Origin of the sequence: Undibacterium sp. RuTC16W, assembly GCF_049339445.1 — a bacterium.
GTDB lineage: Bacteria > Pseudomonadota > Gammaproteobacteria > Burkholderiales > Burkholderiaceae_D > Undibacterium.
Map to the genome: position 1 here is coordinate 57672 of NZ_JBMPPE010000004.1, position 57387 is coordinate 115058.

The window sequence follows — 57387 nt, forward strand, 5'->3', positions numbered from 1 at the left end:
AAGTCCTAAATGCTCAATGCATTGTATTCCTGGCAATCACTTGGGTTGTTCGAGTCTGATTGCTCAAGCTATCCCTCATTTGCCAGCTTGAGCAAATCCGATACCGGCTCCAGTATCACCTCAGACAGACTCTCGGCGATGGCAACACGCATTTGCGCTGCCGCCATTGCATCTAAAGAGGCACTCGCAAAAGCAGCATCCCTGGCTGCGGCACTAGGCCATTGTGCGTAGCTATACCAGATTCCGTCGTCGCCTTTGTGCAGGCGCGATCCCAGCGAGCCGCGTTGAGTCAGGTACAGCTCAGAAATACGTGTCCAGGCTTCAATAAATCCGGCCTCTGATCCCGGGTGCAGTCGCCAGCGATAGAGCACCATAAATCCCGGACAACGTTCTGTCATTACGGCACCAGGTTGAGGTATCTTGGTCGTCATTGTCGTGTTCGCGAATAAAAAATTGAGGGGATTGGTGCGTGCGTGATTGTTGTCTATGAGCTTATGGTACATGATGCTTTGCCGCGATTGGCAGGACAAACTTTCTCCCTTAATATCGACCGTATAATTTATTACTGGATTTAATCGCTAGCTTGCAGATTTTCAGGACGCGGTGTAATTTCAATCACTGGTCAATTTTGCCAAAAACTCTTTGACGCAACAAGTCTGCAAGCACTGGTGATGATAGCTATCGTGATGATCGGGACAGAAGAAAGCCGCTGATGACAATGAAAAATGCAGTGAAAAATTCAATGAGAAAAGTTTGCAATCTGTCTGTCATTTTACTTTTCTTGCCTATACCGATTGCTACATCTGCCGCTCCCGCAGATTGGTACAAATGGCGCAGCAAAATCGAGGCAACTGAAGTCTGTTCGCAAACCTCACCGGGTGAGGGCTGGGACAAGGCCAGTGGCCCTTACAAGGATGCGCAATGCATCAAGTTAAAATTAGGACAGTAATAACTGAAACTGAATCCCCAGTATTCATGCGGCTCTCAGGCTGAAATGTGGCGGTGAGCCGCATAAAATATACGTTCTCCATTATTTATCTACTTATTCATTCGAGAATGCAGTGGATGACACGCGATGCATCGGGCGAATTTCCAGGCAAAAGAAAACGTAGCCAGATTCATCGCGATATCCAAGCTAAGGTGGGACCAAGAAAATCGCGAAAAATAGTGACCAGTTTTGACATGACATTCAATCGCCCCCCAGCCTATAGCCTAGCTATTACGCTCGCTTACTTAGCACGGTTCCTGCAGCTAAACGGCAGCATTCCGGGTGGGATGGTGGTCTGATCTATGCCTTTGACTGTCATCTTATCCGGCACATCGGCGCTGCCACAAACCCATTCCACAGGGACAACAGGCGCATCGGTCACGACTGCTGGTCGCATGGTCAGGACTTTGCCTTTAATGACCCCATTTGCCTGATTGCCAAATGTTACGTTGATCACACCGTCGGTAACGCTGACGCTACTGACAAAGTTGTTGACCATTTTGTCGGCACTTGGCAATCCCGCTGCCGCATTATCCGCAGGCATTTTTTGTGTGGCGGCCCATATTGCTGCCACAGGTTTTTTTGCGACGTCGGTCAATGGGGTAATCGACTCGATTTGTTTTTGTATGATCCGGTATTGAAATGAGGGGTAGGCCATCGCCGCCAGTATCCCGATGACCGCGATCACAACCATCATTTCGACTAAGGTAAATCCTGAATGTAGTTTTTTCATAGTGGGATCAAGGCGGTTGAGCTGGATTAAATATAGTTTAACTCAGGTTCCCGCTCCTCCGGCATGACTCAGCATTGAGAAGGTACATTTTTCCTCGTCTGGACAAATTGCTGCCTATCGCGTACCGTCATATCCTGCTCACAAGGCATATCAACCCAGCTTTCCATCCATTGTGCATCCATACTCCGGAGTCATTACATGTGTCGTTCGCTCAAGTCTAGCTACTCGTCTACCTATTTGGCCGTCCCTTTTATCGTCGGTACTTTACTAGGCACTCTGGGATTGATCCCGCATTCGTATGCCCTTGCAGAAGAATCTAAACCTAAAGCGAAACCTGCGATGGCGGACCTGATCAAGGCTTCTAGCGCCGCAGACTGGCGTGTGCTTGATCCTGAAAATACTTTGTATATGGAACTGGAAAAAGGTCGCGTCGTGATGGAACTGGCACCTGACTTTGCCCCGAATCATGCGAAAAATATCAAAGCCCTGGTCAGAGAGGGATATTTCAACGGGCTGGCGATCGTCCGTTCACAAGAAAATTATGTCGTGCAATGGGCAGACCCCGAAGATGAAAATCCGGCTAAAAAGCGTGAAATCAAAACCGCCCGCAAAAATCTGGAGCCGGAATTCACCGTCAAATATGATAAAAAACTTCCGTTCACGCGCCTGCCCGATATCGATGGCTATGCGCCTCAGGTTGGACACGCCAATGGCTTTCCTGCTGGACGTGATCCAAAAAACGGCACCGCCTGGCTCGCGCATTGCTATGCGGCCATTGGTGTCGCCCGTGGCAACGAGTCAAATAGCGGCGATGGTACTTCGCTCTATGTCATCACCGGCCAGGCACCGCGTCAGTTAGATCGCAATATCACCGTGGTAGGCCGCGTGATGCAGGGGATGGAATTATTGACCACAATGCCACGCGGTAAAGGTGCCTTGGGTTTCTATGAAAAACCAGAAGAAATGACGTCAATAAAATCGATTCGTATTGCCGCCGATGTGCCAGAGGCTGAGCGCAGCAAATTAGAAATCATTCGCACCGACACACCGACATTTAAAGCCATCGTCGAGGCGCAGCGTAACCGTGGCGGTGACTGGTACAAGGTTCCGGCAGGACATATTGATTTGTGCAATGTGCCAGTGGTGGTGCGGGTAAAAGGATAAGTCCCTACTATTTGGTGTTGCATTTAGGTGAGTAGAGGTACTAAATTACTTGGGTAATTTAGTACCTCTATTTTATTAATGGATCAACATCAAAATTTTAGGTTTTATCCGCTAACCTTTACTGCCCCGGATTGCACAGCTCTGCATGAATCGCGTTGACGCCGGCGATCAGTTCATCCGATAGATGGATGTCAAAGGCGTCGATGTTTTCTTTGAGCTGTGTCAGATTCGTGGCGCCAATAATTGTGCTGGCGACGAACCAGCGTGAGTAGCACCAGGTGAGGGCGAGTTGCGTTGGTGTCAGCCCGTGAGTGCGGGCGAGTTCGGCATAGCGGCGGCTTGCCTCGAAGACGGTCGGGCGCATGTAGCGTGGGCTCCAGGTCGCCGGAAAGCGTGTCAGTCGGCCGGCGGCGTTGGCATCTTCATTGTACTTATTGGTGAGTTGGCCGAAAGCGAGCGGGCTGTAGGCGAGCAGGCCGATATTTTCACGGAAGCAGGTTTCATCCAGACCTTGTTCAAAGCTGCGGTTGACGAGATTGTAGGCATTTTGGATGGAGATGATGCGGGCAAGGGATTGTTGTCCGGCTTGCTTGACGAATTCACCGACACCCCAGGCGGTTTCGTTGGATACGCCAATCTGGCGGATTTTGCCTGCTTTGACGAGTTCGTCGAGTGCGCCTAATGTGTCGGCGATCGCTACCGATGGGCGCTCCAGTGCCGGGTCAAAGGATTTTTGCCCGAAAATCGGGGCATTTCGACTTGGCCAGTGCAGTTGATATAAGTCGATGTAATCGGTTTGCAGTCTTTGCAGGCTGGTTTCAACGGCGGCACGGATATTGGCGGGTGAGAGGTCCGTATCCCCATTGCGTATCCAGCCGAAGCCGCGTGACGGGCCTGCTGCTTTGGTGGCCAGAATAATGTCTTTGCGCTTGCCGGATTTTTTAAGCCAGGTGCCGATATAACGTTCGGTGGAGCCTTGGGTTTCGGCGCGTGGCATGACCGGATACATTTCGGCTGTATCGATAAAATTAATGCCGCGCTCCAAGGCGTAGTCGAGCTGGCTATGCGCATCGGCTTCGCTATTTTGCTCGCCGAAAGTCATGGTGCCGAGACAGATTTTGGATACGTATAAGTTGCTGGTGCCGAGTTGTGTTGTTTGCATAAGTAAGAGAGCCGTGGTGTGAGGACAGTGGGTTATCCGGCTCCACACAGATGGGAGGCCGGTACAGAAAGCCCACTTACTTTAGCGTGAATTGCGCAAAGCTGCAGCGCACTCCCTGACCAGTGCCGGACCGCGATAAATCAGGCCGGAATATACCTGTACCAAGGCGGCGCCTGCGCGCATTTTGGCTTGCGCGTCTTCTCCGGAGAAAATGCCGCCGACACCGATAATCGGCAAGGCGTCGCCGAGTTCGGATTTGAGTGCGCGTATCACTTGATTCGATAATTCGAACACCGGTTCACCGGACAGCCCGCCAGCTTCTTCGCCGTGCTCAAGACCTTTGACCGCATCGCGGGTGACTGTGGTGTTGGTGGCGATGACGCCATCGATCTTGTGACGTAACAAGGCTTCGGCGATGTTCTTGATTTGTTCGCTATCCATGTCGGGAGCGATTTTTAATGCCAGAGGCACATAACGTTTGTGTTGGTCTGCGAGTCGTTGTTGCGCGTCTTTGAGTTGTGATAACAGGGCATCGACTTCGCTGGCACCTTGCAACTGGCGCAGATTTTTGGTGTTCGGTGATGAGATGTTGACCGTAACGTAGCTAGCGTAGGGGTAGACTTTTGCCAGGCATAGCAGGTAGTCGTCAGCAGCGCGTTCGATCGGTGTATCGGCATTTTTGCCGATATTCAGCCCCAGGACACCTTGCTTGTCCTGATAAAACCGCGATGCCTGCACATTGTTAACGAAGGCATCAACGCCGCCATTATTAAATCCCATGCGGTTGATGATGGCGTTGGCCTTGGGCAGACGGAACATACGCGGCTTGGGATTGCCTGCTTGCGCGCGGGGTGTCACGGTACCGATTTCAATCGAGCCAAAGCCCAGACTCGCCAGGCCATCTATGTAAGCGCCGTCTTTGTCGAGGCCTGCTGCCAGACCTACGGGATTGGGGAAGATAATCCCCATGACTGTGCGAGGATCGCTGGCAGGTTTGGCGATGAGCTTGGTCAGGCCCAGCGCTGCCGAGCGTCTCAGGGCGGGTAGAGTGACGTTGTGTGCCTCTTCTGCGTCCATCGAAAAAAGTAAGGGGCGCGCTAAGGCGTAGAATAATTTATCAGGCATGATTGTATTAATTAGGGGGAGTATAGGTAAAAATAGGGTTGATTCCGCAATTTATATATAGTGTTTAACAATATACATCACCCAGTATATGTTGCAGCGACAGGTATTCGTGGTTCCGGGTAGATCCCATGCGAATCGGGGTGCATTGCTCAAAATTGCCACGACATGATTAAAGTGCTTGCCAGTGTCCTTGTAATAAACCGTCCAACGGCTTGAAGTTGGTTTTGTACGCCATTTTGGGGCTAGCGGCGATCCAGTAACCCAGATACAAATAAGGTAAGTTCAGTTCACGACACTGCTTGATCTGCCAGAGCACGTTAAAGGTGCCGTAGGAGGCGGCATGATCGTCCGGATCATAAAAAGTATAAACCGACGACAGGCCATCGCTCAGGATGTCAATAATACTCACCATGCGCAGAATATCCTGCTCGTCGCGGAACTCGACCAGGCGCGTATTCACCCGGCTTTGCAATAAGAATTGCGCATATTGATCGCGGCTGTCGTGATCCATCCCGCCGCCTGCATGTCGTTGGTTTTGATAGCGGTGATACAACTCGTAATGTTCGTGCGAATAGGTGAGTGATGCAACACGGGCCACCAGATGGCTGTGCTTACTTTGCGCGCGGCGCTGGCTGCGATTGGCTGTGAATTCATGGATGCGCACACGCACCGGCGTACAGGCCTGACAGGTATCGCAATGGGGGCGGTAGATAAAAATCCCGCTGCGGCGAAAACCGTTTTTGATTAATTCGGAGTAGGTGTCGGCATTGATCAGGTGCGCGGGTGTGGCGACCTGAGAGCGTGCTTGTAGTCCATCCAGATAGCTACATGGATAGGGCGCGGTTGCATAAAACTGTATGCTGGAAAATGGTAATTCGTTGAGTTGAGTCACTACTTATTCACCCAGGTAATCGGCGCCCAGTTCAGGATAGGCGGCAAGCTAATCGCATGTTGCAGGTGAGCGATGAAATCGCTGCGGCTGATCGGCTTGGCGCCCAGAGACGCCAGATGCGCGGTCTGCTGCTGGCAGTCTATCATTTCCACATCGTTTTCACGTAAGAAAAATACCAGGTTGGCGAGGGCGATCTTTGATGCATCACTGACTCTTGCGAACATCGATTCGCCATAAAACATGCGGCCTATGCAAACGCCATAAGCTCCGCCGACCAGCTCGCCATCGAGCCAGACTTCGGATGAGTGAGCGTAGCCCTTGGCATGCAGTGCGCAGTAGCCAGCCACAATCTCTTCCGATATCCAGGTGCCAGCACCATCGCGGCGAGGCGCGGCACAGGCACGCATGACTTGTTCGAATGCACTGTCGAAGCGGTATTCCCAGCGAGGATCTTTGGCGGTTTTTTTGAGTGTCTTTTTCAGACTGCCGGATAGCTTGAAATCAGCTGTTTTTAATACCATGCGTGGATCAGTAGACCACCATAAAACAGGCTGCCCCTCTGAAAACCAGGGAAAGATGCCGTGCTGATAGGCGTCCAGCAAGCGTTCAGCAGATAAATCGCCACCCGCCGCCAGCAATCCTGCAGCACCGTCTTTTTCCAGTAAAGCCGTTTCAACGTCGGGAAATGGCGTGTCTACCTCAAGCCAGGGAATCATGTATCCGCTTGCCTGGTTGTTGTTAACTGGGTAGTTTCGCGATTTTCGATGATTTTCAACATGAGCAAAAGTCCGACACCGATGGTCATCGCGCCAGCCGCCAAGTAGAGGCCTGATGCGTAGCCGCCTTGATGTGCGGCGAACCACGCAGTGATGGCCGGTGCGATGATTTGAGCTACGCCATAGGAGATCGTCATTTTACCCATCATTTTTGCCGGGCGCGTCGGGTAATAGCGACCTGCCATCGTCAGTACCAGGCTAACCATGCCGATAAAAGTGCCGCCAAACAGCAGTGCGCCAGCGATCGCAGCTGCAAGACCGCCAACTGCGACGGGTAGTAAAATTCCGCCGATTTGCAGAACTGCGGCAAGCAACAAGGCATTCAGGTCGCCCACTTTGCGCGCGACCAGATCCCAGACGATGCGGGCGGGAGCCGCCGCAATGCCGATAGCAAAAAATACCAAGGTTCCTTTTCCCGCTAAGCCAGGCAGGCGATCAACGATGGCGACAATAAAAGTCGCACTGACGACATAGCCAACACCTGCGCAAAAATAAGCTGCCATGAATATTTTTAAGAATAAAGCACTGGGTGGATTGTCTTCCATTGCTTTGCCGCTGGTCGTTAGCGCACTGCTATCTGGTGCTGGCAGCCAGCGTAATGCCGGTATCAGTACTAGGCATCCGATCGCAGAAAACACAAACCATTGCTCGCGCCAGTCGAGTGACTGGCTCATGAATGCGACGGCGGCAGCACAGCCTGCGATACCTAATCCCAGGCCAGAAAAATGCATGCCTAATTCACTGCGGTGATTGTGCCGGATGAGCCAGTTTAATATCAATCCGGTGCCTAGTAGCATAGCCGCGGCGCTACTCAATCCGGCGATATAGCGGGAAATAATCCATATAAAGAGATTGCTGCTTACTCCCATCATGATCGTGCTGAGTACCGCCAGTACCATACCGGTCCGGTAGAGTTTGTCCTTGAGGTGTAGGTCATTGATCTGAGAGGCGATCAATGCGCCACTGAGATAGCCTGCGTAGTTGAATGTCGCCAGCCAGCCGGCGGCAGAAATGCCAAGTCGTGCTTGTTGTTGCATGATTGGTAATAACGGCGTGTAGGCAAAGCGGGCGATACCTACAGCGAGAATCAAGCTGAAAATGCCTGCACTTAATACTTTAATGCGTTCAGCTTGTGGGAGCATCGGGTCTCTTTTGACTAATGACGGGAAGGTGGTGAATACTCAATTAGCTGCGCATCGGTTTGAATATATCGTGTTCGTGCAAGCTATATTCGCCGCCTTGTTTTACCAGCGCCAGATCCTTGAAGAAAAACTTCAGGGTATGACTGACCGTAGGGAAGGCGATGTCATCCCATGGGATGTTTTTTTCCGTAAATAATTGTACGTCCAGGCTCTCGGTGCCAGCTTGATAGTCTGTATCCAGCAAAGTCGCCCGGTAGAACAGATGAACCTGATGTACATGCGGCACATTCAGAATGGAGAATAATTCATGCAGTGCGATATTGGCACCGGCTTCTTCAACGGTTTCTCTTTGCGCTGCCTGACTGGTGGTTTCATTATTTTCCATGAATCCTGCTGGCAAGGTCCAATAGCCATAGCGCGGTTCGATTGCACGCTTGCACAGGAGTATCTGTATCTCGCCGTCTTTTTCCCACACAGGAATCGAGCCGACGACCATTTTGGGATTCTGATAATGAATGGTGCCACAGCCGGGGCAGACATGGCGCTCACGAGTGTCGTCAGCGGGGATTTTTATCACAACAGGCGATGCACATTCAGAGCAAAATTTCATAGCGCAAACAATGGAATTGAGTGAAGGGATTAACACAAATGGACTACGCGACCGGATGATCATCGGGTAATTCAAGCCTAAGTGTATCACTCCAGATAGGGATATCATTTTTGTCGATTTTGGGACAAATTCAGATTGGACATAAGTGCACATAAAATGACGGAAACTTGCGTGCAACATCGGCGATGCGCAGACAAAACTGAGAAAGTCATTGCGCAAAGCAGCAAAGTCGGATATAGTCTTGTTTCTCAGACGCGGGGTGGAGCAGTCTGGCAGCTCGTCGGGCTCATAACCCGAAGGTCGTAGGTTCAAATCCTGCCCCCGCAACCAGAATTACAATAAAAAAGCCGCGTATTAACGTGGCTTTTTTATTAGCCGGACGATTATTCTTTGATTTGAGTCGAAATTCTGGACTACAATCCAGTGTCGAAGTTGCTTAATAAGTTTCATCATGGTCAGGATTGGTTTGCTGGTGCGTCAGTGCACAATATCTTGAGTTGATGATGAAGCGCACACAGCGAAATGAACGCATAACCACGATCCTTTTGGTTAATGTCAAACAGTAATTGTTCGCCTAGATGGCATCCGTCACCTTAATTAGAGTGACATAAATTACAGAACAGGTTTTGGCTGAAGAGCTTCTTTCAGTGCCGTTCTATGCTTCATCAGATCAACTAATCAATGTGCTAAAGAGTTTGCATGAATACTGCTGAGGCCAAGCGAGTTCTCGAAACCGCCTTGCTATGCGCGCATGAGCCGCTTACCGTCAATACGATGAAGAAACTGTTTCAGGACAGTGATGACTCCAGTGAGGTGGTAGGCGCTGATACGATTAAATCGATGCTGGAAGATTTGCGTATTGACTGGTCAGACAAAGGTATTGAGCTGGTGGGCTTATCTACTGGCTGGCGCTTTCAGAGTCGCCCGGAAATGCGTGCTTATATAGATCGCTTAAATCCTGAAAAGCCGCCCAGATATTCAAGAGCAACGCTGGAGACGCTGGCGATTATCGCTTATCGTCAACCTGTGACGCGTGGTGATATAGAGGAGATCCGCGGTGTTACGGTGGCCTCCCAGATGATTAAAACATTAGAGGATCGCGGCTGGATAGAAACGATAGGGCATAGAGATGTGCCTGGTCGCCCATCATTGTTTGCCACGACGAAACAGTTTTTGGATGATTTGGGATTGTCTTCTCTGGATCAGTTACCTCCTCTGCAGCAGGTAACTAAAGATAAGCTTGCTGAAGAGGGTGCGCAAGAGTTGGATGCGCTTGGGGCGAACATGTTTGCTGAGCAGGAGATGTTGCCGCTGCAAGACGAGCTCGCAGAAATAGTGTCTGAGGAAGTGGCAAACTTAGTGGTGCCTGTCTCGACAGAAGTTGAGGCGGAAAGTGAAATACTAAGTAAGGCCAATAATAATACGCAAAACGACATGCAAAAAGCCGACGTGATCGTTGAGGTGGCAAATCAAGAGTTGGCATCGGAATCCGGTGTGGATGCTTCGGCATTGAGTCAGTCAAATTTAGAACAGAATAATGAACACAAATAATCCAGACGATATTAAGTCCAGCGTTGCCGGAGAAGCCTCGGGTAGTGATGATTCTTCGCCAAAGGCCGCCAAGCGTGGCGTCAGAGGTCCGCGTAATCTGCGTCGCTCGCGACCGAAATCGGATGTGGTTGAGGTGGATGCTTCAGCTCCGGTGGTAGTCGCAATCGATGTGGCGGCACCTGAGCGTAAGGGTGCACCTGACGGCGTGGTTCGTAAGCCGCGTCCGCCGCGTGCTCAGGGTGAGCGTCCCGAGCGCGGTGAATCGCCGCGTCGTGAGGGTGCAAGAGTGCAGGGGCCGCGTGGGCCAAGGGATGAGCAGGTTGGGAATCGCTCTTCGCATGCAGGTAAAGGGCGGCATCCAAGTCAGGCGCGCGGAGCGCGGCAGGGTGCGAAGCCAGTCGCTAATAATGCGGATGATGTATTTTCATTTGTCACATCTGAGGCATTTGATGCGGATGCGGATGCAGCGAATAAAGCCAAGGGGCGTAATGCCAAGCCTGTGCGTCGGGATCTGACGGCAGAAGATGATGCGCCTAAATTACACAAGGTGCTGGCAGAGGCTGGCCTGGGTTCTCGTCGCGACATGGAAGACCTGATTGTTGCCGGACGCGTTTCTGTCAATGGCGAGCCGGCACACATCGGTCAGCGTATTTTGCCTACGGATACGGTGCGTATCAACGGCAAACCAATCCAAAGAAAAATCAGTAAAAAACCGCCGCGCGTGCTGATCTACCACAAGCCGGCTGGTGAAATTGTCAGCACCAGTGATCCAGAAGGTCGCCAGTCTGTGTTTGCCAGTTTGCCGCAAATGAAGGTCGGTAAATGGTTGGCAGTCGGGCGTCTTGATTACAACACCGAGGGTTTGTTGTTGTTCACGACATCTGGTGATCTGGCAAACCGCCTGATGCATCCGCGTTATGGCATCGAGCGTGAATATGCGGTGCGTACGCTGGGTGATCTGGAAGAGGGAATGCGTCAGAAATTATTGGCAGGCGTTGAGCTTGAGGATGGTCTGGCACAATTTTCCAAAATTATGGATGGCGGCGGCGAGGGTGTTAATAAATGGTATCGCGTCGTTATTGGTGAGGGGCGTAACCGCGAAGTGCGTCGTATGTTCGAGGCCGTTGGTTTGACGGTATCCCGTCTGATTCGTACTCGTTATGGTGCAATGACCTTGCCTTCTGGCCTAAAGCGTGGCCGCTGGGATGAGTTGGAAGAAGATGCTGTGCGCAGTTTGTTGAAGCTCAGCGGGTTGGAGAAAGTTGGTGGTGATAAGCCTGTTGGCAAAGATCCTGCCGCCCGCCCTAATGGCAATAGAGCTCCCGGCCGTCCGGTGAATCCGTTTGATAAGCCGGCTGGTCGTTTTAATGCGCCGCGCGCGGAGTTTGGCGCACCTCGGGGTGCGAATGGTGATGCTCAGGGAAAAAAACGTCCTCGTCAGCCAGATCCTTTGCAAACTGCGCTGGGATTTCCTGATGCAGGGCGTCCGCGACGTGCTGGCGGTGGTGGCAATACTGGTACTGCGCGTGGCAGCGGTCAGGCTATTGGTCAAGGTATTGCGGCACGTCGCCGATCCAAGGGCGGTTAATGTGTTGCTTGCCTAGTATTTACTCTGTTTTTCCATTGCGATAGAGTAAATAATCGTTTATAATCTTGGAGTTAGAAGATTTGCCTCCATCACTTGTAATCGATGCGGGCGTTGTAAAAAAGATGGGCTTTGCCCATTTTTTTTTGGCGAAGCGTTTTAATGCTACAGCGAAACAATGCTGTGATGTACGCAGCTCAGGCAAATCTGGCACTTTTCGGAGAACACTCTTGCAGTTGTTGGAATTGATAGAAAAAACCGTGAATGGTACCGGATACGATCTGGTGGATTTTGAACGGGCGGAGCGTGGCTTGTTCAGGGTCTACATCGACTATTTGCCTGCTGATCTGGAGAAGGGCAATATTACAGTCGAAGACTGTGAAAAAGTCAGTCACCAGTTGTCGCACGTACTGACGGTTGAAAATGTACTCTACGAGCGTCTGGAGATATCATCTCCTGGCTTGGATCGGCCGCTCAAGAAATTGGCAGATTTTGCGCGCTTTGCAGGTGAGAAGGCGACAATCAAGTTACGCTTGCCTATGGCGGGTGCGGCAAATCGCAAAACATTTGAAGGCGTATTGCATGAGCCTGAAGGTGATATGTTGAAGTTGGAATTTGAAGGTAAAGACGGGGCGGCAATGCTGGAGTTTACGCTCGCCGATGTGGATAAGGCACGTTTGGTGCCACAAGTGGATTTTAGGAGTCGCAAAGCATGAGTCGCGAAGTTTTATTATTGGTTGATGTGCTGGCGCGTGAAAAAAACGTCGATGAAGATATCGTTTTTGGTGCGCTGGAACATGCTTTGGCACAGGCCACAAAGAAGCGTTACGAAGGCGAAGTTGATATTCGCGTAGAAATTGATCGTGATACTGGCGAGTACAAGTCTTATCGTCGCTGGCGCGTTGTGCCGGATGATGCGGGTTTGCAATTGCCAGATCAGGAAATTTTGCATTTTGAAGCAGTTGAACAATATCCTGATATTGAAGTCGATGAATGCATCGAAGAGCCGATCGAGTCCGTAGAGTTGGGCCGTCGTTTTGCGCAAGATACTAAGCAAGTTGTGTTGCAGCGTATCCGCGATGCCGAGCGCGAGCAAATTCTGGCTGATTTCCTGGAGCGCGGTGATTCCCTAGTCACAGGCACCATTAAGCGCATGGAGCGGGGTGAGGCTGTAGTTGAGTCCGGTAAGATTGAGGCCCGCCTGCCACGTGATCAGATGATTCCCAAGGAAAATCTGCGCGTCGGTGATCGTGTTCGTGCTTACATCTTGCGTATTGATCGCAATGCCCGTGGTCCACAAGTCATCCTGTCCCGTACAGCACCAGAGTTCATCATGAAATTGTTTGAGCTCGAAGTGCCGGAAATCGAACAAGGCTCACTGGTCATCAAATCTGCTGCACGTGATCCTGGCGTACGTGCCAAAATTGCTGTCTACACTAGCGATAAACGTATTGATCCTATTGGTACTTGCGTCGGTATGCGTGGTTCACGCGTACAGGCTGTAACAGGTGAGTTGGGCGGCGAACGTGTAGACATCGTTTTGTGGTCTGAAGACCCCGCACAGTTCGTAATCGGTGCTCTGGCTCCGGCGAATGTTTCCTCTATCATGGTTGATGAAGAGAAGCATGGCATGGACGTCGTTGTGGATGAAGAGAATCTGGCGATTGCGATTGGTCGTAGCGGTCAAAACGTACGCTTGGCCGCTGAATTGACTGGCTGGCAAATCAACATCATGACGGCAGAAGAGTCTGCGAATAAAGCGGAGCAGGAAACTGCGGGTATTCGTGCTTTGTTCATGGAAAAACTTGACGTGGATCAGGAAGTCGCCGACATCCTGGTGGATGAAGGTTTTTCGAGCCTGGAAGAAATCGCTTACGTACCTATCAGCGAAATGCTGGAAATTGAGGCCTTCGACGAAGATACCGTCAATGAGTTGCGTAATCGTGCCAGAGATGCTTTGTTGACTGAGGCGATCGCTTCTGAAGAAGGTGTTGAAGGGGTAGAGGATGCGCTGATCAATCTCGAGGGTATGACTCGTGTGATCGCTGGCAAGTTGGGTCTGGCCGGTATCAAGACGCTGGATGCTTTTGGCGGATTGGCGTATGACGAATTTGGAGCGATTTTGGCCTTGTCTGCTGAACGTGCGCGCCAATTGATTAAAGATGCATTTGAAGATGTGACTGATGATGAGATGAAGCTCATCGACGCTAAATATGATGATCATGCGAAGGCTTTGTTGGCCGCAGCGTGGAAACTCGTAGAAGCAAAATAATTCCGAGTTAATGATCATTAAAGCGTTTTATCAGGCGCACATAGAAAAAGAGGACTGAATGGCGAGTAACAATGTAGCCCAATTTGCCACCGAGCTGAAGATGTCAGCGGATTTGCTGCTCACGCAATTGCGTGCCGCAGGCGTCAGTAAAAGCTCGACGTCCGATGCGCTGTCAAAAGAAGATAAAGACCGATTGCTGGAACATCTGCGTCGCTCTCACGGTGTAGCTGCGGACGCAGATAAGAAAAAAATCACTCTGACACGTAAAGAAACAACTGAAATCAAGCAGGCAGATGCCACGGGCAAGTCGCGTACGATTCAGGTCGAAGTTCGTAAAAAACGTACTTTTGTTAAACGTGATGAAACTGCCTCTGAAGAGCCGGTTCGTGCAGCCGCATCTATTGTGGTTGATCCTGTCGAGATCGCACGTCATGAAGAAGAGGCTCGCAAAGAGGCGGAAATGATTGCTCAGCAAGAAGCTGAACTGATCAAGAAGCAAGAACATCTGGCCAAGCTGGAAGCAGAAAAAGAAGCTCAGGCTCAAGCATTACGTGAGGCTGAACTGGCAGCAGAAGCCGCTGCTAAAGCCGAAGCTGAAAAGCTAAAGGCAGAGCAGGCTAGCAAGGTCGTTGCAAAAGCTACGCCTGAAGCAGCGGTCGTCGCTCCTTCAACGCCTGAAGAAGACAAAAAGCGTGTTATCGCCGACGATAGCAAAAAGAAAGCGGTCGCTGATGCGAAAGAAGCGGCAGAGCGAGCAGCGGTAACAGAGATCGCCAGAAAGAAAGTGGCGGACGAAGTTGCGCAAATCAAAGAAATGATGAGTGCTGCCCGTCGACCTGTGAAGGCGCCTGAACCGGTTGTTGCACCTAAAGTTGCCGAAGGCACTTTGCACAAGCCTGTAGATAAAAAAGTCGGTGAGAAAAAACCAGCGACAGATAAGAAAGATGAGAAAAAGCCAGCAGTTGTGGCCGATAAAAAATCGATCAAGTCCGCGAATGTTTCTTCGACATGGCAAGAAGACGCTAAAAAGCGTGGCACTGGCATCAAAACCCGTGGCGATACTTCCGGTGGGCGTGATGGCTGGAAGGGTGGTCCTAAAGGCCGTCGCTCACATCAGAGCGATGATCGTGAAACTAATTTCCAGGCTCCTGTTGAGGCCATCGTTAAGGATGTTTTTGTGCCCGAGACACTGACAGTTGCTGAACTCGCGCACAAGATGTCGGTTAAGGCATCTGAAGTGATTAAGCATCTGATGAAGTTGGGTCAGATGTGTACGATCAACCAGGTTCTCGATCAGGAAACAGCAATGATTCTGGTTGAAGAAATGGGCCATAAAGCATTCGCCGCGAAACTTGATGATCCCGAGGCAATGCTGACGGATACGGCCGAGCATGCTGACTATGAATCTACTCCGCGCGCACCTGTTGTGACGGTTATGGGTCACGTTGATCACGGTAAGACCTCTTTGCTTGATTACATCCGTCGCGCTAAAGTGGCTTCTGGTGAAGCTGGTGGTATTACGCAGCATATCGGTGCGTATCACGTTGAAACGCCACGCGGCATGATCACTTTCCTTGATACGCCAGGTCACGAAGCCTTTACGGCAATGCGTGCTCGTGGTGCTAAGGCCACGGATATTGTTATTCTGGTTGTCGCTGCGGACGACGGTGTGATGCCGCAAACGAAAGAGGCGATTGCACATGCGAAAGCTGCAGGCGTACCGCTGGTCGTTGCAATTAATAAAGTTGATAAGCCAGGTGCAAATACGGATCGCGTAACGCAAGAATTGATTGCTGAAAGTGTTGTTCCTGAAGAGTACGGTGGTGATGCACCATTCGTTCCTGTGTCTGCAAAAACAGGCCAAGGCATTGATGCTTTACTGGAGCAGGTATTGCTGCAGGCGGAAGTCTTGGAGCTGAAAGCGCCAGTTGACGCGCCAGCTAAAGGTCTGGTTGTTGAGTCCCGTCTTGATAAAGGCCGCGGTACTGTTGCAACAATTCTGGTTCAGTCCGGTACATTGAAGCGTGGTGACGTGGTACTGGCAGGTTCTTCCTACGGTCGCGTTCGTGCGATGTTGGATGAAAATGGTAAGAGTATCACTGAAGCCGGTCCGTCTATTCCGGTAGAGATTCAAGGTTTGACAGAAGTACCGTCTGCGGGTGAAGAGGTCATGGTCATGACTGACGAGCGCAAAGCGCGTGAAATCGCATTGTTCCGTCAAGGTAAATTCCGTGACGTCAAACTGGCCAAACAGCAAGCCGCTAAACTGGAAAACATGTTTGAAAACATGGGTGAAGGCGAAGTTAAAAACTTGCCTATCATTGTCAAGACCGACGTTCAGGGTTCGCAAGAAGCTTTGGTTCAATCTTTGCAGAAATTGTCGACCAACGAAGTCCGGGTACAAGTTGTGCACGCGGCAGTGGGTGGTATTTCCGAGAATGACGTCAATCTTGCCGTGGCTTCCAAAGCAGTCATCATTGGCTTTAATACACGTGCTGATGCGTCAGCGCGTAAGCTGGCAGAGTCTAATGGCGTGGACATTCGCTACTACAACATCATTTACGATGCAGTTGATGAAGTTAAAGCGGCATTGTCAGGCATGTTGGCACCAGAAAAACGTGAAACTATCATTGGTATGGTTGAAGTTAAGCAAGTATTCCTGGTCAGCAAAGTTGGCGCGATCGCAGGTTGTCTGGTAATCGATGGCGTCATCAAGCGTACTTCTTCCGTACGTCTGTTGCGTAATAACGTGGTGACCTGGACGGGTGAGCTGGATTCTCTGAAGCGCTACAAAGATGATGCGAAAGAAGTTCGTGCAGGTATGGAGTGCGGTCTTTCATTGAAGAATTACAATGAAATTCAGGTCGGCGATCAATTGGAAATCTTCGAAATCCAGGAAATCGCACGTACTTTGTAATTGATGCCGGAAACAAGTATTTATTGAAGTAACGATTGAAGTAATAAGGCGGGGTGGGCATTGATGTTTGTGTAGAGCCAGAGCGTTTAGCTGGTGATTCGCAGACCAAATGCCCACCTTGCGCATTTAGGTTTTATGGCAAAACATAGTAAAAATATTCCCGGACGCGGGCTGCGGGTTGCAGACCAGATTCAGCGTGATCTGGCGGAAATCATCTGGTCAGAATTAAAGGATCCGCGCGTTGGCATGATCACGCTGACGGAGATTCAATTGACGCCGGATTATGCGCACGCCAAAGTGTTTTTCACGACATTGGCAGATGATCCCGCCGCAGTCAAAAATACGCTTGATGGTCTGTCAAAAGCGGCTGGATTCTTACGCAATCAATTAGGTTTGCGTTTGCATATCCACACGCTGCCACAATTACACTTTGTGCACGATACGTCGACCATGCGTGGTATCGCCATGTCTAAATTAATCGACGAAGCTAACGCGACGCGTGCTAAAGACGACGGCGAAGAATAACGCTCTGCCTGTCTGTAAAGTCAGAACTCTTTCACATAACGGGTTCTGCTGAAGCCCCCTCCTGATACTGTCTATGAATAATCCCGTTAAGAAGCGTATTCGCGTTCCTGTACATGGCGTTTTGCTGCTGGATAAGCCTGTGGGTTTGTCGAGTAATGATGCTCTGATTAAAGCCAAGCGCTTATTCAATGCACAAAAGGCGGGACACACTGGAACTCTGGATCCTTTCGCTACCGGCTTATTACCTTTGTGTTTTGGTGAGGCGACTAAGTTTTCGCAAGACTTGCTGGAAGCGGATAAAACTTATCAGACTATTGTCCATCTTGGTATTAGCACGACAACGGGTGACACTGAGGGCGAGGTAACTGAGACTTCTCCCGTCTCAGTCAGTGAGCCGCAGATCCTTCATGTGCTGGAGCAATTTCGTGGTGATATTCAACAAGTACCGCCGATGTATTCTGCACTTAAGCGTGACGGCAAACCTTTGTATGAATATGCGCGTGCCGGGATCACACTTGAACGCGAGGCAAGAGCCGTAAGTATTCATTTGCTGGAGCTGGTTAGCTACGAAGCCCCGTTCCTGACCTTGAATGTTCGCTGTAGCAAGGGAACCTATATTCGTGTGTTGGGGGAGGACATTGGTAAAGCGCTTGGCTGCGGCGCCCACTTGCAAGCCCTGCGTCGCACGCATGTTGGTCATCTGGTACTGGAGAAATCGATTACGCTTGATGCACTGGCGGAGATGGACGAGGCATTACGCTTTTCTTTGCTGGCGCCCGTCGATGCATTATTGTCGAGTTTTCCTAAAATCGAATTAAGCGATGAACTTGCGAAAAGATTCTTGCAAGGTCAGCGACTGGCTCTGGGTAAAGAAGACATCGTAGTGCCTGCCGACATTGGTCGTGTCCGTGTATATCGTCAGGCCGACCAGCAACTCTTGGGCTCAGCACAATTGCAGGAGTACGCGATACTCGCGCCGGAACGACTGATTTCCACCAGTTCTGGCGTTTAATTTGTAGAAGTCTTTCAAACTTGCAATTTAGCTCGGAAAATTGCATGAAATTGTCATCAACGCGTAGTAACTCCTTGAAATAATGGGAGTTTTGCGTAATATTGGAATGTTGTGCAGTACAGCATGCTATAATCTTGGGTTACCCGAATTTCCCTATTCTTTTTCGCTATCATGTCAAATACAAAACGCGCTATCCGCAACATCGCCATTATCGCTCACGTCGATCACGGCAAAACTACACTGGTTGATCAATTGCTGCGTCAATCCGGTACTTTCCGCGACAACCAGCAAGTTGATAATCGCGTCATGGACTCCAATGACATTGAAAAAGAACGTGGTATCACGATCCTGTCCAAGAACTGCGCCGTTGAATACAAAGGTACGCACATCAACATCGTTGATACCCCAGGCCATGCGGATTTCGGTGGTGAAGTAGAGCGTGTATTGTCCATGGTTGACAGTGTGTTGTTGCTGGTTGACGCGCAAGAAGGTCCGATGCCACAAACGCGTTTTGTAACGCGTAAAGCTTTGGCTTTAGGTTTGAAGCCTATTGTCGTTGTGAATAAGATTGACCGTGAAAACGCAGATCCGCAAAAAGCCGTTAACGCGACATTTGAATTGTTCGACAAACTCGGCGCGACTGATGAGCAATTAGACTTCCCTATCGTTTACGCTTCTGGTTTCAAAGGCTACGCTGGTTTGGAAGATACAGTACGCGATGGCAATATGGAGCCACTGTTTGACGCGATCCTGAAGCACGTTCCTGCGCGTGAAGATGATCCTAATGGCCCATTGCAATTGCAAATCACGTCACTGGAATACTCTTCTTACGTCGGTAAGATTGGTGTTGGTCGTATCCTGCGTGGTCGCGTTAAGGCGCTGCAAGATGTCGTATGGATGAATGGCCCCGATGACAAGCCAACCAAAGCTCGTATCAACCAGGTGCTGACGTTTAAAGGCTTGGACCGCGTTCAGGTTGACGAAGCACTGGCTGGCGATATCGTACTGATTAATGGTATTGAAGAAATTAGCATCGGCTCGACCATTTGCGCACCGGATACACCGGAAGGCTTGCCAATGTTGAAGATCGATGAGCCGACATTGACGATGAACTTCATGGTGAATAACTCACCATTAGCTGGTCGTGAAGGTAAATTCGTGACTACACGTCAGATCCGTGATCGTTTAGATCGCGAATTGAAATCGAATATGGCTTTGCGTGTTGTGCAGGCTGAGAACGATGATTCGACGTACGAAGTTTCCGGTCGCGGCGAATTGCATTTGACGATTTTGATCGAAAATATGCGTCGCGAAGGTTTCGAGCTGGCGGTTTCCCGTCCACGTGTTGTGTTCAAAATGGTGGATGGCGTACGTCATGAGCCATACGAAAACTTAACCGTTGACGTCGAAGAAAATAATCAAGGCGGCGTGATGGAAGAACTTGGTCGTCGTCGCGGTGATTTGCAAAACATGGAACCGGACGGCAAAGGTCGTGTGCGTTTGGAATACCGTATTCCAGCACGTGGCTTGATCGGCTTCCAGGGCGAATTCATGACATTGACACGCGGTACTGGCTTGATGAGTCACGTGTTTGATGAATACGCACCGGTCGATAATACTAAAGGTGAAATGGCTGGCCGTCGTAACGGTGTGTTGATTTCTCAAGATGATGGTGCTGCTGTTGCTTACGCTATCTGGAAATTGCAAGACCGCGGCCGTATGTTCGTCGTGCATAACGACCCAGTCTATGAAGGCATGATCATCGGTATCCACTCACGTGATAACGATCTGGTTGTGAATCCGATCAAAGGTAAGCAATTAACCAACGTGCGCTCCTCTGGTACGGATGAAGCGGTACGCCTGGTACCACCAATTCAGATGAGTCTGGAATACGCAGTTGAATTCATTGAAGACGACGAATTGGTTGAAGTTACACCGAAGAGTATTCGTTTGCGTAAACGTTTCTTGAAAGAACATGAACGTAAACGCGCTTCTCGCGACGTAGCGTAATTGCTTTTGTAATCGCTCTTTAGTACGATGCGGCCTGTTCGCGTTGTACTGAGTCAACCCGTTTCGCTCTTGCCTATGCAAGCAGCCAAACGGGTTTTTTATTTGGACAAGTATGATGAACAATATGAGTCATCGCCGTGCGGTGATCCTGATGATGTGCGCGGCAACTTTATGGAGTATCGCAGGTGTATTGACGCGACATCTTGATGTTGCCCGCGATTTTGAAGTGACTTTCTGGCGCAGTTTTTTTGCTGCCTTATTTGTCGCAGTCGCCATGCTCAGGCAATATAAAAAAGCCTTCATTCCCCGCCTGAGATTGCTTGGCAAGATAGGATTGCTATCCGGCTGCATGTGGGCGACGATGTATAGCTGCTTCATGATTGCGATTACCATGACGACGGTTGCCAATACGTCAATCATGGAAAGTCTGTCCCCTTTATTTACCGCTTTTTTGGCATGGCTGGTACTGCGTCAGCATATTTCCGGCAGAACTTGGCTCGCTATTGCTGCTGCCTGTGCCGGTATATGCTGGATGTTTGCAGGCAGTATTTCGCAAATTGATCAGCGTGGTTTGCTCGGCATGCTGATCGGACTTGGTGTACCGATTGCCGCTTCAGTCAATGTGATTCTCTTGAAAAAAGGCGGACATACAGTTGATCTGATCCCGGCCGTATTCATGGGTGGATCTATCTCTGCGCTCATGATGTTGCCATTTGCTTTGCCGTTTCAGGCATCCTTGCATGACATTACTATCCTGGCGGTTCTCGGTTTTTTCCAATTAGGATTTCCTTGCATGCTGATGGTACGCGCTTCGGCAAGCCTGAGTGCACCGGAGATCGCTTTGCTGTCTTTACTTGAGGTCTTGCTGGCGCCAATATGGGCGTGGCTTGGTGCTGGTGAAGTGCCTGCTCAGGCGACACTGGTCGGCGGTGCCATTGTATTGCTTGCTTTGGTATTCAATGAATTGGCAGCGATGCGGGAGGATTGATGCAGACCAAATCGCCTGCGTTTACATTGGCCGGTGCCGGTCATATAGTCAGGATTCCTTGTGATCAACGGTTTGATCGGGCACTGCTGGCAAAGATGCTGTAATGCTGTCTGACTTAATGAGTAAGGTGAATGCGCTTGCTGGTATCGGTTCATGGCGCACTCTGCCAGCTTCGTTTTGTCATCATGTCGTTAGCGTTTAATCGGCCTGTAAGCCAACTGACGAGTGAGAAGTGATTGTGGGGCTTACTGTTGAACTGGGTTTATTCGTGCTTTCTATCGTAGTGGCTTTTGCAAAATTAGTCGGAAAAAATCGATCGCGTAGCTTCATGAACGGTGTTTCTATCAAACTAAATAACAAGTAGCCGCCCAGCAAACTAGCGACAAACATGATGCTAATGCCGCTAACACTGGTCACAGGCACACCGTGACGAGTCAATGGCAAGATCAGCACATTCATCAAGGGTTTATGCGCCAGATAGAGCGCATACGACCATACCGCCAGTTGTGCCGCACCCGGTATGCGCAACTGGTATAACCATGAATTCGGACTCAGTGCTGCCATCGTTAGCAAGGCAAAACTGATCGCCAGCAAGCTATAACCAAACGCCGTAGTGAACCACAAAAAACCTTGGCCATCCACATAGCTGTAATTGATAAAAAGATAGAAACTCAACAGGCACATTGCAAGACCGCTGAGCAACGTGGCTTGGCCATGTGACTGTACGCGTTGCCAAGTCACAGGATGGAAGTTCTTCAGCATCGCCAGCGCCACACCTGGTAGCAATTCATCAAAGCGACACAGGCTAGAATAATAAATCGTCACGTAATATAAGGTTCCATCACTACCGACATCACGCCACATCCAGCTGCGTAACAACACCGCAGCGCACATCAGGCTAATCAACAGTATCCAGCCAGCTTTCACTGATTTACTGAGACGATGCACTAGCAGGGCAATCGCTGGCAATACAAGGTAAAACTGTTCTTCAACGCAGAGTGACCATGCATGGGAAAACGCCGAACCGGGACGTAAATTAAAATTCTGTGTAAAGCTCAAAAATTTCCATAAAGGTGTTACCGGATTGCCGCCGGCGGCCAGAGGGAATAAAAAATAAATAGCCAGAATCACGTAAAAATTCGGTAGCGTCCTTAAGGCGCGCCGTATATAAAACGTCGTCAACGAAAATGAACGATCTGACTGCATCGCAGAAAAAATCTGATTGCCGATCAGATAGCCACTCAATACAAAAAATAAATCTACGCCGGCCCAGCCTATTTCACTCAATATTCCAAAACTCGCTTCATGACTCACAAACACTCTATAGTGATACATCAGCACTAGCAAAATCGCACTTGCACGCAAAGTATCCAGGCCGTTAATACGGTAGGAAAGGGTGGTTTTTGTCATGGGAGTGTACAGAAAAAATCAGTCGAAATGGCAAGATAAAACGGATGAACAGCGTAACAGTAAGCGACTGAAAATTGGCGACAGCGGCAAACTATTTTTATCGTGGAAGCCTTCTCTTGGCGTGAAATAAGTCTGGGAGCTTCTAAAAAATCTTGAATCAATATTTTATGGAAAGGTTATCCGGGCCTTTTCTTTGTGTCTCCTTATCTTGTATCTCTGTGACGAGAGGTCTTGGTATTTGCGTAAGTCCTATCGATAGGATTTTTCAATTGGGATGTTTTTAGAAATCCTCATTTGCATACACTAATAAAAATGCGGCTGCTGGCATGAAATCATGCTGACAGCCGCATGGTATATGCGGATTGGGGTGTAGATTCCATGTTTGATTTAACGTATTTTCTATTGCTCTTTCAATACATCGGCAATCGCGCCAAACAAAGTGTCGATCTGCGCAGGCGTGATGATCAGTGGCGGTGACAGCGCGATGATGTCGCCGGTTGTCCGGATCAGCACGCCTTTTTCCCAAAAACATTTCAGGAATATGTCAAAGGCTCTAGTACCGACTTTGCCGGGAATACTCTCAAGCTCAATGCCGCAGACCAGACCCAGATTGCGGATATCTTTGACGTAGGGCAGGCCTTGCAAACTGTGTGCCGCTTGCTCGAAATGACTGGCGTTCGATGCGGCATGGTCGAATAATTTTTCTTTCTGGTAAACATCTATCGTCGCAATTGCGGCGGAACAGGCGAGTGGGTGTGCGGTATAGGTATAGCCGTGGAAGAACTCGATACTGTTTTCCGGTGCGGCGCTCATGAAGGCATCATGGATCCCTTGTTTTACGATCACCGCACCCATCGGTACTGCGGCGTTGGTCAGGCCTTTGGCGCAGACGATCATGTCAGGTATGACGCCAAAATAGTCGGCAGCAAATGGCGTACCCAGACGGCCGAATCCAGTAATGACTTCATCAAAAATCAGTAAAATGCCGTACTTGTCGCAGATAGAACGAAGTTTTTGCAAGTAGCCTTTGGGTGGCAAAATGACGCCTGTCGATCCCTGTAGCGGCTCTACAATGACCGCCGCCACAGTGGAGGGGTCATGCAGGGCGAGCAGTCGTTGTTCCAGTTCATCCGCCATCTCGGCGCCGTGCTCAGGCAGGCCGCGGCTGTAGGCATTTTTTGCAATATTCAGCGGATGGCGCAGATGATCGACAGCGGGCAGCGCAGGCCCAAAATGCTTGCGATTACCTGCAATGCCGCCAACCGAGATGCCACCAAAACCGACGCCGTGATAGCCACGTTCGCGCCCGATCAGGCGATGCCGCATACCATCTCCGCGCACCCGGTGATATGCCAGGGCGATCTTCAGCGCGGTATCGACGCCCTCAGATCCGTCATTGCAGAAGAACACGCGGTTCAATCCTTCCGGTGCGATGGAAACGAGTTTGCTGGCGGCTTCAAAGGCTAACGGATGTCCCATCTGGAAGGTCGGCGCAAAATCCATGCGCGCGGCCTGTTGCTGGATCGCGCTGACAATTTTTGCATGACCATGTCCGGCGTTGACGCACCATAGGCCTGCGGTGCCGTCCAGAATCTGACGACCATCATCCGTTGTGTAATACATACCTTCCGCAGCCACCATCAGGCGCGGCTTGCTCTTGAACTGGCGATTAGCAGAAAACGGCATCCAAAAATGCTCGGTGTTCAGCGGTGTAGTCATGATTCTGGTCCTTAGAGGTTGGCGATAAACTGCTGGCGGCTCTTGATTGTGGCATTACCACTCAGCTTACTCAAGAGTTCGCCGGATTTAATTTGCTAATGACCTGTATCAGCGCCGCTGCTTTTGATTTGCCGTATTGCATCCATGCGTGCGCCAACGAACAGAACATAAAGTCGCCAGCGCGCATTCTGGTTCTGCACAGTCAACAGCAGAGTTGCTCCGACTATAAATAAGAGAGAGGTCCCGTATGAACATCATTAAATGTGTCGATAAAGCCTATGAGAAATTAAACTTCATCGAACTTGCCGATGCGCCAGTCAGCGCTTTGCAAGGCGTCAGTGCCAAGGATGCCGAGGTATTAAATAAGGCTTTTCACGTCAAGACGATCCGCGATTTCGGCATGTTGAAATTCGTTAAATGGGCTGCCGCTATCGCAACCCTAGCGGAGCAGGTGGAGAGCGAAGAAGACAAAGCCAAAGAAACCTTACTCGACGATGCACTGGAAATGTCTTTTCCCTCGAGCGATCCTATCTCTGTCAATTCCGGTATTACCCGGATCGAAGTCGCACCGGAGATGGTTGAGGCCAGTAGCGATCATCAGAATAGTATGGCGATAGAGCCGCCGAATAAAGGCTAGCAGGCGTATTTTTCCAGCTACTCACGAGTTGATATTGCAGGTGTAGTGAAAACTTACATCGTTTCCAAGGTATCTAAAACATGAGATGGATATGGCATGTGATGTACTCTTGTTTAGCGTGCGATTCTTAGAGGGAGATTCTCGGCGTAATTAAAGGTACTTCTGAAGATACTTACCCTAGTATAATAAGAAATGCCTTTAATGATGTGCGGATTAGACACTAAAATATAAAAAAACAGGGGAGTATGTTATTTTGTCTCTCAGATTATTTCCTGTTTTATCTATTGTTTTATCTCGTGGATTATTTTCCATCCACGAATCCCTGCCTAGGTCTGACCGATTGTTGTCCGGTGCTTTTACATCACTCGCTCAATAATTCCGCTACAGATTGCAAACCATCAATATGCTCGGATACGACACGCACCGCGACAATGATCGGTACGCCGAGTAGCAGGCCCCAGATTCCCCATAACCAGCCCCAGAATAATAAGCCTATGAATACGGCTGCCGCATTCATTTTGGCAATTTTTCCTGTCATCCAGGTCGTGATAAATGTCCCGACTAGTACTGATACCACCAGGGATGAGCCGGCGACCAGCATGGCTTGCGACAGCGATCCGAATTGCATGAACGCGGTGGCGCCGACCGCCACGGTAATGATGATCTGACCAAAATACGGAATGATATGCAAACAGCCCGCCGCGACTGCCCATGCACCGGCATTCTCCAATCCAATCAGGCGAAACACTACCCATAGCAGCAAAGCGAGTAGCAGATTAGTCACCAGGAGCATGAACATATAACTCTGGATCGACTTGTTGATGTCATCGAGAATATGGACAGTAATTTTTTTCGAGGATAAAGAGGGGCCAGTGATTTTGACAAGCTTTCGTTTAAAACTATCACCTGACAGTAAAAGAAAAAATACCAGAAAAATCACCATCATCAGCTGACCCAAGGCACCTGCTGCCCCCATTGAACCGGCCAATAACCAATCCTGCACCTTAAAAGCCGGACGCGCCACAATCACCGTGGTGGGCTGACGTGCGCTTGGGCGTGCACCGCTACCGGCCTGGCTGGTCGCTTTTTCTATTTCGGTCGCTACCGCCTGCATCTGTTGCATTGTAGTCGGCTGATCATCCTGCGTTTTGCTGATTGCCTGCGATATCTGGTGAGCGGCATCAGGTAGTCGCACCAGAATAGAATTAAATTCTGCGCGTAGAGAGTTCGCGACCAGACCGCTAGCGCCGAGTATCGTGATCATGACCAGAGCAACACCAAGTATACGAGGAATCCGTATGTGCTCAAGCCAGACTACCACGGGGTTGAGTGTGTAAGAAATCAGGATACTGAATATGAGAGGAATAAAAAAATGCTGAGCCGACTGCAGTGCGAATACAAATGCGACGGTCGCCAGAATACCAAGTGCCAGACCGCGAGCATTTACGGGAATATGAATATTTCCCCCTTTGGTACTTAATGAGGCATGAGATATGTCAGACGTGTCTGTTACCTGTGTTGTCTTTAGTGCGTCTGATTCGTCTGCCGTTTGCGTTGTGGGCACATTCTCAGATACTGGCTGCGTTCGGGATGAGAGAGGTAATTCTGGTTCTTCCTGAGCAGGAATGATCATTTTTATTGTCCTGTTATTTTTATTATGCGCGATGTCTAATGCCAAACTGATCGCCGAATAGGAAGCGGACATTGTGTATAAGCTGATCGGATAAGACAGCCAGTACTTGATGTCTCATCCGACCTTCTTGCCACAAGGCCCGCTTGTTTTGCTCCGGTGATCTACGGCTAAAAAATAGTTGGTAAATCCGTCAGCATCCAGCTGTCCTTACTTATCTCCCAGTGAGATGATAAGGGCATGCTGTTATTTAATCCGCATATCATTTTTAACCGATTTGACGCCTTTGATATTACGGGTGATTTCTACTGCTTTATCGATATCCGGCTGCGAGCTGACAAAACCGCTCAACTGCACGATTCCTTTGAATGATTCAACATTGATTTCACGGGATTTCAACATTGGTTCGTTCAGGATCGCTGCTTTGACTTTGGTGGTGATGACGGTATCGTCAACATATTCACCTGCACCTTCGGATTTTGGTGTCGAGGCGCAACCTACCACGCTGATCAACATAAAAGAGAGGAGAGCGGTTGCTACGCGTTGTGGAATGTTCATGATCATAATCTTTCATAATTGAGTGAATTGCTCTGTTTTGAGTTCTTATTGAGATAATTCAAAATGAACTCATCAGGGAGGTGATGCATTGAAACGCTACTGCGGATGCCTGTATTCATTACGCATGGATACACAGAAGCAAACTTAAGCAAACTTAAATGAGCCCAGGCGTAGAGAAAAACAAGAAAGGACAAGTGTTGCTATTTACCGAATTGTGTTTTGGCCGTAGCGACACAACTATCTTTCGTTGCACCGGCTAAGGCATCACATTTTTCAATGGCGACTTTGTAGTTGGCCTCTACTTTGTCATCGCGGGCATCGGTGCGTGCGGCAACCACTTTTTTGTCTGCATTGGCATCTGCTTTCGCAGCAATCATCACGGCCTTGGCTTCTTTGATGCAGACATCCTTGACGTTGCCAGTGCTGGCATTGCATTTGGTTTTAGCGACATCGTAGTCGGCGTTTGCCATCGCCTTGCGAGCATCGGTGCGTGCGCTGGTCGTATTTTTATACTCGGCTTCTGCTTTGGCTTTTGTATGCTTTTGCATGGACTCCGCTTCTGCTACGCAGACATCTTTAGGATTGCCGGCCTGCGTATTACATTTTTCGCGTGCTACTTTATAGTCAGCTTCTGCCGATTCCTTAGCCGACTTATACGTCGCCTTTGCTTCATCTGTTGCTGCGCTGGCATAAGTGCTGCACGCAATTGTGGCGGTGCTGATTAGGACTGTTGCAATAATATTGTTGAGCTTAATAATGTTCATTTTGTGCCTTATAAGTGATGTACTAGTTACCCGTATGTAGAAAATGTAGGTAAAAAATTTGAATACTAAGTAGAACGACTTTCTTTTAAAAATTTCTGAAAAGCAGCGACCTGTTTTTCTGCTTCGTCCCGGTCTATTCCATAAGACTCTTGAATTGAGCCAAGCAACTGATCGCGCTTACCTGCAATCACATCGATATGGTCATTGGTCAGCTTGCCCCATTGCGCTTTGACATGGCCTTTGTATTGCAGCCAATTTCCTTCGATTACGTCCCAGTTCATCATCATCTCCTTGTGAAGCAATTCATCCTGCCAAAGTGGCGGCGGTATCGCAGTAATTCTTAAATATGGATACAGATAGCTTGTCGATTTTTTCTTTGAGTATCAGATCTTGCGGCTGTTTTTTAACAGTCACAACACTTAGGGCAATTTGTATAAACCCGATTTCAAGACAAGTATTTATCTGTTTCGATGAGTTCACTTTACGTTGCAGACGATCACTATTCTGTTCGTTGGCGCACATTCGCTGACTTAAATTTAAAAAATCTATACTCCGCGGCCACTGATCAAACGCAACAAAATCATGATGACGGCAACCACAAGCAGAATGTGGATGAAGCCACCAATGGTGTAAGACGTGACTAAGCCGAGTAGCCACAAGACGAGTAAAACGACAGCAATGGTATAGAGCATGATGTTTTCCTTATTGGAATGAATTGATGAGTCATCTCGATATCAGGTCAGGATCCGTGGAATACTTACTTACTTAATTACTTACTTAGTTCCAGTGACATCGTGAATCTGAGTATCCAAGGATTCATAACGGAGTTCTGTACGCCAACGTACACAAGCTAGTTGTGATGTCGTGTTCGATCTGGGAGCTACTCCGGTGTCGCCATCGTCTTTTTACCAATCAGAGTTTTGATCATTTGCAGTTGCTCTTCCTGAATGACAAGTAATTCATTCCATTGAACGTCGCGCAATAAATCGATTTTTTCATGCAACAGCATGATTTCTAATTCGGCTTTCAGATTGACTTCATAATCATGTTCAGCATCGAGCCGGTCTTTTTCGGCATGACGATTTTGCGACATCAGAATGATCGGTGCCTGAATTGATGCCAGCATGGATAAAAATAGGTTGAGCAGGATGTAAGGGTAGGGATCAAAACCACTTTTGTATCTGATCAGGATAAAAGAATTCAGGACCACCCAGATCACCATCACTGCACCAAAAATACTAATGAAAGTCCAGGATCCGCCAAACTTTGCTACCGCATCGGCGGCACGCTGACCTCGCGTCGTTTTGCCCTCAAATTGCTGCGTTGTATCCATCGCGATATGTGTGCGTTCAGCGACATGGCGAGTTACTTTTTGACTGCGTTCATCAAGTTCCGAGTAAGATTTTCCTAATAATTTTTTTGCGATTTCATCTAATTTTTGCATGACAACTCACCTTGGACTGTATTGGTTCAGACGCATGATTGTAGATATGGTTGTGGTGGATGTAGGTTCGCTGGCGTACATTCAGATCGTTTGATCTGAGGCGGATGAGCTAAAAAAAGGAAATTTCAGCCGGGATATATTCTGCCTGGTCAGGCAAGTCTATTTCGTCTGTACGCTAGCGCACAGACCCTATTGCCGTATGGAGAATATAGTCAAAAGATATGTATGAGATGTGTTACCTTGCCTGATCGACACTACAACTGTGTCATCCTCCCGCCGCATCTTGCTTCCCCAATTTTTCTCATGACTGGAAACAGAATTTTCCTATGCCCAGTGCGCACGATCCCAATCAAAATCATCTGTTAGCGGCGCTGCTTGATGCCGAATATGATCGTCTCTCGCCCCATCTGGAGTTAGTTCCGATGTTATTGGGCGACGTGCTCTATGAGTCTGGCGGCAAGATGCAGCATGTGTATTTTCCGACCACCTCGATTATCTCGCTGCACTACCTGTTGGAGGACGGTGGTTCGTCGGAGATTGCCGGTGTTGGTAATGAGGGCGTGCTGGGAATCTCTTTGTTCATGGGCGGTAACTCAACCCCTAGCCGTGCCGTAGTTCAGACCAGTGGCCATGCCTACCGCCTGAAATCAGCGCTCTTGATGGAAGAATTTAATCGCGCTGGTCCTGTATTGCGCTTGTTACTACGCTATACCCAGGCCTTAATTACGCAGATGTCGCAGACCTCGGTATGCAACCGTCACCATTCGGTTGAGCAGCAATTGTGTCGCTGGTTGTTGCTCACATTAGATCGTGTACCGTCGAATGAACTTACCATTACGCAAGAACTGATCGCAAATACGCTGGGTGTGCGGCGTGAGGGAATTACCGAGGCAGCGGGTAAGTTGCAGCATGCGGGCTACATCAGCTATCGCCGCGGCCATATTACCGTAGTCGACAGAGATGGTCTGGAAGACAAAGTATGCGAGTGTTATGGCGTCGTTAAAAAAGAGTTTGCCCGGCTGTTATCGGACGTAAAGCAGCGTTGAGCGGACCAGATGGGTTGCATCGGTGACCTGTCGCGACTATGGGCATGGACCGAAGCAGAGTAAGAAAAATAATCACGATGTAGAGTCAAGACGCCGATTCAAGATGCAGATTCAAGATGAGGCGCCTGGCTGGTGTTACGGTGTTGCCGTCACCTTGTATGAGCCGGGTTTAGTGCTCTGTTATTGCTTGTGTCAAGGCTTTATGTAGAGTTTTAACGTTGTTATCAAGGTCAGGATGTATGGTCGCTTTCAATAAATTATCGGTCGAACGCTTAATGCTGATTGGTATCGGGATGACGCTCGCGGTGCTTTTACTCATCAGTGGTATGGCATGGAATATCGCCTTGCCGATTGCGTCGTATTCGTCCGTTGAGCACACGCGTGAGGTGGTCTCCAAATTCGACGAGTTAGGTTCTGAAATCGACCGTGTTGAGAACGGACAATGGGCGTATTTTTTGACGAAAGAAAAAAACTTTCTCGTTGAACGTGATGTCGCTGTGACGCAATTGACGTCGGTCATTTCACAGCTGCGTAATCTGACAATCGACAATTCCGCTCAGCAAGCCCGTATTGCCCAGTTAACAGAGTTACTGGATAAACGTATTCAGATGTTGATACAAAGCCAGACTTTGTTTGACGCTCAAGGTTTCGCTCCGGCACTGGGGATATTCAATGAGGGACGAGAGGTGTCGACTCATGTGCGAACGCTGACAACTGAAGCTACTGCAGAAGAGCAGAAATTGTTGACTCAGCGGAAAGGCAGTGAATTGTTACGACTTAAGGTGATGCTAGTCAGTGTCGTCTTACTATTTGGATTCTTACTTTTGCTTGCGGTACGCGTGCGTGGTGCCGTCCGTGGACGTTCTGTAATGGAGCAGGCGTTACAAGATAGTCGTCAGCCTTTGTTGAAAGCAGAAGCTTTGCAAAATGCAATTTTTAATAGCGCAAATTTTTCTGTCATCGCGACTGATGCACAAGGAGTAATACAGATTTTTAATGTCGGTGCTGAACATATGCTGGGCTATCAGGCCATTGATGTAGTGAATAAAATTACCCCGTCGAGTATTTCTGATGAGGGTGAAGTGATTGCCCGTGCCGCGGCCTTAAGTGCGGCATTAGACACTTCTATTTCACCAGGTTTCGAGGCGCTGGTCTTTAAGGCATCACGTGGTATCGAAGATATTTACGAGCTGACATACATCCGTAAGGACGGTAGTCGTTTTCCGGCGATTGTATCGGTGACGGCATTGCGTGATGAGGCCGATAAAGTGATTGGGTATCTGTTGATTGGTACAGACAATACGGAACGCAAGAAGGTCGAAGCCGAACAGGCATTGTTAGATCAGCGTTTGCGGGATCAGCAGTTCTATACCCGGTCGTTGATTGAGTCCAACATTGATGCACTGATGGCGACAGATCTGAAAGGTATTATCAGCGACGTCAATCAGCAGATGGAGGCGTTGACTGGCTGTACGCGCGACGAGTTGATTGGTGTCCCATTTAAAAATTATTTTACCGATCCTGAGCGTGCACAGGCGGCGATTACCCGTGTTCTCGCTGAGGGTAAAGTAACTAATTACGAATTGACCGCCCATGCCAAAGACGGAAAGGAGACCGTGGTGTCGTATAACGCGACCACCTTCTATGATCGTGATCGCAACTTGCAAGGTGTATTTGCCGCGGCTCGCGATGTGACTGAGCGCAAGCAGTTTGAACATACCCTCCAAGAAAATAATGTGGAACTGGAAAACGCCAGGGCTGCCGCTGAGAAGGCCAATCTCGCCAAATCCGAATTTCTTTCCAGTATGAGCCATGAGTTACGCACGCCGCTCAATGCGGTGCTTGGCTTTGCGCAATTGATGGAATCTGAGACGCCATCACCGACGCCTGCGCAAAAATTATCGATTGATCAGATCTTGCAGGCGGGCTGGTATTTGCTTCGGCTGATCAATGAGATCCTGGATCTGGCAATGATTGAATCCGGTAAGGTCACCATGTCGCACGAGTCATTGTTACTCACTGATGTGTTGCAGGATTGTCGTTCTATGATGGAGACACAGGCTCAGAAGCGTCATATTCAAATGACTTTCCCGAGCATTGAGAATATGTTTTATGTGCATGCAGACCGTACCAGAGTCAAGCAGGTGCTGATCAATCTATTGTCCAATGCGATTAAATATAATCGTGATCACGGTGCGGTCATTGTCCAGTGTCAGCTCAATGGCGAAAACAGAATCCGTGTCAGCGTCCGTGATACCGGTATTGGTCTGGAACCTGATCAACTCGCGCAATTATTTCAACCGTTTAATCGTCTCGGGAAAGAATCCGGCGGTGAAGAAGGTACCGGCATTGGTCTGGTGGTGACAAAGCAATTAGTTGAGCTGATGGGCGGTACGATCGGTGTCGATAGTACGGTTGGCGTCGGCTGTACGTTCTGGTTTGAACTGGCTGCATCGAGTGCACCTAAGCTGGTGTTCGGTGAAATGGGTGAGGGTAGCCATGTCGCACTCACGCCCGAGTCATCTGTGTCTGATATTGCACCTGTTCAGCGCACCTTGCTTTATGTTGAGGATAATCCTGCCAACATGGCCTTGATCAAACAGTTGATCGAGCGTCGTAAGGATCTCAAATTATTAACGGCAACCGATGCGCATCTGGGCATACAACTGGCACGTACCTACCAGCCCGATGTGATTTTGATGGATATTAATTTGCCCGGTTTAAGTGGTTATGGTGCACTGAAGATCTTGCATGAGGATCTGGGTACGGCACACATTCCCGTCATGGCATTGTCTGCCAATGCGATACCACGCGATATTGAAAATGGTTTAAAAGCAGGATTTTTCCGTTATCTGACTAAACCGATCAAGGTCAATGAGTTCATGGATTCGCTTGATATCGCCTTGCATTATGCAGCGGAGCATCGTCCGTCCAGTAAGCGATCTGACTCATTGCGATCTGATTCGTGACGACTTAACTGATGACGAATGAATTCATAATCCTGTGAAGAGAGCCATTGCAGCCGGTCTCTGTAGTAAAGAGCAAATAGAACATCATTGATTTTTGGAAGCCCCTCATGTTACAAGCAAGCGAGATCCTTAACGCCCGTATCCTCATCGTCGACGACCAGAAAGCCAATGTCATGCTGCTAGAGCAGATGCTCATCAGCCGCGGCTATACCAATATCACGTCGACGATGGATCCGCTCACTGTGTGCGATAAACACGCTGAGCAACGCTACGATCTGATTCTGCTGGATCTGCAGATGCCGCAGATGGATGGCTTTGAAGTGATGGACGCATTAAAAAAAATAGATACGGATAGTTATCTCCCTGTATTGGTCATTACTGCCCAGCCAGGACATAAACTCAAGGCGCTACAGGCAGGTGCGAAAGATTTTGTCAGTAAGCCGTTTGATCTGGTTGAGGTGCAAACACGTATTCATAACATGCTGGAAGTACGTTTGCTGTACCGCAAACTCGAGAACTACAACAAAGTCCTGGAGCAAACTGTCATGGAGCGCACCGCTGAGTTGCGTGCCAGTGAAGCGCGGTTTAAAAGCTTTACGGAATTATCGTCCGACTGGTATTGGGAGCAGGATCCTCAGGGGAATTTCACCAGCATCTCTGGCCCCGTGTTTGACATGCTGGGGATAGATGCCGACGATATGCTGGGTGAAAGTCCCAAAGCACTGGCAGGCTGGAACGCAGCAGAACGCGCACAGTTAAATTCAAACATCGCCAGTCGTCGGCCGTTTCTGGATTTTGTCTATAGTCGTACGAATGTCGATGGCAGCATCCAATATCTGCAAGTGAGCGGGGAGCCAATGTTTGACACGGGTGGCCGGTTCACCGGATATCGCGGTATCGGCATGGATGTAACACATCGCATGCGCACTGCATCGACATAGAGTTTTCCATCAATGCTTTGTCATCTCTTGGTTTAAGTGAACGATATAATCTGGCATCAAATTTCATTCTCAAGTCATTCTCTAAAAATAGATACTCCTAGTTAGTATATTTTTGATGCCTATATAAATAAAGCGGGATCGGCACTATTCTACCTACATAGTAGGGGAGTATATATATCCGGCATCATTCCTGGCTACCTAATCATACACAGTCACACCGCTCGCTAATGCGCTATTTAGGGGCTGCTCTTGGCCGGTAAATTTTACCCGGTGCAGGTGCGACAGGTTTGATACGCGCATTCGCTAATAATTGTGTACAGCCGCTATCGGCTTCAGAGTCGACATTGATCAGCGGCAGTAGCGCAGCAACAGGTGCTGCCGCCGCCAGCGCCAGCGCACCGCCTGCTCTCAGCGCCAGTACGCCTTTGTCGATGGTGACCTTAGGCTCTTTAAAACTGCCATGCACGTACAGTGGTGCTCTGAGTGAAAAAATACGCAGGCCTTTACTACTCGGCTTGATCGTCAGATCCAGTTCCTCCTGGGTCATGTTGATGGTACCGTTGACGTCCAGAATCGCATCATCGGTGTCAATCACAAAGGTACGCGTCTGCATCAGACCGTTGGTGACACTGAAATCGGTCGCCATGCAATTGAGCCTGACCTGCTTGTCTCCGGATAAATAGGTGAGGGCGACATTGCCAATATTTAAGCCCATCTGTTCCAGCAGACGTTTGCTGATACTGCCGTGATTGATCAGTGTCTTGATTTCGCCATTTGACGCACCGAGCAAACTCGCAACAGAGTTACCTGTTGCCGATAAAGACGCATCGCCATTAATTTCCCCCACGCTTGCCTGTAGTGGTTCCAGGCTCGGAAATAATTGCTTGATCCTGAGATGGCGGGCACTGATGGTCATGAGCGCTTTAATCGCGGCTGCATCTGTTTTGCCACTGCCGTCAAGGCGGATGTCCGCATTGAGTGTGCCACCGGCGACGTCAAAATTCAGTGGTGCGAGCGTCAATATGCCGTCCTGAAGTTGCAAACTCGTTGCCAGATGAGTGAGCGGTAATTCTTTGTCGCGAATAATTTTTTCGGCATTGAACTGAATTTTTGCATCGACGCTAGTCCAGCGATCGGTTTTGAATTTTTCGACGGGTAAGATTTTGTCGGAAGCTTGATTCGCAATCACACCACGTTCTACTTTGCTGCGATTAGAGTCGGCGCCGATCAGTGGTCCCAGATCCGATAACTGCAATAGATGCGAGACGATGGTACCAGTCAACATCGGCCGACCAGGGGATCCTGATCGGGTCTGAAAATCGAGCGAACCTGCAATATCGCTGGAGCCAACCTGGCCTTTGAATTCCTCATAGATCCAATGCTGGCTGTGTTTGCCCAATGTGCCCGTCAAATGTCCCTCGGTAGTAAAGGGCGGCGTCTCTGGCATAACGATGCCGCTGAGTGCGTACAGTCGTGCCATGCTACTTGCCGCGACTTTTAAACGCATATCGATAGCGGCCAGCTCCGTCGGTTTGGTGAGTGTTCCTTCCACGGTAATCATCGTTGTGCCAACATGTAAAGTCGCCGCCAGTGGATAAGGCGTAGTTTGCTGTTGTAAGGACAGAATTGCACCGGCTTTGCCTGTTCCCTTGACGGATTCACCGTTAAACTTGCCGTGTAGCGTCCAGCTTACACCGTAGCCAGGATCGGTATTGATTGTGTCGATCTCTGCAACAATCTCTGCATGCTGAACATCATCAGTTAAGTGTACGCTACCCTTGGTAAAAATCACGCGGCCGATATCTATTGTCCAGCCGGAGGTCTGTTCCTTATCCGGCAGTGTCCAGTTATTTCGACCATCTGCATGGCGTAACAGAGAGACCGAAGGTGCATCGAAACGCAGCAGCGGTATCGTAATTTTTTTGTCCAGCAATGCCAGCGGATTTAATGAAAAAGTAAATTGGCCGATGGTCGCCATGTCATCCGGTATTACCGCGATATTACTTACCGAAGTTGTCTCGCCGGGATGTCTCATGCTTGCCGGATTGCCGATATGGATATCACTGGCGATCAGGTGCGGCCAGGGGATCATTCCGCGCCAGTTTTGTGCTACTTCCGGACCTGCAATCTGCCGGTCCCAGGTCAAGCTTAAGTCGCCATGAATCGAAAATGGGCGCCCCAATGCCTCGCTAACGCGTGTGTTGAGCCAGGGTTTAGCCCGGTTCCAGTCCAGATGCGTAAGCAAGATCAGCATTACAGCAGGGAGTGCGAGCAAGCCGATAAGGAAAATGAGTTTGTTACGTGATATAGGCTTCATTGCAGGTAAGCGGGGATATTGATGGCTCTGCTCAGGCTCATCAGGCTGATCACCACCATTTGCATCCCCATGGCGGTTGCCATCAGGCGTGGTAACACAATGATGGTTGCGTGATTCATCAGCATAATAAACGGTGAAAAAATAAATAGAATCGGCATGATGACAGACTTTCGTTGTTTGGTTCAGCGACTTCTGGTGGCTATTGTAGTTGTTAGTTAGCGCTGGTATTTACCAGCGACTGAACAGCGTTTTTGATGGGATCAGCATACGCAAAGTGATGCTTCTGGTATGTGCGTTGGCGTACTCAATCCTGCTGTATCCGGCGCTAGCCGATGCCAGCGGATGCGCCTGAATCGTTGATGGCGATGATGCGTAATTCAGATTTTTAAAAATCGAGCTTATGTGCGTCAGCGTACTGATCTTGCCTGCCATACCGCTTATAACGATGGACATCGAGGTTACAAACTCGCTCGATTAATCGTTCACCGGAGAAAAATTATGAAGAAAAATACCAACTTATCAATCGCAGTGCTAGCCTCCGCTACGCTGGTATTCATCACGGGTTGTAGCAGTATGAAAACACCGGCAACGGCCAATGTCGCCGTCTCTAAAGCCGCGGTAGAGAATGCCTCTGGCGCTGGTGCTGCAGAATTTGCGCCAGTTGAAATGGCATCTGCCCGCGATAAGATGACGCTTGCCAATCAAGCGATGGCGGCAAAAGACTACAAGCTGGCCAATGACCTCGCAACACAAGCTCAGGCTGATGCCAAGCTAGCCCAGGGCAAAGCAAATTCATCTAAAGCACAAGCGGCTGCCGATGCCTTGCAGGACGATATTCGCGTCTTGCGCGAAGAGCTGATCCGTAACAATGCTAACAAATAACACTCCATTCACGACATTGATACCAGCGCCGTCATGCATTAATCGATTGCCGGTTGACCTGTAATCAAGTTTGCATCGGACTCTCTTTGCAGACACATTTATTTCGATAAAATTAAAAGGTATTTCCATGAAAAAAACGCATTTCACTCCTGTACTGTTAGCGATGGCAGTCTTCGTCTCTGCTTGTAGTTCCATGCCAAAGACAACCAGCCTGCTGGATCAGACACGCAATGATTACGCAGCAGCACAGAGCAACCCTAAGGTGGAGAGCTATGCACCACTGGAAATGAAGCAGGCAACTGAGGCATTAGATCAGGCCAATACAGCGGCAAACAATAAAGACAATGCAGAAAAAATTGACAAGCTCGCTTATGTTGCCAAGCAAAAAATTGCTTTGACTATAGAAGTCGCCAAGCAAAAATCTGCTGAGGCTGACGTCGCGAATGCCGGTAAAGAGCGCGACCAGATCCGCTTAGATCAACGCACTAACGAAGCGAACCAGGCAAAAATCAGTGCTGATCAGGCGAAGCTCGCTGCACAGATTGCCCAGGGCGAAACGGCTGATGCACAGCGCAAAGCACAGATGGCGAAGGATGAGGCTAATGCAGCACAGCGTCAGACACAGGATGCTCAGGCGCGCGCCTCGCAGCTGGAAGCACAGCTCGCCGATCTCGCTGCTAAAAAAACAGAACGCGGCATGGTCATTACCTTAGGTGATGTCTTGTTTGGCACTGATATGTCACGCCTGAATCCCGATGGTATGCGTACCGCAAAAAAACTGGCTGATGTATTGCAACAAAACCCGCAACGTACCGTATTGGTAGAAGGGTTCACCGACAGCACAGGTAGTGCTGCACACAATCAGCAATTATCAGAACGTCGTGCCACTGCGGTACGTAATGCTTTACAGGAAATGGGTATCGCCGGTGAACGAGTAGCGCTGCGCGGTTATGGTGAAGCCTTTCCGGTAGCTGGCAATGCAACAGCACAAGATCGTCAACTGAATCGCCGTGTTGAGATCGTATTGTCTGACGCTAGCGGTAAGGTAGCGCAGCGTAACTAAACCGGTTCAGACGATTCGAACTAACAGCAGTAGTAAATAGGGGAGTGACATCATGCACGACATAAAACACAGTAGTCACGCTGGCCTCGATACGGCAGCCATCCGTGATGCAGCAAAAAATCTGGATGACGGCGCAGTGACAGTGGGCTATCAGGCAGATCGTAAAGAAATTATTGATATGTTGAATGGTGCACTGGCGACCGAGCTGGTCTGCGTATTGCGCTACAAGCGTCATTACTACACCGTCAGCGGTTTGCAGAATGGTCCGGTTAAAGCGGAGTTTTTGCAACATGCAGCGGAGGAGCAAGCGCATGCTGATTTACTCGCGGAAAGGATTGTTCAACTGAACGGCAGTCCGGATTTTAATCCTGCTACGTTAGTTGAGCGCAGTCATGCTGAGTACGATGATTCGGGCAATATCCAATCAATGATTAAAGCCAATCTGATCGCAGAACGCATCGCTATCGAAGCTTATCGTCAGATGATAGAACGTATCGGTGACAAAGACCCGACGACCAAGCACATGCTGATCGGGATTATGGCGATGGAAGAAGAGCATGCTGATGATATGCGTGATTTACTTGCGTAATTCGACGTCACTTAACAAACTCAATCATTAGCTCTCCGCTCAACGCTAACAGTAAAAATTTCTGGTTTGTGGTGTATCGAAACAGTTCGATATGCCACAGGTCAGATCAACCCAATTACCCTAATTATCCTAATAACCCCGATAGGACACATCATGTTGGAATCAAATATAAAAGCAGTGAACAAGGACGTTAAAGTCTTGCTCAAAGATTCACAAGCGCTGTTCGTCGCCGCCGCCGCATTGAGCGGAGAGAAAGCAGAAGAAGCCCGAACTCGTGCAATGCAGATGCTGGATGCCGCTCTGGTGAAGGCTCGCGAAGTACAGAGCAGTGCCGTGGTCAAAGGGAATGAGCTGGCGACATCTACCGATAATTACGTCAAAGAAAATCCCTGGTGTGCGATTGCCACAGCGGCGGGTGTTGGCTTGTTGTTAGGAATGGTCGTGCGCAAGCGGTAGAGTTCAGGCTTATAGTTCGGCACTAGTCAATATCCAAAGTAGTTGGATTGACTGGTGATTTTTATCTTGCCGGTACCGATAGCGCAGATGATATGGAAAACAACCCGCTTGCCAGGCGCTTTTTTTAGCAGAAATAATCACAAAAGAATTTCTTTCAACGCCTATGTTTACAGATCATAGTCAATAAGTTCAATAGGCAGCGTTATAGACCAATGGTGCATCAGTACTGTCAATTTCTATCAAGCACTATCAATCCATATAAGGTCATCAATTCAGTCACGGCATCTGCAACATTTTAGGCAGAGCTGGCATTAACTTAGCTTGATGATAAAGTAATCTAAATCAATCTAAATCAATCAGCGTTAGTCAGAAGTGATTGCGCATATTCATAACGAACTGATTACATGTTGCATTCTCAGTGCACTGCTTGCTGCCGCACATATTCGGCACGCTTCATCTCAACATAGTCATTCTGTTCCAATTCATGAAGTTGGCGTGGATATTTCTCTGTTGCCAAATACCAGTTGAGCAGACGCTTCTCTAGCTGCGTGTCTGGAGCGCTATTGGCTGCGCTCAGGTAGCTGTCGATCGCCAGATAGTAGCGCATGGTATTGCGTTCCATCAGGCCGCGCACGCCGCTGATGTAGTCTGGTTGCCCGTCCGCTTTTTTACCGATCACGGTGAATCCTACTTTGCCGTGCCCTATGGTAGCGAGATAGGTTTGCATTGCAATACGACCTGTAAGACTCACCGAATAGGAGTAGGTAAGGTGCATGAAGGTTTTTGTTTTTGATAGTGCGACGGCTTCGAGAATGATGCGGTAATCATTGGTACCTAACGGACCTTCATCGGCATTGAGTTTTACTTGCAGATAATCGGATGTCGCTGTAGCGAGCTGATAATTGAATTCGACCCGCGTGGCGTCGGCCAGATCTTCGGGTACTTTTTTGCCGATATAAATCCGCAGTGCAGTTGCCGGTGTATCACTGCCCGGATGTTTGATGACATGGCAGTATTTGGTATTAATGTGCAGGTGCATGATATCGCACCAGTGTTCTGGATTATTGAGACCTGCTGTGACGGTCGCTATCGGGTAATTGATGACGGCATAGATATCCCCTTTTAAGCGATTGTCTATCTCTGCAGACTCCAATACGAGTGGTCGGTTGAATTGATTTTGCTTGAGCTGTAGCTCGACTGCGACATACTTTTCCTGCATTATTTTGACTGGATCTGATGCGTTAGGATCGTTGTCTGCGTTTGCACTGGAGTTGACGACGATTGCACTGAATAGCATGACCAGCGCGATGCTCAGGTATTGCATTGATGGTATCCACTGTCCTTGTTTAATGCCTTGCATTGCAACTCCATGTATCCGTTGGGACTGCTTGTTGTGGCTAAGATGTTCAGCTTTCGTCTGATATTTCTGGCGGGCTAATTAATGTTCTTCATCAGGCTATAACCAATAGGCGATACGACGTGCAGCCCATTCCTTCAGTTTGTCGCTGATGGGGCGTTTTTCCCATTCTTGCGGTGTAATTTCGACAGAGTAGCGTAAGTCCTCTATGAAGCTTGCTTCCATGGCTTTGCCAAAATCCTCTCCAAATACGACAACATTAATCTCATTATTATGCAAGAAGCTCCGTGTGTCGATATTGGTTGATCCCACCGTGGTCCAGGACTGGTCGATGACGGCAGTTTTCGCGTGTAAGACAGCAATTTGTAGCTGATAGATTTTGATCCCGTTAGCGAGCATCCCGGAATAAAAAGACTGCGCGGCATGAAACACCAGGCCGCTGTCTGTGACGCCGGGTAAAATAATTTTTACATCGACACCGCGCTGGCTGGCCTCACTCAACGCGCGCAAAATTTGAGCATCCGGTACAAAATAGGCGCTGGTAATGTGAATACTTTGCTTTGCCTCTTGTATCGCCAGAATATAGGCTTTATAAATTTCATGATGACTATCGGGGGCACTGGCGAGTACGCGGACTAGCTTGTCGCCCATCTCTTTCAACTGTGGGAAAAAATCACTGTCAGTTAACTCGGGCGCTTTTTGGCTAATCCAGTTATTGATAAATACCCATTGCAAGGTAGCGACTGCGGGGCCTTCAATTTTGATGTGAGTATCGCGCCAGCCGACTTTCGTGTCGCGTCTGGTTTTGGAGCGGAATAAAGAGCTGTTCGAATACGCCGCACTGATGTTGACGCCGCCAGTAAATGCGACCATGCCATCAACGATCAGAATTTTTCTATGGTCGCGGTTGTTGGGTTCCCACGGGCCGATCAGTTTGACTGGGTTGACAGGATTAAATGCGAGCAAGTGAATTCCGGCAGCTTGCATCCGGTCAAAGAAGGCTTGTGGTGTGCCTATGGTGCCCACGCTGTCATAGATGATGTTGACCTGTACGCCAGCGTTTTGTTTGGCGATTAATAAATCCGCGAAGCGGATACCTAGTTCGTCCTGATCAAAAATATAAGTTTCCAGGTTGATGTGATCTTTAGCGGCATTTATAGCCTCTGTCATCGCGGCCATAGTCTGAGGGCCATCGTAAAGTAGAGTAACCTTATTACCGGCGATCAGAGGGCTGCCGGTAGCGGCTTCTTCGAGCGCTGCGAGTGCCGCAATATTGGTATGCGAATTACGCCAGTGTCTGGCAAGTAAGGCCGAGGTTTTTTTAGTGCTCAGAGTACCTTGCGCATTGGTGACAGTTGGACTGGCAGGTGCTGACAACGTTGAATTCAAATAACGAACTTCTGGCAGTGATGCGCAGGCACCTGTTATGGCGCTGAGGATGATTATGCTTAGCATGCGGATTGCATGGGCATAAGACGAAGCAAGATAAGTCTGAGTAGTGCGTTGCATACTTGCTCCGGCTGAACCTGTTAGATGGATTATATTTAATTATAGACTTACGCAAAAACTAAAATCTCGCATCGCAGAGACAGAGTAAGAGCCGTAGAGAAAAGGCATGATTAGTTAACTCCATGCGATTTCGATTACAAATTTTTTGAAGTTCGCAAAATCGGAGTCACATATTTTATGAGCCTGTTGGCACGAAATGTCTTTGAAACCCGCATCCAGCCTGCGGGTTCAATGTGAGAAGTTCCCACATGAACGGTGCGCAGCAGCTCTCCGTTTTGCGTAACTCTTGAATTAAATTAAAAATTCACTCCGGAATACCCGCACTGGATTCTGAAGTGAATCACGTAAGAGATAATTAATTCCGGCTGATGACGCCACTATTGATCTGTACCTTGTCGCCGACGCGATAGCCCGGCTCATTACTAAAAGGGATAGTTTGGGTCGCGCCATTTTGAAGACGGACGACGACTTCATAGTGATTGGTTTTCCGCGCATTGCCTTCGATGTTGCGACCCGCATACGCACCGCCTAAAGCACCTGCGATTTCTGCTGCCGTGCGCCCGTTGCCACCACCGACCTGGCTGCCTAACAGCGCGCCGACGACGCCACCACCGATCGTTCCGAGGTAGCTACCTTCGCCTTTGACTTCAATTAGGTTGATGGCCTCTACGGTGCCACAGTTATAGCAAATGCGTGCAGCTTGTACTGGGATTTGTACCTGATTTTGCGTTGGAGCTATTTGCAGAATCTTACCCAAAGTCGCACTGGTGACACGCTCGATGCCACGATCGATGACGCGTAAATTAGCAATAACGGGACTATTTGGTGTGATGTGATCACGGTTGCGAATGGTATAGGAGTTGCTGTACTCGCCACTGGCGATTTCGGATAAAAACAATTTGCCTTTCACGCCATTGATTGTCAGATCGACTTTGCCGCCAGGTGTGCCAAATACCGTAAAGCGTAAATCATTACCACCATTGAGGTCGCGCGCTGGATCAACATTAAAACGGTCGATTCTTGGCATAGGGCCGGACATGGTCTGATTCGTATGGAAGCCGACACCAACCTGTAAAGACTCATTGAGTACCGCACTGGTGACTTGATTGCCAACACGTAAATTAGCGGTGACCAGGCTGCGGGCTGCGATTTTGTCGCGACTGTTGATGGTGTAGGTACCTTCGTATTGACCGGCTTCAATTTCTACCAGAGTGAGATTGCGAGTCGCGCCAGCAATGCGCAGCGTTGCGATACCACCAGGAGTGCCATAGATGCCGAAGTTGAGTTCAACACCCGGTGCGATGCGACGTACCTCATCGACATTGAAGCCGTCAATATGCGGAGTTACTTGTGAGGTGCTGTATTGCTGTGCTTGTGCGGTTGCAGGAGCGATCAGTAATGGTACTAGTCCGGATAGCAATAGCATGCTGGCCGCGATGTTATTTGATAGGGTCATTGAGTGTTCCTGATGATTGTATGAAGATGGATTAGGCGAATTGATTCGCTATCTGTTGTTGCCGGTGTTGTTAGCAGCAGAGTTTTTCGTTGATTGATTGATGAGCCGCTGTCTGCCTATCTATACTTGCTTATTTATTGCGGTGTTTCTTGCATCATGGATTTAGCTCTGGCGATGTCATGCCGATACATTGCTTGTGCCTCTTGTAGACAGGATGCCCGCATAGTTTTATCTAATTTTTTGCAAGCGAATTGAGACTCTTGCAGTACTGCACCGGCTTCTTTTTTTAAAGTCAAGAAGCGTGCTTGTGGTGTTGTATCCTCTTGAACCCAGCGCGGCGGATCAATGACGGGAGCTCCGGCTTGTTGCATCTCATCCGGAGAGATTTGTGCCCAGCTGGCGTTCATGATCACTACAGATACTGTCACGCTCATCATGGTTTGACAAAAGTAGGCGATAGATTTTTTCATGGTGATTCCTTGATGAGGTAATGATGCAAAAACTGGCAATTCGTCGTGTTATCCGATGTCGCTTTATAAGCGACCGGTGAGTAACATGACGATCAGTACAATGACGATTAAGCCTGTCAGGCCGCTAGGTCCATAACCCCAATTGCGGCTATGTGGCCAGCTTGGAAAAGCGCCAACTAATACGAGTATTAAGATGATGAGTAAGATGGTGCCCATGAGGTAGTCCAGTAGTCAGGTAGTAGAGAATTAGTCGGAAAATTAACAGACAGGGGATGACGCTTAGTGTCTGTTTTGGAAGTCGTGAAAAGTTTTGATAAATGCGTCACGTACTTTGTCTGTGCCAATTACCAGATCATTCCATGAGGTTTCACCGGCGTCTTTCTGTTCCATCAGCTTGTCAGATGCCAACTCAGATTGTTGACGTAGCCTGGCCATTTCTGCGATGTATTTTTCGTACGCCTCTTCTCGCGCCTGCTGTGTTTTTGCTTCCAGCTCCAGCATGGTGTGATTCAATTCATCAAGCTGTTGTTTCATCGTGGCGATGTAACTATCTCCGGTATTTTTGTCGGGCATGAGATTCCTTAGGATGAAGAATGGTCGGTGAAGCGCAAGGTAAATGCCAGCAATACAGGCAGATAGTGAGTCTTAGTAGCGGTTGACTTGGCCGTTAATCAACCGGATCCGGTCTCCGACCCGCAGGTCATACAGAGAGTTTTGTACGATAGTGGTGAAACTGCCGTTGTCCAGACGCACCTGAATTTGATATTGATCCGTGTTGTGGGTATTTTTGTTTTGTTCCACATTATTGCCAACCATGGCTCCACCTACTGCTCCTGCAACAGTCGCTGCGGTCCGGCCGTTGCCATTGCCGACCTGATTGCCAAGTAAGCCGCCAATCAGACCGCCAACAATCGCGCCGCCACCACTTGTGCTGTTTGCTGGACGTATGACCTGGATAGCGTCAATGACACCATAATTGGCTGCATTATTCTGGTAAGGCGTTGAATAGTTGTTCGAAGTTTGCTGGCTATAATTCGATCCGTTGTTCGGTGTATTACTGGCGCATCCGGTTAGTAAGCTGATGGTAATCAACGGGGTAATGAATAGACATGTACGGATAAGTGGATGTGATTTCATGAAGTTCTCCTGGCTAAGTGTCTGACCAGAATAGAACTGATACATCACAAGGTCTGTGCGCTGCCGCACCATACTCAGAGTGCTGGGATGACGTACGGATCAGGCCTGCTTGCGCTATGTCAGCTATAATTCGGGCATTCTGAATTCTCTCTTATTGATCAGGAATGATCAATAAATAGCAAATAAATCAATGACTTACAAATCAAGAAAAATCACTGTTGCCCCGATGATGGATTGGACAGACAGGCATTGTCGCCAATTCCACAGGCAAATTACGCGTCATAGCTGGCTATATACCGAGATGGTGACCACTGGTGCTTTATTACATGGTGATGTGCCTCGTCATCTTCAGTTCAATGACGAAGAGCATCCGGTTGCCTTGCAATTGGGCGGGAGTGAGCCTGCTGATCTGGCACAAAGTGCTAAATTAGGTCAGCAGTGGGGCTATGACGAGATTAATCTGAATTGTGGTTGTCCTTCTGAACGAGTGCAGAAAGGTGCGTTCGGTGCATGTCTGATGTCGGAGCCAGCGTTGGTCGCTGACTGTGTTAAAGCGATGAAAGATGCAGTCAGTATTGATGTGACGGTGAAGCATAGAATTGGTATTGATGATATTCAGTCGTACGAGTTTGTTCGTGATTTTGTCGGACAAATTGCTGAAGCTGGTTGCTCTACATTCATTGTCCATGCGCGTAATGCAATACTCAAAGGCCTAAGTCCCAAAGAGAACCGGGAAATCCCGCCTTTAAAATATGAATACGCATATCAGTTGAAAAAAGATTTTCCGCAACTGGAAATACTGATCAATGGCGGCATCAAAACGGTACAGGAAATTGATTTGCATCTTCTGCATACCGATGGTGTCATGCTAGGGCGCGAGGCTTATCATAATCCTTATCTGATGGCGACTTTTGATCAGCGTTATTACGGTGATGATGCTCCGGTAAAATCGAGAGCCGAAATCGTCGAGGCAATGCTACCCTATATTCATGCACAGCTTACTGAGTTTGGTCAGGGTAGCGGCCCTAAGGGAGGCGGTCTCAGACTGAATAGTATTACCCGTCACATGCTGGGGTTGATGACAGGTTTACCTGGTGCCAGAGTATTTCGTCAGACTTTGTCGGATAGTAAAAAATTGGCGCTCGGCGACCCGGCCTTATTGCTTGAGGCAATGACGCGTATGCAAGGGTTGCGGGATTATGTAGAGCATAAACACGTCTAAATAAAAAGGATGCACCAATGAAATTCAGCGCACAGATGATGGTTGCCAGTCTGGCTTTAGTCAGTTTGGCAGCGCATGCAGAAGTCAGCGTTAAAGATGCCTGGATCAGAGCTACCGTCGCTCAGCAGAAATCCACTGGCGCATTCATGCAGTTACAGTCCAGTACCGATGTACAAGTTGTCGATGTACAAACCTCCGTCGCAGGAAGCGCCGAAATCCATGAAATGAAAATGGATAACAATATTATGAAGATGCGTTCGGTCCCTCAATTGGCGCTGCCCGCAGGCAAAGCTGTTGAACTGAAGCCCGGTGGTTACCATGTCATGCTGATGGATTTAAAAACGCAGATCAAAGAAGGCGATACTGTTTTGATGACGCTGACAGTCGAGGGCAAAGATAAGAAGCGCGAAGTGATTGAGGTAAAAGCGAAGGCGAGGGCACTGAATGGTGCGCAAGGTAAGATGTGACGCAGCGTTTATAGGACCTGAAGGCGATGGGAGGGGAAGTAAAAATCGTGAAAACTGATTAGCAAATTGCTGATCTGATCGCACCTTGGCACCGGATCATAATACTGGCGAGATCTTTACCTCGCTGTTGCTACCTCTGATCACGCTTTTCTCAGCTGTCCTGAAAATTAAAAAGCCTGCTCGAAAGCAGGCTTTTTAATTTAATCTTGGGGTGGACGATGGGGCTCGAACCCACGACAACAGGAATCACAATCCTGGACTCTACCAACTGAGCTACGACCACCACTGAGCTTACTAATCTTACTGAGATTTATTTTTCAACATTTCTCTGTAAGAAAGCAAAACATTATACGAGATTTTTACGCCTCTGGCAAACTCTTTGTTTTGAATTCATACTGAGGAATCGAATTTCACTGAAAACAAGCCCATTCGGGCGTTGGCTCGCACGTGACTCGCAGACAGCGCAAGAGTACGAGGAAGGCGTGGAGATACTAAGTAAGATACAGTCATGTCATCTTAATAATTTAATATATCCTCGCATCTGCCCGCCACTACAACTCAAGACTTTTAAAAATATTCCGTCCCGCTTTTTTAGCCAGATATAAGGCTTCATCTGCTTTGTTCAGCAGTTCCTCGCCGCTGGAATGCTGATTGCTCGAAATGGCAATACCAATACTTGTCGTAATGATTCTTGCGTTGCCATCGATATTAAATGGCGCTGTCATTGCCTGAATGATTTTCGATCCGACGATTTCGCTTTCTGCCTGACTGTTTAAACCCTCAAGCACGATGACGAATTCATCCCCTGCGAGTCTGCCAACCATATCGGTCTGGCGAATACATCCTTTTAAACGATAGGCAAATTCTTTGAGAACAAGGTCCCCTGCATGATGGCCTAAGGTGTCGTTGATCGACTTGAAACGGTCCAGATCCAGGAACATGACTGCCATGGATCGCTTGCTCCTGGCTGACCGGGCGCTTGCCTCTGCGAGTCTTTCATTGAGCTGATTCCGGTTTGGCAGACCCGTCAGCGTATCGAACCTTGCTAACGCCAGTAATTGTGTTTCGATCGCTTTGGCATCGGTAATATCGTTGACCAGGGAATTAACCCCGATCACTGCGCCAGCCTCATTGAGTTGTGGTGCGTAAGTCGCCCGGTAATGATTAAACGCGCCAGCGATGCTCACCTGCAATTCAAATTCAGTTTTTTCACCGGCCAGTGCAATATGAAAATGTTCTCTATGTAATTGTTGAGCGGACTCGCTGAGTAACGACAATACTGAACGTCCGCGGATTTCTGCAATGGGAAGATTAAACCAGGACTCATAAGGACGATTGACAAATTGAAAACGATCTTCTTTGTCAATAAAGCTCACGAATGCGGGAATATTATCGGCGATCGCACGCAATAATCCCTCATTGGATTGCAATTTTAATTCTGCTTCTTTACGGTCGGTTACATCAATCGCCATCGTGTAAAACCCGACAGTTGATCCGTCCAGGTTGACGTCGGGAACATATTCATACTGCAAATATTTAGAGACGCCACGCTCCGTAGTAAACCGCTCGAAAGATACGGTCTCACCTTTGAGTGCCTGCTGAATTTTTTCTTTTAGCTCCAGATAGTTTTGATCGCCGAACACGTCTTTCATGGTCTGGCCTATCATTGCATCTGGATTTATTCCTGGAATCAAGCTGTAGAGACGATTGCAGAATTGATAGCGTTCATCTGCATCAATATAACCAATTAGGGCAGGGATGTTGTCGGTAATGGTTCTGATCCGTTTTTCGCTTGAAGTCAATTCTGTCTGCACGCGTTTAAACTCGGTGATGTCTTCTACCAGTACAAAAAAACCATCGACCATACCATTTTGATTGATGTCTGGTACGTAGGTAACTCTATCCCATTCGATATTGCCTTTTCTTTGTGCCTGACGTTCAAATCGCGTCCATTCTCCATTAAGAACCTGATTGATAAAAGGTTTGTTTTGCTGATAGAAGGCCGGGGGCATTACTTCTTTGACGGTTTTTCCTATAGTTTCTTTTGCGGATATACCAAACAGTTTTTCAACTTGTTTGTTCACAAACGTATATTTTTCGCTGTAGTCGATATAGCCAATGAAGGCAGACATGTTATCGGCGATTAAACGCAGTTTGTTTTCACTCGCCGTTAATGCAGATTCTGCCGATAGGCGCTTAATCATGGCATCGTCAAACGCTTTTGCAAGTTCGCCTATTTCATCCCTGGGATATTTTTTTTGCGGCGAATTCAGGTCGAAGGTTGCTTCTGCGTTCAGGACTTTATTGCGTAATTTTTGCAGCGGTGCCAATTGTCGGTACATAAACAGCCAAGCGAGTGGTAGCAGTAGTAGCAACAATGCAATGCTGACCAGCATGGCATTGCTTTTTACCTCGGCAATTGGACTAAATGCCTCATCTGAGGGATATACAGCGGCTACAATCCAATCGACAGATTTCAATCGCTTAAAAGAAAATATAGCGTCTTTGCCAGCCTGGGTAGTCGAGGTCATGTTGCCTTCAAATCCACCTAGAGCCATATCTAACGATTTGTTTTGATCAGGAATATCGGCCGCGTTTTTTAAAATGCGGGACTGATCCGGATGGGTGACAAAAACACCTTTGGATGTCACTAAATAAAAATATCCGGCAGCCCCAATTTTTGCATTCGCAAAGTCGGCTAAAAAACTATCCTGCGTCAATTCTATGGTGCCCAATAATATCAAGATCATATGTCCCCTTATATCAAAAACGGGAACGCAGATCACGACAATCGGACGCCCTGAAACAGCGCTTTTTAATGGCGGAGAGACGACGACTCTGCTTTGGGTAACTGCCTTTTGAAAATACTCACGAGTCGATATGTTTACTTTTCCCCGAGATTCTGGTCTATCCAGATTCGCAATAAGTTTGCCTTGAAGATCAAAGATCGCAAAATTATCAAACAGACCGTCAAGGCTATGATGTTGCTCAAGAAAACTTTGCAGGCCGTTTTCATCCTTCGTTGCAGAGCCAAGATCGCTCGCCAAAAGAATTAGCGTTTTTTTTCTCAGTTCGATTTTTTGATCAATTTCATCGGCAGTATTCTCGATAAGACTGGATTGGCGAATTTCAATGATCTTTTCTAAGGTCTTTTGAAACACTGATATTGACAGTGCGGTCAGCAAGACAAAAGCAAAGAGAAAAAATGAGGCGACAGCGAGAGTTAAACGAGTTTTTACGCTCATATTCCTTACTTTTATTTGAGGTATTGACGCCATAGGAATCCATCACATATTAGTGGCCATTGTGATTATTTTAACATTTGTTGCCGGTAATGAATCATGAGTTTCGATGTGCTGCTTTTAAACACCAACATTTGATCGGCGACGGAATTGATCAGTAGGCATAATGACTAGCTTACTCGATCTGAAATCGCTGTTAATGATCTATGGGGTATAACAAACCGGATGATGAGCGACAATGGTATTTTATAAGCAAAAAAAATACCTCAACGCAGCAACAAAACTATATCCCTGTAATTATTTTTAATAAACAATTTATGACTTATTCGCGGTTTTCAATATTAATTTTCCTGTCCCTTATTTTATCCATAGCAGGCTGCAGTCAGATAGTTACTAAGTCGTCGCTTGCTCAGCAGATCGACACATCGTATTACCATCCTGTTATTCTCGTTTCGATTGATGGCTTCAGGCCAGATTATCTGCACCGTGGCGTTACACCAAATCTGAATAAGTTAATCGCTAACGGCGTAAGTGCTGATGCAATGCGGCCATCATTCCCCTCAATTACTTTCCCGAATCACTATACCTTGGTTACCGGACTGCGGCCGGACCATCACGGTATCGTTGGCAATACGATGGAGGATACGCAAATACCAGATGTGCGTTTTACGCTAAGTAATCGTGATGCGGTCACTGATCGTCGCTGGTGGGACCAGGCAGAGCCTGTTTGGGTGACGGCAGAAAAAAAAGGCATTAAGACCGGCATCATGTTTTGGCCGGGATCTGAGGCTGCAATTCATGGTGTATTGCCGACGGATTTTCGACGGTTTGATGGCAAGATTGCGCCGGCTGGTCGCGTTGACACAATGCTGACGTGGTTGGATAAGCCGGTTGGTGATCGGCCTGGCTTTTTGACCGTGTATTTTGATGATGTCGATCATGCAGGACATGAATTTGGTCCCGACACTGCTCAGGTAACCAGCGATGTCGCACGCGTAGATCATGCCATCGGCCAGCTAGTCGACGGACTCCGGGTGCGTCATATTGACGCCAATGTTGTGATTGTCTCTGATCACGGTATGGCGGCTACTAGTGCTGATCGGATTATCCGGTTAAATGAATTGGCAGACCCCGCTAGCTATCGTTTGATTACTTCGGGGACTTATGCGGGGATTGATGTCAATCCCGGACAGGAGGCGCTTGTCGCTACCGCCTTGCTGAAGAAGCATGAGCACATGCAGTGCTGGAAAAAAGAAGCTATTCCTCAACGTTTTCATTATGGACAAAACGCACGGGTACCGCGATTTATTTGTCTGGCCGATGTCGGCTGGCTGGTAGAGCCCGGTGATAAAAACGGTAAGACGACAGTGAGCGGTTCGCACGGATACGATAATCTGGCACCTGAAATGCAGGCATTATTTATCGCCACCGGACCGGCTTTTAAACAGGCGACAGTATTGCCTGCATTTGATAATGTTGACGTCTATCCTTTATTGATGGAGTTGCTGGATGTCCCGGCATTACCTTCGGACGGCTCTATGGCAATAGTACGACAGGCGTTGAAAGCAAAGTAAGTCAGTCACGGATTTTTTTATTAGTGTAGTTTACTCTGCGCGGATAACTTGTCTATGGGGTTCTCATGCTGGCTGAGTGATTTAAAAGCGGTTGATGTGTTGAGAATTCGTGTTTTTGGGAAAGTCATTTCGTCGTCATAAATAGTTATTAAGCTTCGACGGCCTTGATATTGTTTCATCACCCCATTATTCGCTAATTTCTACTAATCATGACTAGTCACCGCTAGTTCTTCACGAGAACCCCATGAGATCAGTTCATTTTAAGAAAAAAACATTCACTCACTCAGCACCTGCATTAGCGATTGCGTCGACCGCTTGCATGTTCGTTTTTGTACAACCTGTCTTTGCACAGACAGTTGCGGCGATTTCTGATAGCAGTAAAAATGAAAAAGCAGACGGTGCGATTGCGACGGTTGAAATTTCGTCTCAGACTACCCGTTCTGCTGTGTCATTACGCGGTAGCGAAATACAAAAAATCCTGCCAGGGATTAATCCTGTTAAATCCTTGCAGACTCTGCCTGGCGTGACCTTTGCCACAGCAGATCCATGGGGAAATAACGAACAAAATCTCTCCTTGTTCGTCCATGGATTCAATGGTCAGCAACTCGGTTACACGATGGATGGTGTACCACTCGGTGATCAGCAATACGGCAACTACAATGGCTTGTCGCCACAACGTGCTGTGATAAGCGAGAATGTCAGAAATGTGATCCTGTCCTCCGGAGCAGGTAACCTGGCCACGCCGTCCACTAGCAATCTGGGTGGCACGATAGAAGTATTCAGTAGCGATCCTTTAGCAAAACAAAAGACTACTCTCGAGCAGACTTTAGGTAGTTATAGAACCTCACGTACTTATACACGTTTTGATACCGGTACTTTTGGCGAGGGTAATGCGGCTTATATTTCCATCATGCGTCAGGATGCGCGCGCCTGGGATTTTGATGGTAAACAAGGCGGTAAACAACTCAATGCAAAATTCGTGAGCGCTAAGCCTTCTGGCAAGCTCACGCTGTATTTCAACTATAACGACAAGATAGAACCAAATGAAGACAGCACGGTTCATGTGACTGGCGAGACGAGCGCACCGTACACACGGCCATTCCTGTATCCGAATTTTCCTGCTGCCTTGACTTATCTGTCGCCAACCGGTGCAACGCCAGCCGCTGACGGTTCGAATTATCACAACTACTATAGTGATGCGCAGCGTAAGGATATATTGACCTATGCTAAATATGACCTGAACCTGAACGAATCCACCGTCTGGTCGAATCAGGTGTATTTTCACCGTGATGATGGTGTTGGCGTGGTTGCCGGACCGATAGGTGCGGCGGGTCTGCCAGCGCTGTTCAGTATTTACTTTCCTAACCAGGATTTGAAAAAAGTTTTTGGCAATTCAGGGTATGCCACCCGTACCACAGAATATGATATTCATCGCTCTGGCCTGATCTCTAATTTGCGCACTGAGTTTGGCAATCATCAGATCGAATTTGGCGGCTGGTGGGAGCACAACGAGTCCTCTGCCTATCGCCGCTGGTATCCGCTGGATGTGAATAATCCTAGCTCCCCATATGACCGTCCAAGTAATCCTTTGATTACTCAATACGGTAGTGAGATTCGTAATAACGTTATCCAGTTACACCTGCAAGATGAGTGGCGCGTCCGTCCGGATATGGTCTTGCAGGCAGGTTTCAAATCGAGTTTGCAGTATGCAAAAGGAGATTTTCCTGTACAGCCCAAGGCAGGTGCAATCTCTGGCGGCTCTCTCGCTTTGCCCGTCGGTGAGATTGATACCAAAAAATGGTTCTTGCCACAGGTCGGCATGCTCTGGGATCTGAGCACGCGTGATCAGTTGTTCATCAATATCCAAAAGAATATGCGTCAGTTCGTGACTTATGGCGGTGGCGGCGCATCGCCTTGGAGTCTGGCAAGTCAGTCGGCTTTTGATTTATTCAAAAATACGGCACAGCCAGAAACCTCATTAACCTATGAGGCGGGTCTGCGTAGCAAGCGCAATCTGGATCTGGGACCGCTGAATAAAATTGATGGCCAGGTGACGGTGTATCACGTAGATTTTAGCAATCGCTTATTGCAAATCAGCCCTACGCCTGTGATCTCATCTATTATTGGTGGCAATCCTATTCTTGCCAACGTCGGCAGCGTCACGACCGATGGCATTGATCTGGCAGGTACTTTGCATTTTGGTCGAAACTTTAGTTTCTACAACGCTTTGTCCTACAACCGTTCGGTCTATGCGGACGATTACAGTAATGGCAAAACGCTGGTGCCGACCTCGGGTAAAAAAGTTCCGGGCAGTCCTGAGTGGATGAATAAGTTCGTGGCATCCGCAACATTTGGCGAGATTGATGCCCAATTAATTGGTGATTATGTTGGCAAGCGCTATGCAACCTATACCAACGATTTGGCCGTCAACAGTTATTTCATGTTGAATCTCGGTGTCAATGCGAAGATACCGATGGTGCAAAATAATTTCATCAAAAATGCCAGAGTGCGTCTGAACATCACGAACCTGAATCAGGTCAAAGGAGATTCTGTGGTCGTCGTCGGCGCTGCGAACGGGACTTACAACACATTTCCAATTGCACCACGTCAGTATTTCGTGACATTTGGCGCGGATTTTTAAAGGACAACAGAGATGATCAATAGCCGCCGTTCTTTTCTGAAAACTGCCTTAGTGAGCGGCGGTGTGTTATCTCTTGATGCAGCGGGTTTTGTTTCTCAGGCACTGGCTTCCTCTTTGCGCAAAGTCGAATTATTCGCGCATCGCGGCGCCTCTGCGCTGCGGCCTGAGCACACTCTGGCGGCATACGCCAAAGCGATTGCTGACGGTGCGGATTATATAGAGCCAGATCTGGTTAGTACCCGGGATGGTGTGCTGGTTGCGCGGCATGAGGCAATACTGGATGAAACGACTGACGTTTCTCAACGACCTGAATTCGCTGTTAAACGTACTACCAAGACGATTGATGGCCGTACGCATACGGGGTGGTTTTGCGACGATTTCACTCTGAGTGAATTGAAGTCACTTCGCGCGGTTGAGCGCCTGCCGAAAGTGCGTCCGCAAAATACCTTTTATGATCGTATGTTTCAGATTTTGACCTGGGATGAAATCATTGATTTTGCTGCAGCCGAATCTGCAACGGTTGGTCGACTGATCGGGCTGGTTCCTGAGCTAAAGCATTCTACTTATTTTGCTAAAGTGGGTTTGCCGCTGGAAGATCGTTTTTTGAAAAGCCTCACTGAGCATGAATATACCAAACGCTGTCCATTGGAAATTCAATCCTTCGAAGTGGCGAATCTGAAGTACATCCGCAGTGTCATCGGTAAGAAAGACAATATCCGTTTAATGCAACTAGTCGCGGAGGGAAATATTCGTCCCGCCGATGTGGTTGCCGCTGGTGGTGATTTGAATTTTGGTGCTATGTCGTCGAAGGCGGGATTGCGTGATATCGCTCGCTATGCAGATGTGGTCGCACCGCCGACGCGTGCTTTGATTCCTTTGCTGGCCGATGGCAAATTGGGACAACCAACTGCCTTGATTAATGATGCGCATGACGCTGGCTTACTGGTACATACATGGACTTTCCGTCCGGAGAATCGTTTTCTTGCAGCGGATTTTAGAGATAGCAATGGTGAAAACGCACGTAATGAAATAGGCTCTATTGCTGAGATACGACGTTATATCGATGCAGGCATTGACGGGTTTTTCTCGGATGATTCCGCGATTGGACGTAAGGCAATCAATGCTTGATTGCTTGAGTAAACTGACTGGATGTAGAGCAGAGCATCACGAATTGGTACGGATTTAATTGGTACTGGATAAGGCGAATTTATTTTAGTTAATTCTAGTTAGTGCTAATTAGTCTTAATTAGTGTTAATGATCAGCTCGGCTAATGCTTGGTTTAAAAAAACCGCAGTGAAAAAAGTGCGGTTTTTTTATGAGAATCAGTTTTTATCAATTAGGGCTGGCGCTGTTCTAGCTTGAGGCCGACAGCGGTACGTGCTGGAAAACCCTTCCAGTAGGTGTGATCATTCTTGAGGCCGCCATTTGGGTCGACCGACCATTTACCTTCTTTCGCATTCTCGATCAAGTTCAGATACGGATCCATCGTCGCGTCGTTTTTAAGAAACTTCCCCAGAAATGCGGTGGCAAAATGCTGGGCAATATTATTCATCCGCGTGCTGTCCCAAACGGCGTCAATATAATGCTCTGCCGGTAGTCGCTTCATTGCGGGGGAGGGTAGCCATGCTTCTTTGGGGGCCGGAATAGGTGCGCCAGCGTTGTGATTGGCGTTCTCGTAGGTCAACAAGAATCGCGGTGCATTCACGCTTGCTTCAAAAATATTTCTTACCCCCGGCGAGTAACCGGAGACATCATCGGCGCTGCCAGCGATAAAGAATACGGGCGTCTTGATTCCTGCCAGACCGGATGCATCCCATGCACCGTAATTCCATCCCCAGGGAGCAAAAGCGATTGCCGCTTTAATCCGTTTATCCAGTGACGCGAGATAATCGGGATTGCCTGATTGCCTGATCGCTAAGGCACCATTCGGTACGCTGGATGGTGCTTTCACACTTTTTTCAGCGAAGCCACCACCAATTGCGTTCACGACGCCATAAGCCCCCATGGAATAGCCGATCAAACCAGTCATCTCGGTATTGATCAGCCCTTTCAGATTGCCGCCTGCAGCGCTGGTGTTCAAACGCGCCATCTCATTGAGCACGAAAAGCTGGTCCAGCGGGCGGTTTAGCAAGGTGCTGGCAAACGCCGCCTGATCGTTATAGGTGCTGTCGGTATGATCGACTGCGACCACGATATACGCTTTGCTGGCGAGATTTTCCGCCAGATGGCTGAGTAAAAAACGATTGCCCGGATAGCCGTGCGAGACAATCAGCAGCGGATAGGGGCCGTGCAAGGTATCGGGTTTGGCATCACGTACCGCTTTGCCATACAGAGTGATTGGTGTTTTTCCATCACGGAGATACGTTGAACTTTGTCCTGCACTAGCCTGACCCTCGGGGAGGGTGGCGGGATACCAGATTTCAACGGTAAGCGG

Annotated in this window: 52 protein-coding genes and 2 tRNA genes (1 of these 54 cut by a window edge); 25 read left to right on the plus strand and 29 right to left on the minus strand. The window is 48.5% G+C overall.

Going from position 1 to position 57387, the window contains the following annotated elements; all coding sequences use genetic code 11:
* Window positions 1–68 precede the first annotated feature (68 nt).
* The gene (locus ACO0K4_RS09210) at window positions 69–503 is read right to left on the minus strand and encodes an antibiotic biosynthesis monooxygenase family protein (protein WP_422956332.1); all 435 of its coding nucleotides are present in this window, start codon (window positions 501–503) and stop codon (window positions 69–71) included.
* Window positions 504–712: 209 nt separating this feature from the next.
* Here ACO0K4_RS09210 and ACO0K4_RS09215 point away from each other — a divergent pair, with 209 nt between their 5' ends.
* Complete coding sequence (locus ACO0K4_RS09215) at window positions 713–949, plus strand: hypothetical protein (protein WP_422956333.1); 237 nt, start codon at window positions 713–715, stop codon at window positions 947–949.
* Window positions 950–1229: 280 nt separating this feature from the next.
* Here ACO0K4_RS09215 and ACO0K4_RS09220 read toward each other — a convergent pair whose 3' ends face one another.
* A complete protein-coding gene (locus ACO0K4_RS09220; protein ID WP_422956334.1) occupies window positions 1230–1721 on the minus strand; it encodes a pilin in 492 nt (163 codons plus the stop codon).
* Between the two features lie 198 nt (window positions 1722–1919).
* Between ACO0K4_RS09220 and ACO0K4_RS09225 the strand changes: the two genes are divergently transcribed.
* Entirely contained in the window at window positions 1920–2885 is a 966-nt protein-coding gene (locus ACO0K4_RS09225) for a peptidylprolyl isomerase (RefSeq protein WP_422956335.1), read from the plus strand.
* Window positions 2886–3003: 118 nt separating this feature from the next.
* Here the strand turns inward: ACO0K4_RS09225 and ACO0K4_RS09230 are convergent, their stop codons facing one another.
* From ACO0K4_RS09230 to ACO0K4_RS09255, 6 genes are all read right to left on the minus strand, one after another.
* Window positions 3004–4047: an aldo/keto reductase gene (locus tag ACO0K4_RS09230; RefSeq protein ID WP_422956336.1), complete on the minus strand. Its 1044-nt coding sequence runs from the start codon at window positions 4045–4047 to the stop codon at window positions 3004–3006.
* Window positions 4048–4128: 81 nt separating this feature from the next.
* Window positions 4129–5172: a quinone-dependent dihydroorotate dehydrogenase gene (locus ACO0K4_RS09235; protein WP_422956337.1), complete on the minus strand. Its 1044-nt coding sequence runs from the start codon at window positions 5170–5172 to the stop codon at window positions 4129–4131.
* A 169-nt stretch (window positions 5173–5341) separates the two neighbouring features.
* Window positions 5342–6064, minus strand: a complete 723-nt coding sequence (locus ACO0K4_RS09240; protein WP_422956338.1) for an arginyltransferase — start codon at window positions 6062–6064, stop codon at window positions 5342–5344.
* Entirely contained in the window at window positions 6064–6780 is a 717-nt protein-coding gene (aat, locus tag ACO0K4_RS09245; RefSeq protein ID WP_422956339.1) for a leucyl/phenylalanyl-tRNA--protein transferase, read from the minus strand. The genes ACO0K4_RS09240 and aat overlap by 1 nt, the downstream gene beginning before the upstream one ends.
* On the minus strand, window positions 6777–7982 hold the full coding sequence (locus tag ACO0K4_RS09250; RefSeq protein ID WP_422956340.1) for a YbfB/YjiJ family MFS transporter: 1206 nt from the start codon (window positions 7980–7982) through the stop codon (window positions 6777–6779). The genes aat and ACO0K4_RS09250 overlap by 4 nt, the downstream gene beginning before the upstream one ends.
* Before the next feature lie 43 nt (window positions 7983–8025).
* On the minus strand, window positions 8026–8592 hold the full coding sequence (locus ACO0K4_RS09255; protein WP_422956341.1) for an NUDIX hydrolase: 567 nt from the start codon (window positions 8590–8592) through the stop codon (window positions 8026–8028).
* 253 nt (window positions 8593–8845) lie between these two features.
* On the opposite strand from ACO0K4_RS09255, the gene ACO0K4_RS09260 reads away from it, so the two are divergent.
* The 10 genes from ACO0K4_RS09260 (at window position 8846) to ACO0K4_RS09305 (ending at window position 21452) form a co-directional block, all read left to right on the plus strand.
* Window positions 8846–8922, plus strand: a tRNA-Met gene (locus ACO0K4_RS09260).
* A 369-nt stretch (window positions 8923–9291) separates the two neighbouring features.
* Window positions 9292–10143 carry an SMC-Scp complex subunit ScpB gene (gene scpB, locus ACO0K4_RS09265; protein ID WP_422956342.1) on the plus strand — a complete coding sequence of 284 codons (852 nt, stop codon included), beginning with the start codon at window positions 9292–9294 and terminating at the stop codon, window positions 10141–10143.
* A complete protein-coding gene (locus ACO0K4_RS09270) occupies window positions 10130–11731 on the plus strand; it encodes a pseudouridine synthase (protein ID WP_422956343.1) in 1602 nt (533 codons plus the stop codon). Before scpB ends, ACO0K4_RS09270 begins: the two co-directional genes overlap by 14 nt.
* A gap of 227 nt (window positions 11732–11958) precedes the next feature.
* Window positions 11959–12444 (plus strand): ribosome maturation factor RimP, encoded by a 486-nt coding sequence (gene rimP, locus ACO0K4_RS09275; RefSeq protein WP_422956633.1) that lies wholly within the window; start codon window positions 11959–11961, stop codon window positions 12442–12444.
* Window positions 12441–14000 (plus strand): transcription termination factor NusA, encoded by a 1560-nt coding sequence (gene nusA / locus ACO0K4_RS09280; protein WP_422956344.1) that lies wholly within the window; start codon window positions 12441–12443, stop codon window positions 13998–14000. Before rimP ends, nusA begins: the two co-directional genes overlap by 4 nt.
* A gap of 58 nt (window positions 14001–14058) precedes the next feature.
* On the plus strand, window positions 14059–16917 hold the full coding sequence (gene infB / locus ACO0K4_RS09285; protein ID WP_422956345.1) for a translation initiation factor IF-2: 2859 nt from the start codon (window positions 14059–14061) through the stop codon (window positions 16915–16917).
* A 135-nt stretch (window positions 16918–17052) separates the two neighbouring features.
* Window positions 17053–17442 carry a 30S ribosome-binding factor RbfA gene (rbfA, locus tag ACO0K4_RS09290; protein WP_422956346.1) on the plus strand — a complete coding sequence of 130 codons (390 nt, stop codon included), beginning with the start codon at window positions 17053–17055 and terminating at the stop codon, window positions 17440–17442.
* Between the two features lie 73 nt (window positions 17443–17515).
* Window positions 17516–18454: a tRNA pseudouridine(55) synthase TruB gene (gene truB, locus ACO0K4_RS09295; RefSeq protein ID WP_422956347.1), complete on the plus strand. Its 939-nt coding sequence runs from the start codon at window positions 17516–17518 to the stop codon at window positions 18452–18454.
* Between the two features lie 171 nt (window positions 18455–18625).
* Window positions 18626–20464, plus strand: coding sequence for a translational GTPase TypA (gene typA, locus ACO0K4_RS09300; RefSeq protein ID WP_422956348.1), 1839 nt, complete (start codon window positions 18626–18628; stop codon window positions 20462–20464).
* A 112-nt stretch (window positions 20465–20576) separates the two neighbouring features.
* Window positions 20577–21452, plus strand: coding sequence for a DMT family transporter (locus ACO0K4_RS09305; protein ID WP_422956349.1), 876 nt, complete (start codon window positions 20577–20579; stop codon window positions 21450–21452).
* A gap of 198 nt (window positions 21453–21650) precedes the next feature.
* Here the strand turns inward: ACO0K4_RS09305 and ACO0K4_RS09310 are convergent, their stop codons facing one another.
* Together ACO0K4_RS09310 and ACO0K4_RS09315 are read right to left on the minus strand one after the other, a co-directional pair.
* Complete coding sequence (locus ACO0K4_RS09310; RefSeq protein WP_422956350.1) at window positions 21651–22862, minus strand: acyltransferase family protein; 1212 nt, start codon at window positions 22860–22862, stop codon at window positions 21651–21653.
* Window positions 22863–23261: 399 nt separating this feature from the next.
* Window positions 23262–24581 carry an aspartate aminotransferase family protein gene (locus tag ACO0K4_RS09315; protein ID WP_422956351.1) on the minus strand — a complete coding sequence of 440 codons (1320 nt, stop codon included), beginning with the start codon at window positions 24579–24581 and terminating at the stop codon, window positions 23262–23264.
* A gap of 247 nt (window positions 24582–24828) precedes the next feature.
* Here ACO0K4_RS09315 and ACO0K4_RS09320 point away from each other — a divergent pair, with 247 nt between their 5' ends.
* Window positions 24829–25218 carry a hypothetical protein gene (locus ACO0K4_RS09320; protein WP_422956352.1) on the plus strand — a complete coding sequence of 130 codons (390 nt, stop codon included), beginning with the start codon at window positions 24829–24831 and terminating at the stop codon, window positions 25216–25218.
* Between the two features lie 361 nt (window positions 25219–25579).
* Here the strand turns inward: ACO0K4_RS09320 and ACO0K4_RS09325 are convergent, their stop codons facing one another.
* The 6 genes from ACO0K4_RS09325 to ACO0K4_RS09350 form a co-directional block, all read right to left on the minus strand.
* Window positions 25580–26851, minus strand: a complete 1272-nt coding sequence (locus ACO0K4_RS09325; RefSeq protein ID WP_422956353.1) for an AI-2E family transporter — start codon at window positions 26849–26851, stop codon at window positions 25580–25582.
* A gap of 243 nt (window positions 26852–27094) precedes the next feature.
* Window positions 27095–27406 (minus strand): BON domain-containing protein, encoded by a 312-nt coding sequence (locus tag ACO0K4_RS09330; RefSeq protein ID WP_422956354.1) that lies wholly within the window; start codon window positions 27404–27406, stop codon window positions 27095–27097.
* A gap of 200 nt (window positions 27407–27606) precedes the next feature.
* Window positions 27607–28170: a hypothetical protein gene (locus ACO0K4_RS09335; RefSeq protein ID WP_422956355.1), complete on the minus strand. Its 564-nt coding sequence runs from the start codon at window positions 28168–28170 to the stop codon at window positions 27607–27609.
* A 65-nt stretch (window positions 28171–28235) separates the two neighbouring features.
* Window positions 28236–28451 carry a CsbD family protein gene (locus ACO0K4_RS09340; protein WP_422956356.1) on the minus strand — a complete coding sequence of 72 codons (216 nt, stop codon included), beginning with the start codon at window positions 28449–28451 and terminating at the stop codon, window positions 28236–28238.
* A 264-nt stretch (window positions 28452–28715) separates the two neighbouring features.
* Window positions 28716–28862 (minus strand): lmo0937 family membrane protein, encoded by a 147-nt coding sequence (locus ACO0K4_RS09345; RefSeq protein ID WP_262836753.1) that lies wholly within the window; start codon window positions 28860–28862, stop codon window positions 28716–28718.
* 188 nt (window positions 28863–29050) lie between these two features.
* Entirely contained in the window at window positions 29051–29614 is a 564-nt protein-coding gene (locus tag ACO0K4_RS09350; protein ID WP_422956357.1) for a DUF1003 domain-containing protein, read from the minus strand.
* A gap of 326 nt (window positions 29615–29940) precedes the next feature.
* Between ACO0K4_RS09350 and ACO0K4_RS09355 the strand changes: the two genes are divergently transcribed.
* The 3 genes from ACO0K4_RS09355 (at window position 29941) to ACO0K4_RS09365 (ending at window position 34570) form a co-directional block, all read left to right on the plus strand.
* Window positions 29941–30660, plus strand: a complete 720-nt coding sequence (locus tag ACO0K4_RS09355; RefSeq protein ID WP_422956358.1) for a Crp/Fnr family transcriptional regulator — start codon at window positions 29941–29943, stop codon at window positions 30658–30660.
* A 239-nt stretch (window positions 30661–30899) separates the two neighbouring features.
* Window positions 30900–33629, plus strand: a complete 2730-nt coding sequence (locus ACO0K4_RS09360; protein WP_422956359.1) for a PAS domain S-box protein — start codon at window positions 30900–30902, stop codon at window positions 33627–33629.
* 107 nt (window positions 33630–33736) lie between these two features.
* Complete coding sequence (locus ACO0K4_RS09365; protein WP_422956360.1) at window positions 33737–34570, plus strand: response regulator; 834 nt, start codon at window positions 33737–33739, stop codon at window positions 34568–34570.
* A gap of 232 nt (window positions 34571–34802) precedes the next feature.
* Here ACO0K4_RS09365 and ACO0K4_RS09370 read toward each other — a convergent pair whose 3' ends face one another.
* From ACO0K4_RS09370 to ACO0K4_RS09380, 3 genes are all read right to left on the minus strand, one after another.
* Window positions 34803–36887 (minus strand): AsmA family protein, encoded by a 2085-nt coding sequence (locus ACO0K4_RS09370; RefSeq protein ID WP_422956361.1) that lies wholly within the window; start codon window positions 36885–36887, stop codon window positions 34803–34805.
* Window positions 36884–37045, minus strand: coding sequence for a hypothetical protein (locus tag ACO0K4_RS09375; RefSeq protein ID WP_422956362.1), 162 nt, complete (start codon window positions 37043–37045; stop codon window positions 36884–36886). Before ACO0K4_RS09375 ends, ACO0K4_RS09370 begins: the two co-directional genes overlap by 4 nt.
* A 70-nt stretch (window positions 37046–37115) precedes the next feature.
* A complete protein-coding gene (locus tag ACO0K4_RS09380; protein ID WP_422956363.1) occupies window positions 37116–37340 on the minus strand; it encodes a hypothetical protein in 225 nt (74 codons plus the stop codon).
* Between the two features lie 45 nt (window positions 37341–37385).
* On the opposite strand from ACO0K4_RS09380, the gene ACO0K4_RS09385 reads away from it, so the two are divergent.
* From ACO0K4_RS09385 to ACO0K4_RS09400, 4 genes are all read left to right on the plus strand, one after another.
* On the plus strand, window positions 37386–37769 hold the full coding sequence (locus tag ACO0K4_RS09385) for a DUF4398 domain-containing protein (RefSeq protein WP_422956364.1): 384 nt from the start codon (window positions 37386–37388) through the stop codon (window positions 37767–37769).
* Between the two features lie 127 nt (window positions 37770–37896).
* Entirely contained in the window at window positions 37897–38832 is a 936-nt protein-coding gene (locus ACO0K4_RS09390) for an OmpA family protein (protein ID WP_422956365.1), read from the plus strand.
* A 52-nt stretch (window positions 38833–38884) separates the two neighbouring features.
* On the plus strand, window positions 38885–39421 hold the full coding sequence (locus tag ACO0K4_RS09395) for a ferritin-like domain-containing protein (protein WP_422956366.1): 537 nt from the start codon (window positions 38885–38887) through the stop codon (window positions 39419–39421).
* Between the two features lie 153 nt (window positions 39422–39574).
* Window positions 39575–39877: a DUF883 family protein gene (locus tag ACO0K4_RS09400; protein ID WP_422956367.1), complete on the plus strand. Its 303-nt coding sequence runs from the start codon at window positions 39575–39577 to the stop codon at window positions 39875–39877.
* Window positions 39878–40292: 415 nt separating this feature from the next.
* On the opposite strand, the gene ACO0K4_RS09405 is transcribed toward ACO0K4_RS09400, so the two are convergent.
* The 7 genes from ACO0K4_RS09405 to ACO0K4_RS09435 all read right to left on the minus strand — a co-directional run bounded on the left by ACO0K4_RS09405 (window position 40293) and on the right by ACO0K4_RS09435 (window position 45806).
* Complete coding sequence (locus ACO0K4_RS09405) at window positions 40293–41237, minus strand: hypothetical protein (RefSeq protein ID WP_422956368.1); 945 nt, start codon at window positions 41235–41237, stop codon at window positions 40293–40295.
* Window positions 41238–41333: 96 nt separating this feature from the next.
* Window positions 41334–42743 (minus strand): cardiolipin synthase, encoded by a 1410-nt coding sequence (gene cls, locus ACO0K4_RS09410; protein WP_422956369.1) that lies wholly within the window; start codon window positions 42741–42743, stop codon window positions 41334–41336.
* Between the two features lie 355 nt (window positions 42744–43098).
* Window positions 43099–44199 (minus strand): glycine zipper 2TM domain-containing protein, encoded by a 1101-nt coding sequence (locus ACO0K4_RS09415; RefSeq protein WP_422956370.1) that lies wholly within the window; start codon window positions 44197–44199, stop codon window positions 43099–43101.
* Window positions 44200–44333: 134 nt separating this feature from the next.
* A complete protein-coding gene (locus ACO0K4_RS09420) occupies window positions 44334–44669 on the minus strand; it encodes a hypothetical protein (RefSeq protein WP_422956371.1) in 336 nt (111 codons plus the stop codon).
* A 63-nt stretch (window positions 44670–44732) separates the two neighbouring features.
* A complete protein-coding gene (locus ACO0K4_RS09425) occupies window positions 44733–44885 on the minus strand; it encodes a DUF3309 domain-containing protein (protein ID WP_422956372.1) in 153 nt (50 codons plus the stop codon).
* A gap of 63 nt (window positions 44886–44948) precedes the next feature.
* A complete protein-coding gene (locus tag ACO0K4_RS09430; protein WP_422956373.1) occupies window positions 44949–45242 on the minus strand; it encodes a hypothetical protein in 294 nt (97 codons plus the stop codon).
* Between the two features lie 72 nt (window positions 45243–45314).
* A complete protein-coding gene (locus ACO0K4_RS09435; protein WP_422956374.1) occupies window positions 45315–45806 on the minus strand; it encodes a glycine zipper 2TM domain-containing protein in 492 nt (163 codons plus the stop codon).
* Between the two features lie 190 nt (window positions 45807–45996).
* Here ACO0K4_RS09435 and dusA point away from each other — a divergent pair, with 190 nt between their 5' ends.
* Both dusA and ACO0K4_RS09445 read left to right on the plus strand, forming a co-directional pair.
* Window positions 45997–47028 (plus strand): tRNA dihydrouridine(20/20a) synthase DusA, encoded by a 1032-nt coding sequence (gene dusA / locus ACO0K4_RS09440; protein WP_422956375.1) that lies wholly within the window; start codon window positions 45997–45999, stop codon window positions 47026–47028.
* A 17-nt stretch (window positions 47029–47045) separates the two neighbouring features.
* Window positions 47046–47495 carry a copper chaperone PCu(A)C gene (locus tag ACO0K4_RS09445; protein ID WP_422956376.1) on the plus strand — a complete coding sequence of 150 codons (450 nt, stop codon included), beginning with the start codon at window positions 47046–47048 and terminating at the stop codon, window positions 47493–47495.
* A 207-nt stretch (window positions 47496–47702) separates the two neighbouring features.
* Here the strand turns inward: ACO0K4_RS09445 and ACO0K4_RS09450 are convergent.
* Both ACO0K4_RS09450 and ACO0K4_RS09455 read right to left on the minus strand, forming a co-directional pair.
* A tRNA-His gene (locus ACO0K4_RS09450) sits at window positions 47703–47778 on the minus strand.
* 268 nt (window positions 47779–48046) lie between these two features.
* A complete protein-coding gene (locus ACO0K4_RS09455) occupies window positions 48047–50740 on the minus strand; it encodes a diguanylate cyclase domain-containing protein (protein ID WP_422956377.1) in 2694 nt (897 codons plus the stop codon).
* A gap of 314 nt (window positions 50741–51054) precedes the next feature.
* Between ACO0K4_RS09455 and ACO0K4_RS09460 the strand changes: the two genes are divergently transcribed.
* The 3 genes from ACO0K4_RS09460 (at window position 51055) to ACO0K4_RS09470 (ending at window position 56080) form a co-directional block, all read left to right on the plus strand.
* Window positions 51055–52311, plus strand: coding sequence for an ectonucleotide pyrophosphatase/phosphodiesterase (locus ACO0K4_RS09460; protein WP_422956378.1), 1257 nt, complete (start codon window positions 51055–51057; stop codon window positions 52309–52311).
* A gap of 244 nt (window positions 52312–52555) precedes the next feature.
* Window positions 52556–54952, plus strand: a complete 2397-nt coding sequence (locus ACO0K4_RS09465; protein WP_422956379.1) for a TonB-dependent receptor — start codon at window positions 52556–52558, stop codon at window positions 54950–54952.
* A 12-nt stretch (window positions 54953–54964) separates the two neighbouring features.
* Window positions 54965–56080 carry a glycerophosphodiester phosphodiesterase gene (locus ACO0K4_RS09470; RefSeq protein ID WP_422956380.1) on the plus strand — a complete coding sequence of 372 codons (1116 nt, stop codon included), beginning with the start codon at window positions 54965–54967 and terminating at the stop codon, window positions 56078–56080.
* A gap of 209 nt (window positions 56081–56289) precedes the next feature.
* Here ACO0K4_RS09470 and ACO0K4_RS09475 read toward each other — a convergent pair whose 3' ends face one another.
* Window positions 56290–57387, minus strand: the 3' portion of a protein-coding gene (locus tag ACO0K4_RS09475) for an alpha/beta hydrolase family protein (protein ID WP_422956381.1). It continues 228 nt past the right edge of the window; only the last 1098 of its 1326 coding nucleotides appear in the window; its start codon lies beyond the right edge, outside the window — the gene reads right to left on this strand; its stop codon occupies window positions 56290–56292.

Excerpts from the sequence above, each read along its gene's own strand:
- ACO0K4_RS09425 (WP_422956372.1), bottom strand. The coding sequence starts at position 44,885 with ATGGGCACCATCTTACTCATCATCTTAATACTCGTATTAGTTGGCGCT.
- ACO0K4_RS09350 (WP_422956357.1), bottom strand. The coding sequence starts at position 29,614 with ATGCAAAAATTAGATGAAATCGCAAAAAAATTATTAGGAAAATCTTAC.
- ACO0K4_RS09305 (WP_422956349.1), top strand. The coding sequence starts at position 20,577 with ATGATGAACAATATGAGTCATCGCCGTGCGGTGATCCTGATGATGTGC.
- ACO0K4_RS09470 (WP_422956380.1), top strand. The coding sequence starts at position 54,965 with ATGATCAATAGCCGCCGTTCTTTTCTGAAAACTGCCTTAGTGAGCGGC.
- ACO0K4_RS09255 (WP_422956341.1), bottom strand. The coding sequence starts at position 8,592 with ATGAAATTTTGCTCTGAATGTGCATCGCCTGTTGTGATAAAAATCCCC.
- ACO0K4_RS09225 (WP_422956335.1), top strand. The coding sequence starts at position 1,920 with ATGTGTCGTTCGCTCAAGTCTAGCTACTCGTCTACCTATTTGGCCGTC.
- truB (WP_422956347.1), top strand. The coding sequence starts at position 17,516 with ATGAATAATCCCGTTAAGAAGCGTATTCGCGTTCCTGTACATGGCGTT.
- ACO0K4_RS09400 (WP_422956367.1), top strand. The coding sequence starts at position 39,575 with ATGTTGGAATCAAATATAAAAGCAGTGAACAAGGACGTTAAAGTCTTG.
- ACO0K4_RS09460 (WP_422956378.1), top strand. The coding sequence starts at position 51,055 with ATGACTTATTCGCGGTTTTCAATATTAATTTTCCTGTCCCTTATTTTA.
- ACO0K4_RS09310 (WP_422956350.1), bottom strand. The coding sequence starts at position 22,862 with ATGACAAAAACCACCCTTTCCTACCGTATTAACGGCCTGGATACTTTG.
- ACO0K4_RS09335 (WP_422956355.1), bottom strand. The coding sequence starts at position 28,170 with ATGAACATTATTAAGCTCAACAATATTATTGCAACAGTCCTAATCAGC.
- ACO0K4_RS09325 (WP_422956353.1), bottom strand. The coding sequence starts at position 26,851 with ATGATCATTCCTGCTCAGGAAGAACCAGAATTACCTCTCTCATCCCGA.
- cls (WP_422956369.1), bottom strand. The coding sequence starts at position 42,743 with ATGCAACGCACTACTCAGACTTATCTTGCTTCGTCTTATGCCCATGCA.
- ACO0K4_RS09445 (WP_422956376.1), top strand. The coding sequence starts at position 47,046 with ATGAAATTCAGCGCACAGATGATGGTTGCCAGTCTGGCTTTAGTCAGT.
- ACO0K4_RS09365 (WP_422956360.1), top strand. The coding sequence starts at position 33,737 with ATGTTACAAGCAAGCGAGATCCTTAACGCCCGTATCCTCATCGTCGAC.
- aat (WP_422956339.1), bottom strand. The coding sequence starts at position 6,780 with ATGATTCCCTGGCTTGAGGTAGACACGCCATTTCCCGACGTTGAAACG.
- ACO0K4_RS09430 (WP_422956373.1), bottom strand. The coding sequence starts at position 45,242 with ATGCCCGACAAAAATACCGGAGATAGTTACATCGCCACGATGAAACAA.
- ACO0K4_RS09465 (WP_422956379.1), top strand. The coding sequence starts at position 52,556 with ATGAGATCAGTTCATTTTAAGAAAAAAACATTCACTCACTCAGCACCT.
- ACO0K4_RS09340 (WP_422956356.1), bottom strand. The coding sequence starts at position 28,451 with ATGAACTGGGACGTAATCGAAGGAAATTGGCTGCAATACAAAGGCCAT.
- ACO0K4_RS09230 (WP_422956336.1), bottom strand. The coding sequence starts at position 4,047 with ATGCAAACAACACAACTCGGCACCAGCAACTTATACGTATCCAAAATC.
- ACO0K4_RS09385 (WP_422956364.1), top strand. The coding sequence starts at position 37,386 with ATGAAGAAAAATACCAACTTATCAATCGCAGTGCTAGCCTCCGCTACG.
- ACO0K4_RS09235 (WP_422956337.1), bottom strand. The coding sequence starts at position 5,172 with ATGCCTGATAAATTATTCTACGCCTTAGCGCGCCCCTTACTTTTTTCG.
- dusA (WP_422956375.1), top strand. The coding sequence starts at position 45,997 with ATGACTTACAAATCAAGAAAAATCACTGTTGCCCCGATGATGGATTGG.
- ACO0K4_RS09250 (WP_422956340.1), bottom strand. The coding sequence starts at position 7,982 with ATGCTCCCACAAGCTGAACGCATTAAAGTATTAAGTGCAGGCATTTTC.
- ACO0K4_RS09210 (WP_422956332.1), bottom strand. The coding sequence starts at position 503 with ATGTACCATAAGCTCATAGACAACAATCACGCACGCACCAATCCCCTC.
- ACO0K4_RS09315 (WP_422956351.1), bottom strand. The coding sequence starts at position 24,581 with ATGACTACACCGCTGAACACCGAGCATTTTTGGATGCCGTTTTCTGCT.
- ACO0K4_RS09360 (WP_422956359.1), top strand. The coding sequence starts at position 30,900 with ATGGTCGCTTTCAATAAATTATCGGTCGAACGCTTAATGCTGATTGGT.
- ACO0K4_RS09355 (WP_422956358.1), top strand. The coding sequence starts at position 29,941 with ATGCCCAGTGCGCACGATCCCAATCAAAATCATCTGTTAGCGGCGCTG.
- typA (WP_422956348.1), top strand. The coding sequence starts at position 18,626 with ATGTCAAATACAAAACGCGCTATCCGCAACATCGCCATTATCGCTCAC.
- ACO0K4_RS09405 (WP_422956368.1), bottom strand. The coding sequence starts at position 41,237 with ATGCAAGGCATTAAACAAGGACAGTGGATACCATCAATGCAATACCTG.
- ACO0K4_RS09270 (WP_422956343.1), top strand. The coding sequence starts at position 10,130 with ATGAACACAAATAATCCAGACGATATTAAGTCCAGCGTTGCCGGAGAA.
- ACO0K4_RS09375 (WP_422956362.1), bottom strand. The coding sequence starts at position 37,045 with ATGCCGATTCTATTTATTTTTTCACCGTTTATTATGCTGATGAATCAC.
- ACO0K4_RS09370 (WP_422956361.1), bottom strand. The coding sequence starts at position 36,887 with ATGAAGCCTATATCACGTAACAAACTCATTTTCCTTATCGGCTTGCTC.
- nusA (WP_422956344.1), top strand. The coding sequence starts at position 12,441 with ATGAGTCGCGAAGTTTTATTATTGGTTGATGTGCTGGCGCGTGAAAAA.
- ACO0K4_RS09420 (WP_422956371.1), bottom strand. The coding sequence starts at position 44,669 with ATGAAAAAATCTATCGCCTACTTTTGTCAAACCATGATGAGCGTGACA.
- rbfA (WP_422956346.1), top strand. The coding sequence starts at position 17,053 with ATGGCAAAACATAGTAAAAATATTCCCGGACGCGGGCTGCGGGTTGCA.
- ACO0K4_RS09380 (WP_422956363.1), bottom strand. The coding sequence starts at position 37,340 with ATGTCCATCGTTATAAGCGGTATGGCAGGCAAGATCAGTACGCTGACG.
- ACO0K4_RS09390 (WP_422956365.1), top strand. The coding sequence starts at position 37,897 with ATGAAAAAAACGCATTTCACTCCTGTACTGTTAGCGATGGCAGTCTTC.
- ACO0K4_RS09215 (WP_422956333.1), top strand. The coding sequence starts at position 713 with ATGACAATGAAAAATGCAGTGAAAAATTCAATGAGAAAAGTTTGCAAT.
- ACO0K4_RS09320 (WP_422956352.1), top strand. The coding sequence starts at position 24,829 with ATGAACATCATTAAATGTGTCGATAAAGCCTATGAGAAATTAAACTTC.
- ACO0K4_RS09220 (WP_422956334.1), bottom strand. The coding sequence starts at position 1,721 with ATGAAAAAACTACATTCAGGATTTACCTTAGTCGAAATGATGGTTGTG.
- infB (WP_422956345.1), top strand. The coding sequence starts at position 14,059 with ATGGCGAGTAACAATGTAGCCCAATTTGCCACCGAGCTGAAGATGTCA.
- ACO0K4_RS09415 (WP_422956370.1), bottom strand. The coding sequence starts at position 44,199 with ATGACCCTATCAAATAACATCGCGGCCAGCATGCTATTGCTATCCGGA.
- ACO0K4_RS09330 (WP_422956354.1), bottom strand. The coding sequence starts at position 27,406 with ATGAACATTCCACAACGCGTAGCAACCGCTCTCCTCTCTTTTATGTTG.
- ACO0K4_RS09455 (WP_422956377.1), bottom strand. The coding sequence starts at position 50,740 with ATGAGCGTAAAAACTCGTTTAACTCTCGCTGTCGCCTCATTTTTTCTC.
- ACO0K4_RS09395 (WP_422956366.1), top strand. The coding sequence starts at position 38,885 with ATGCACGACATAAAACACAGTAGTCACGCTGGCCTCGATACGGCAGCC.
- ACO0K4_RS09435 (WP_422956374.1), bottom strand. The coding sequence starts at position 45,806 with ATGAAATCACATCCACTTATCCGTACATGTCTATTCATTACCCCGTTG.
- ACO0K4_RS09345 (WP_262836753.1), bottom strand. The coding sequence starts at position 28,862 with ATGCTCTATACCATTGCTGTCGTTTTACTCGTCTTGTGGCTACTCGGC.
- scpB (WP_422956342.1), top strand. The coding sequence starts at position 9,292 with ATGAATACTGCTGAGGCCAAGCGAGTTCTCGAAACCGCCTTGCTATGC.